Source organism: Pseudomonas sp. (assembly GCF_030683065.1).
In the GTDB taxonomy this organism is placed as follows: domain Bacteria; phylum Pseudomonadota; class Gammaproteobacteria; order Pseudomonadales; family Pseudomonadaceae; genus Aquipseudomonas.
Map to the genome: position 1 here is coordinate 1 of NZ_JAUXMX010000054.1, position 43,327 is coordinate 43,327.

Here is a 43,327-nt window from a genome sequence, read left to right on the forward strand (position 1 = left end):
CTCCATTGGCCGCCAACAGACGTGCAATGCCTTCGCCAATGCCGCGACTGGCTCCCGTCACCAAGGCTATCTTTCCAGACAGATCAAACAGGTTTTGCATGGCCACTCTCTTTTTATTGTCAGTTGGGTTGATCCACTTGCATCGTCATGATGATGCCGTGACGACGACTCAGGGTCATCAGCGGTAGGTGAGCAAGGCGGGGTCGTCATGCACGTCCAGATGTGCAGTGGCATTGAAGGAATGTAATGTCACCATGTCGCCACTGTAGAGCAGCCGGGTGACACTGCTATTGTGGGTAATGCCATTGAGGGCAAAGCAGTTGGCATCACTCAGCCCCAGTACGGCCTGCAACATCACGCTGACCACACCACCGGAAGTAAAGATGATGGCATCTCCTGATGCCTGACGTAATTCCACCGAGGCCGCCCGCACACGGTCACGGAAGTGCGGCCACGACTCGTTGTACTCGCCATCGAAACGGCCGTCATGCCAGCGCTCGACTGCGGAGGTGAATATTTCGTGAAAGGCTTGGCGTGGACGCGGTGTCGTCGCCAGAAAATGGGCAATCACGGCCTTGTCTGCAAAATCTGGGCGATAGACTTCGAGCACATTCTCGTGATCGAACTCGGCCAGACCGTCTAGTGTCGATGCCACGGGCAATTCACCATAAGCACTGGCGAACGCCTCCAGGCTTTGCTGATGCCGATACATGGGGCCACTCACCACTCGCACCGGCTTTTTTGCACGGTGCCGCCACCACTCGCCCAGCAAGCGGCATTGCCGCACACCGGTATCCGATAGCGCATCATAATTGTCGGCACCAAAAGAAGCCTGACCGTGACGCACAAGAAAAAGACTGGCCATTAACGCGAAGACTCCGCAATGAGACGCTGACAGCGCTGATCAAGGTAATTCACCATCTGGCCAAACATCGCGAATTGCGGGTTTTGGGTTTGGCCGTGATAAAAGCGGTAATAAATCTGCTGGGCAATCGCCGCCAGGCGAAACAGGCCGTAGACCTCATAAAACGTGAAGTCATCGACGCGCCAGCCGGTTTTTTCACCGTAATAGGCAATCACTTCTGCTCGCGTCATCATGCCGGCGGCATTGGTAGGTTGGCGGCGCATCATCTGCAACACGGCGTCATCATCAGACTGCACCCAGTAGGCCAGCGTATTGCCAAGGTCCATCAGCGGATCGCCGAGCGTCGCCATTTCCCAGTCCAGCACGCCGGTCACCTGCATCAGGTCTTCTGCGTCCAGCACCACATTGTCGAGGCGGAAATCATTGTGGATGAGGCAGATAGCCACTTCTTTCGGTGGCTGGTTCACCTCCAGCCACGCCATGACGGCTTCTGCGTCCACGACATCCGGCGTGCGTGCATTGCGATAGCGCTCTGACCAGCCACTGACCTGGCGCGCCACATAGCCCTCGCCTTTACCAAGACTGTCGAGGCCGGCGGCCTTCACGTCCACCTGATGCAACTCGATCAGCCGGTCGATGACATGACGGCAAAGCGTGCGCGTCTGCTCGGGCGTCAGAATGAGTTCATCGGGGAAATTTTTTCGCGGAATGATGCCGACCAGCCGTTGCATGACATAAAAATCGGCATCCATCACGGCAGCATCCTGACACAGGGCCAGTACCTCCGGCACATAGGGATAGACTGGTTTGAGCGCCTGCATGATGCGGGCTTCGCGTGCCATGTCATGCGCACCTTTGGCTTTTTTCCCAAAGGGAGGGCGCCGCAGGATGAGATCACGGTTGTCGTAGCGGATACGGTAGGTGAGATTGGAGGCACCGCCCGGGAATTGCGTAATGACAGGACTTCCCTGCAAGTCCGGCAACACCGATTTCAACCAGGCATCAATCACCGGGCCATTGAGTTCTTCACCTGCGCGGATGGCACCGGCATCATCAATCAGACTCATTTTTTTGTCCTTTTCAGCGCGGGATGTACTTGCCGACTTCGGCCTTGGCAATCAAAGCGCGATGCACTTCGTCCGGGCCGTCCGCCAGACGCAGGACACGCGCATACGCGTACATCGCCGTCAGCGGCAAATCATCGGAGACGCCGGCCCCTCCATGCATCTGGATGGCCTGATCAATCACGAGCTGCGCCATGCTGGGGGCCACGACCTTGATCTGGGAAATTTCACTCTTCGCGCCTTTGGTGCCGACCGTATCCATCATCCACGCGGCTTTCAAGGTCAGCAGTCGCGCTTGTTCAATACTCATGCGGGCATTAGCAATGATGTCGCGATTCCCCCCCAATGCGGCCAGTGGCTTACCGAATGCCACACGCGTCAGTGCACGCTGACACATCAACTCCAGTGCACGCTCGGCCGCACCAATGGCGCGCATGCAATGATGAATACGACCTGGCCCTAAGCGGCCCTGCGCAATCTCGAAGCCACGACCGGGCCCGGCAATGATGTTCGTCACCGGCACACGTACATTGGTGAAGGTCACCTCACCATGCCCATAGGGCTCATCAAGGCGTCCGAATACCGGCAGCATGCGCTCAATGTTCAAACCCTCTGCATCAATCGGCACGATCACCATGGAGTGCTGCGAATGCTTGGGTGCCGAGGCATCGGTGAGCCCCATGAAAATCACGAATTTGCAGGCCGGATGGCCGATGCCCGAGCTCCACCATTTGCGCCCGTTGATAACGACTTCATCGCCCTCAATCACTGCCGTCGCTTGCATGTTGGTTGCATCCGAAGACGCCACTTCTGGCTCCGTCATGCAGAATGCCGAGCGGATTTCAGCGTTCAGCAGCGGCTTGAGCCACTTTTCCTGCTGCGCCTCATCGCCATACTTCACCAGCACCTCCATATTGCCGGTATCCGGTGCATTACAATTGAACACTTCCGGCGCAATGAGTGAGCGCCCCATCTCTTCCGCCAGTGGCGCGTACTCCACGGTGGAAAGCCCGGCGCCACCATGCTCCACATCGGGCAAGAAAAGATTCCATAAGCCGGCGGCACGCGCCTTTGCTTTCATTTGCGTCATCAGTGCCGGCTCCTGCCAGGGCGCGGAGGCCAGCGCCTTGAAATAGTCGGTCTCATACGGCGTTACTTCGGTCGCCATGAAGGCGCGCAGGCGCTCGATATGGTCCTGGGCACGCGGGGAATGACTGAAGTCCATGGGACGCTCCGGCAAGGTGAGAGTGCAGGCATCGTACGCGCCGGGCTACCATGCGCCAAATCGATAGTTTTTATAGCGAGCCATTCATCATATGGATATCAGGAAGCTCGACCTCAACCTGCTGGTCGTTCTCGAGGCCATCCACGCCGAGGGCAATCTGACACGCGCGGCCCATCGCCTGCACCTGAGCCAGCCGGCTCTCAGCCATGCCCTCGCCCGGCTACGTGTCGCACTGGATGATCCACTGTTCATCCGTTTGGGTAATCGCATGGTGCCCACACCACGGACACAGCGCCTCATGGGCCCGCTACATGAGGCACTAGGCCTGATTACGGAGGGCATTCAGGAAGGGGCTCGCTTCGACGCGGCCAGCTCACGTCAGGAGTTCACGCTCGGACTGCGTGACGTGTTTGAAGCCACCGCCCTACCCGGGTTACTGACGGTCATGGCCCGTGAAGCGCCGGATGTGCGGCTGGCCAGCGTGCGTGTGGACCGGCGAGAGCTGGAGAGTGATCTGGTGGATGGCCGGCTGGATGTCGCACTCGACGTTCTGCTGCCACTGTCAGATGACATCCGACGGGCACCCGCGTCGCAGGACCGGCTGATCGTGGTGGCGCGTGCAGGACATCCCGGCATCCAGCGTAGCCGGCTCAGCATCGAGAGCTATCTGGCCGCCCAGCATGTGCTGGTGTCATCACGCCGGCGTGGCCCCGGTTTTGAAGATCAGGAACTGGCGCGGCTCGGACACCGACGGCAGATTGTGCTCCGGTGCCAGCATTATTTTGCTGCGTGCCGCGTGGTCGCCGAAACCGATTACTTGCTGACCATGCCGGCGCAATATGCGGCGCTGGCCAATGCAGGGCTTGGCAACCGGCTACTGGAAATGCCCGTACCGATTCCCGCCATGGATGTGTACCTGTACTGGCACGAAAGCCGCGAAACCGACCCGGCGAATCGGTGGCTGCGCGAACGTTTGCTCAAGCTGTTCGCCAATCGCCGTGCCTGAGACTCCCGGCATGCGCCGTGAGCCCCTCAGAAATACGCGGCAGGATCGCTGATATCGAGCTGCTCGGGCCGCAGATAGATACGCGCGTATTTTTCCCACACGCGCGAAGAAAGGAACAATGCATAAAGATCAGGATCGATATGACTCTGCTGGCGCATGCGCTGAAGAATGCTTAATGCCTGCGATATCTTCATCGGCGCCTTGTAAGGACGATCGCTGGAGGTCAGGGCCTCGAAAATGTCGGCAATCGCCATCATGCGCGCCGGCCAGGACATCTGCTCACGCTTCAGGCCACGCGGGAAGCCGGTGCCATCCATTTTCTCGTGATGGCCACCGGCATATTCCGGCACCCGTTTGAGATTTTTCGGGAACGGCAACGATTCCAGCATCTGGATCGTCACTTTCATGTGGTCGTTGATTTTCTGGCGCTCGTCATACGATAGCGTGCCACGTTCGATGCACAGGTATTTCACTTCCTCATCCGTGAGGATTGGCTGCTCCATGCCGAGATGATCACGCCAGCGCCGCGAAGCGATTTGCTTCACCCGCGCCTGATCCTCGGGCTTCATGAACTCGCCCCCCACATTCGCCTTCTCGATGAAAAGACAATCATCACGCAGGGCCGCCAGCTCCTCTTCCATGACTTCCTGCAACACGGCAGTTTGGGCGGGCTGACTGGCAATCTGGCGCAAAAAGCTGATCTCAAGCTGCGCCATGGCCGCGGTAAAACGCGTCTTCACGGCATCGATACCATCGAGCATCAGGTGCAGCTTGGTTGCCTTGTCCAGCACCCAGTCGGGTGTGGCCAGCTTGCCGCAGTCATGCATCCACGAGGCGACGCGTAGCTCATACCATTCGCTTTCATCAAGATTGAAGCTCTGCAACGGGCCCTCGTCCGTTTCGCAGGCAGCTTGCGCGATCAGCTCCGTGAGCACGGGTACGCGCTGGCAATGGGCGGAGGTGTGCGCCGACTTGGCGTCAATCGCTTGGGCAATCACCTTGATGAAGGCATCGAGCAGGTCTTTGTGATCCTGCAAGAGAATCTGGTTATCGAGCGCAATCGCCGCACTCGAGGCCAGTGCTGCAATAATCGGCTCGATACTTTTCGGGAAGGCGACCGATTCACCCGATTCAGGATCCTTGGCATTGACCAGTTGCAGGACGCCAATGATTTCATCGGCATGATTGCAGAGCGGAACCGTCAGAAAGGATTTGGAGCGGTAGCCGGAGCGCGCATCAAAAGCCTTGGTGCCGGAAAAATCGAGATGCTGCGCAAAATAGGCATCCTCAATGTTTTCCATGCGCTTGGTCAGCGCTGTATGCGTGGCGATATTGTTGTGATTGGGCGTGCCGTCATCGCGATAAAGTGGCAGTGGTGGAAACTGGATCGGGTTGCCAGATGTGCCGCCAAGACGCAGCTTGAGGGAGTTATTGCGGAGTATCTCGAACTCGAGAACAGGCTTGCCTTCCTCGTGCTCCTTGATCAGGTAAAGCGTGCCGCCATCGGCATGGGTGATGTCTTGAGCGGCATCCAGAATGCGCTCGAACAAACGGGAAGTATTGCGCTCACCGGACAGCGCGGTGCTGATTTCGATCAGCCGCCAGAACAGGCGCTGATCCAGCTCGGCGGTCACATCCGTGGTCGTCATGGCAGGCTCCGGACAGGGTTAGCGGGACTCTAGCACAAGGCATCTGACGGGCTGATGTCTCCGTCACATTCATCAATAACCGTTTGTCGACACGGCATATCCACTGGCAATTGCCACATTGGCGCCTTGTGAAAAGACATGGTGCATGTGCAGGCGAAGCGCCCCATGCATGGGCGCTTGCCGCCTCATGAAAATACAAAAGCCCGCTACTGCGGGCCTTTGTATGTGTTGGCGTCCCCACGGGGATTCGAACCCCGGTTACCGCCGTGAAAGGGCGATGTCCTAGGCCTCTAGACGATGGGGACTTGCCCTGGTGCGAGGCGGCCCCCATCAATGATGAAGGCGCTCGTGAAGCTGTTCGGAGCATGCCGACTACCGCCTGAGTGGCCATGCCCGCGAGGCGCGGATTCTATGCAGCGCCCCCGGAAGCGTCAACGACAGCCGCCGCCGCGAGTGCTGCCGCTGACTGCTCACGCCACGCTTTGTCCCATTCTTTCAGCTCGTTTTTCGACACCCCACCCAGCACGGCAAGCGCATGGCGAAGACGGGCACGGGTCATGTCCGGCCCCAGAATCGCCATTGCCTCCATCACTGGTGTACTGGACACCGAACCGGCAATAGCCACAAAAAACGACGGCATGAAGTCTCGCAGCTTGATGCCCATGACGGTGCTCACCCGCGACAACAGTGCACTGATGGCGGAGTGCTCCCACTGGCGCAACGCCTCCAACTCCCAGAGCGTGATTTGCAACATGCGCCGTACCTCATCGGGCGAGAGCTTCTTGTGGGCAAAATCCTCAGGTGTGAGCTTGAGTTGGCCTGCAAAGAAAAAGCCGGCCCAGCTCACGGCATCTGACAAGGTCTGGATACGCGTCTGGATTTGCGGCACCACTTTTTCCAGATAGGCAGGATTGAAGGCCCAGCGCTGGAAGGCCTGCATCAGCTCAGGCACCGGCATTTCACGCAGCCAGACGCTGTTCAGCCACGAAAGCTTCTCGATATCGAAAATCGGTCCGCCCAGCGACACCCGGGTGATATCAAAATTCGCCACCATTTCAGCCAGTGAGAATTTTTCGCGCTCATCCGGCATCGACCAGCCCATACGACCGAGATAGTTGAGCAACGCCTCCGGCAAAAATCCCATGCGCTCGTAGTAAGTGATGCTGGTGGGATTCTTGCGCTTGCTGAGCTTGGATTTATCGGGATTACGCAGCAGCGGCATATGGCAAAACACCGGTTGCTGCCAACCGAAAAGCGTGTAGAGCAGCACGTGCTTTGGCGTAGAGCTGATCCATTCTTCCCCACGAATCACATGCGTGATTTCCATGAGGTGATCATCCACCACATTGGCCAGATGATAGGTGGGCAGGCCATCGGCCTTCATCAGCACCTGCATGTCCACTTCAGACCAGGGAATTTCGATATTTCCTCGCAGCATGTCGGGAATCACGCAAACGCCCTCGCGCGGCACCTTCATGCGAATCACGGCCGACTCGCCCGCCGCCAGCCGTTTTTCCACTTCGGCCTTGCCGAGACTCAGGCAATGCCCGTCATAGCCCGGATTCTGCTTGGCGGCCATCTGTTCTGTGCGCAGGACATCCAGACGCTCTGAGGAACAAAAACAGTGAAAGGCATGCCCTTTTTGCACCAGTTCCTGCGCATGTGCCTTGTAAATCTCACTACGCTCGCTTTGCCGGTACGGCGCATGCGGGCCGCCCACATCAGGGCCTTCATCCCACTGCAAACCCATCCAGTTGAGCGCAGAGAGAATCTGCGCCTCTGACTCCGGCGTCGAGCGAACCTGATCCGTATCTTCGATGCGCAAAATGAACTGGCCCTGATGCTGGCGCGCAAAGCAGAGATTGAACAACGCAATATAGGCAGTCCCGACGTGGGGATCACCGGTAGGCGACGGTGCAATACGTGTACGAACTGTGGTCATGGGAGATTCCCGGCGGCATGAGTCAGAGCAGATACGGAATTATATACAGGGGCAGTAAAGAATCAGGTGCCCAGAAAGCACAACGCCCCGCAAGGCGGGGCGTTGTGTTCTGTCTGGCGGAGAGGGAGGGATTCGAACCCTCGGTAGACTTGCGCCTACGCCTGATTTCGAGTCAGGTACATTCAACCGCTCTGCCACCTCTCCAAACGAGCGCGCAAAGATACCGGCTCAGCGCCAACCAGACAAGTGCTGTCAGATGGGAATATCGTCAACCGTGTTAGCCGCGCCCTGGATGGCATCGTTAGCCGTGTTGCCCGCAACAGGAACAATCGACACAACCGCCCCTACCACACGCATCGGCACCGTGACCACTTTGGTCAAAAAGCAGCCACTGAGCGTCGACACCATCGCCGTAACTGCCAGCAAACGCAAAATATTCTTGTTCATTTTGATGAGCTCCATGTGATCAAACCGCAGGGCTTGCGCCTTGCGCGCCGAGTCAGTCTGACAGGGCCCTGTGGGCCCCGCAAGCCTCAGTCGAACGCCACACCGATACGCTGACCGACTTCTTCGTACGCCTCAACTACGCCACCCAGACCTTGGCGGAAACGGTCTTTATCGAGCTTTTTGCGGGTGTCTTTGTCCCAGAGACGGCAACCGTCCGGAGAGAACTCGTCACCGAGCACGATTTCGCCATGAAACACGCCGAACTCCAGCTTGAAATCAACCAGCAGCATGTTGCCGGCATCAAACACACCCTTTAGCACATCATTGACGAGGAAGGACAGCTCCTTCATACGCTCCAGTTGCACATCCGTGGCCCAGCCGAACGAACGCACATGGAACTCGTTCACCATGGGATCGCCCAGCGCATCATTCTTCAGGAACAGCTCGAAGGTCGGGGGCGTGAGTTCTTTGCCCTCTTCCACGCCCAAGCGACGCACCAGACTGCCGGCGGCAAAGTTGCGGACCACACATTCAACCGGAATCATGGTCAGGCGCTTGACGACGGACTCGGTATCGGAGAGCAGCCGCTCGTGGTGAACGGGAATCCCGGCCGCCGCGAGCTTGTCCATGATGAAGGCATTGAACTTGTTGTTGACCATGCCTTTGCGGTCGAGCTGCTCGACTTTCTTGCCATCAAACGCCGAGGTGTCGTTACGGAACAGGATGATCAGCCGGTCGGCATCATCAGTGGCATACACGGATTTGGCCTTGCCGGTGTAGAGCAGATCGCGCTTTTCCATGAACCTCTCCGGAAGTCAGGGCCAACGACTGACAATCGACTCGAACAAGGTTCGCGTCACTGCCTGCGGGGCCAGGGTATCGTCATTTTGCTGCAGGGCCAGCGTGTAGTCTGTCTGGCCACGGGTGACACGCAACTGATAAATCACTGGCTTGCCATCCGTATTGGCAAGACTCAGGAAATACATCGCCAAGCGCTGGTCGCGGTCGTCAATTTTTACATTCGCGGCACGCAGCGCCTGATCCAGCGTATCCCATACGGCATTGAATTCACCCTGGATGCTCAGCACCGGATAGCCATTGCCGTCTTGCGTCATGACCGGTTTATTGGCGCCCTTCACATCCGGGGTCGGAGCGGCAACACCTGACACCGCGTCCTGTGGCAACGGACGCGGCTTGGGAACCTCAAACTTTGCCGGCCACTCCACAGGCCCCGTCTCTGGCGGAACCGGAAAAAGCGGACGAACCGGACGCGCCTCCTGCCCTGCCGGCAACACCAGCGGAGCAACATCTTGTGCCTGCCGGTAATCCAGTGCGCGATCCCTGAACGGTCCGACGCAGGCAGTCACCAGAACACAGGACAGCAAAATGCCAGCAACGCGCAACGTAATCATTTCAGCTGAGTACTCCGGCATGGCGTAACGCCGACTCGACCGGTGCACGGCAGGACTCTGCCAGCACCGTCAGCGGCAAACGGATACCGGTATCAATGCGTCCCATGGCGTGCAGGGCCCACTTCACCGGAATCGGATTGGACTCGATAAACAGATCACGATGCAGCAGTTGCAGCGGCGCGTTGAGCGCCTCGGCGGCAGCACCATCACCTGCCAGTGCAGCGGCGCAGACACGCGCCATGGCACCTGGGGCAACGTTTGCTGTTACGGAAATATTGCCCTTGGCGCCGGCCAGTATCAGCTCCCATGCAGTAGGATCATCGCCGGAGTACACGGCCATACGGTCGCCGACCAGACCAATCAGCTCGCGGCCACGCTCAAGATTGCCGGTGGCATCCTTGATAGCGACGATATTGGGCGTGCCAGCCAGTCGAGCAACGGTGGCATTACTCATGTCCACTCCGGTACGGCCGGGGACATTGTAGAGAATCTGGGGAATGGCCACGGCCTCGGCGATGGCCTTGTGATGCTGGTAAAGGCCTTCCTGGGTGGGCTTGTTGTAGTACGGCGTCACCAACAACACCGCATCTGCTCCAGCAGCAGCGGCAGCACGTGTCAGTTCAATGGCTTCGCTGGTCGAGTTGGCACCCGTGCCCGCGATAACGGGAATGCGTCCGGCGGCCGTTTCAATCACGGCCTTGACCACCGCCATATGCTCATCGACATCCAGCGTTGCAGATTCGCCGGTAGTACCGACCGCCACAATCGCATTGGTTCCCTCCGCCACATGCCACTCCACCAATCGGCGCAGGGACTCCCAGTCCACAGAACCATCGGGATGCATAGGGGTGACAAGGGCAACAAGGCTGCCGGTAATCATGCTGCTCTCCGCAGAGTTGCAAAGCCGGCAATCTTAATGCCGGGCACCGGGCTTGAACAGGTCGCACGATTGGCGCGACCGGCCAGCCGGAAAAGAAAAAAGCCGGCTACAAGCCGGCTTTTCTTGAACTGGAGCGGGAAACGAGACTCGAACTCGCGACCCCGACCTTGGCAAGGTCGTGCTCTACCAACTGAGCTATTCCCGCATATACAGCATTTGCCTACAACAATAATGGCGTCCCCTAGGGGACTCGAACCCCTGTTACCGCCGTGAAAGGGCGGTGTCCTAGGCCACTAGACGAAGGGGACGCAACCCGGAACCAACAATTAACTCTCCGGCTTCCGTTCAATGCTTTAAAGCATTGCTCTGGAAGTGGCGCGCATTCTATGGATCCTGCGCGGGGCCGTCAACCTCTCTGTAAAATTTTTTTAAAATCAACGACTTCAGACCAGATTATACGGTGGCTCTATCAGCACCGAGACTAAGGCACTACACTCCGACGAAACCAGAATCTACGAGGCGGTACCGATGTCCCCACTGGTCATTACCCTGCTGATTGTCGGCGGTATCGCCTTATTAATAGCGATCGCCTTTGTCAATCACATGGTCGAACAAAGCAAGCTGGAGAAGACCCGCCTAAGGACCGAGCTCAACGACCGTATCCGCCGCTGCAGCACTGTATCGGAATTATTGCCCGGACAGCTGATGACACCCCAGCTAAAGCTGATACTGACTCGCCTGCAGCAACACTTCACTCAGCGCCTGGTGCAATTGCAGCCAGGCAATGCTGACAGCAGAGCGCAGCTGGAGGCACTGCGCCTGCTGATTGCCCAGGGCGATGCGATCCCGGTACAGAACCCGCCACAGCAGATCAATAACGAAGCCAAAGCCAAAGAAGTACGCTTTCAGCTGGAAAATCTGCACGGACAAATCACCCGCTGTGCCCAGGACGGCATTCTGCCGACCAAGGAAGCCAAGCACTGGGCAAATGAAATACGCCTAATGCTGGTGCAACTGCATATAGAGCTGTTCGGCAACCTCGGCCACCAGGCCCTGCAGCAGAATCAGCCCGGGCAGGCACGCCTGGCTTTCGAGCGCGGCGCACAATACCTGCGCAAACAAGCCGATACAGCACGCTACCAGGCACCCCTGCAAAAATTCGAAAGCCAACTCGCCCGCGCCAATGCAATGGTCGTGGACATGGGCAAACCGAAGGCGGATGACGTCAGCGAGCTGACCGATGGCTTGAAAAGCCTGGGCGGCGATGAAGATTGGAAGAAGAAGAATATTTACGATTGAGATGCAGTAGAAAGGCCATATCCCCGCGCGCTGCTGCTTGCACCACAACAACCGCCCCACGGGTATTGCTGAGCCAAACCCGGAGCATTGCTGATCGCGCCACTACCCTGCAATTGCATTGCGGCAGCAGGCACTAGGCACTAGGCTGGTTTATCAGCCCATCGACAAGCGCACTGCATGCGCTACCAGCCATGGCTAAGTGCCTGCCCAAAACCTGCGTATAAAGGCGCCACCACTCACCAATGCCGCCTCGGTAGCATTGGCGTGATTGCAGCGGCCCACGCACCGTCACCCTCAAAGCCAACGGCCAGCGTCCAATACGGCAACAAATCCCGCTCGGCAGGCATAAAAAAACCGGAACCTTTTAGGGTTCCGGTTTTTTTGCTGAACACCTGCTCAGCGATTCACCACCAAGATGAACGACACTGCCCTGCAATGAGGACCTTGACGTCATCCGACAAGCACAACGCACCTAATCCAGAATCGAGAATGTGTACGTAACTGCTTGTTTAAATTGGCGGAAGCGGTGAGATTCGAACTCACGGACCCTTTCGAGTCGACGGTTTTCAAGACCGTTGCAATCGACCACTCTGCCACACTTCCTGGTTCTTCCTATTGCGGCTTTCGAGGCCGCTGCGTTCAACCACGCTTTAGCGCTTGTAGCGTTGAACGGGCGGCAATATTACCCGAACGCAACACACTGTCAAACTCTCTGGGTTGGCTATGCTCAGCGCTCTGTTATTATCGAGCTTGATTTTGGATTAGCCTCTACAGGAGTGTCGCCATGCACGAACAAGATTACGCACTCAGTCACGCCCAGGTTGAGCAGCATGAAGTCAGCCGCGTACTGCGCAATACGTATGGCCTGCTGGCCATTACCCTGGCTTTCAGCGGCTTGGTTGCCTACATGGCTCAACGCGCCAATGTGCCCTATCCGAATATCTTCGTGGTGCTGGTTGGCTTCTATGGCCTGTTCTTCCTCACCGCCAAACTACGCGACTCGTCCTGGGGGCTGCTGTCCACCCTCGCACTGACCGGCTTTATGGGCTACACCTTGGGGCCGATTCTCAATCGCTACCTGGGCATGGCCAACGGCGCCGAAGTAGTCAGCTCGGCCTTCACCATGACCGCCCTGGTTTTCTGCGGCCTGTCAGCTTATGTGCTGATTTCGCGCAAGGACATGAGCTTCCTCAGCGGCTTCATTACTGCAGGTTTCTTCGTCCTGATCGGCGCGATGGTAGCGGGCTTCTTCTTCCAGATCAGCGGCCTGCAACTGGCAATCAGCGCAGGTTTCGTGCTGTTTTCCTCGGCCTGCATTCTGTTCCAGACCAGCGCCATCATCCATGGCGGCGAACGCAACTACATCATGGCGACCATCAGCCTGTATGTGTCGATCTACAACCTGTTCATCAGCCTGCTGCAGATCTTGGGCATCATGGGCAGCAACGACTGATTACCGAGCTGTACCGAAAGCCCGCTTCGGCGGGCTTTTTCATGCCCGCGGCGAGCATCTTGCGCGCTCAGGCTTTATCATTGCGCCAGATTTAGCTGCCGGGTTTTATATGAAGTTCGCCATCGCTCTTTTCGCCCCACCGCACGCGCCCTCCTCCCGACGCGCCCTGCGTTTCGTCCAGGCAGCCCTGGCAGGCGGCCACCAGATCGAACGGCTGTTCTTCTATCAGGACGCGGTGCATAACGCCTCGAGCAATGTGGTCAGCGCACAGGACGAGCTGGATGTCCCAAGAGAGTGGCGCGAACTAATCGATCAGCAGCAAATCGATGGCGTTGTCTGTATTGCCGCAGCGCTACGCCGCGGCATTCTTAATGAGCAGGAAGCGCAACGTTACCGGCGTGGTGCCGGCAATCTGGATGCACCCTGGGTACTTTCTGGGCTCGGTCAACTGCATGAAGCAGCGCAAACCGCCGATCGCCTGATCTGCTTCGGAGGATCTTGAGGTGAGTAAGTCCTTGCTGATCATCAGCCGCCAGTCGCCCTGGTCCGGACCAAGCGCCCGCGAAGCGCTGGATATCGCCCTGGCTGGCGGCGCATTCGACCTGCCCCTTGGAATGCTGTTTCTCGACGACGGCGTGTTCCAGTTGGCGCCGGCGCAACAGCCAGCTGCCCTGCAACAGAAAGACCTCAGCGCCAACCTGCAGGCGTTGCCGATGTTCGGCGTCGATGCGCTGTATGCCTCGGCGCGCAGCCTGCAAGAGCGCGGCCTGGAGCAACAGATGCTGACGCTGGCGACCGAGCTGCTGGACGATGCCGCCCTGATCGCGCTTATCGACCGCTACGACCAGGTGATCACCCTCTAATGGCTACCCTGCATGTGTTATCCCATTCGCCGTTCAGTGACAGCCGGCTGAGCAGCTGCCTGCGCCTACTCGGCCCTACCGACGGCCTGCTGCTCTGCGGCGATGCGGTATACGCTCTGCAGCCCGGCACGGCGCAGCGCCAGGCGCTGGACTTGATGCCCATGGGTATCGGCCTGTTCGCCCTCGACGAAGACCTCTGCGCTCGCGCTCTAACCGCGCCGGTAAGGGTCCAGGTAGTCGACTACCCGGGGTTCGTCGAGCTCAGTTGCCGCTTCGATAAGGTCAACAGCTGGCTATGACGCATTTGATTGTTGCCGGCCAGTGCATCGAACTGGACCAGGATGGCTACTTGGTCGCCCTGACGGACTGGTCGGAACCGGTGGCTGAAGCCCTGGCGCAGCAGGAGCAGTTACCCCTCAGTGCCGAACACTGGCAGATCCTGCATTTGCTGCGGGCCTTCTACGCCGAGTTCCAGCTGTCGCCAGCCAATCGGCCACTGATCAAATACATAGCGCTCCAGCTGGGCCCGGAAAAGGGCAACAGCCTGCACCTCAATCTGCTGTTCAAAGGCGCTCCCGCCAAACTCGCCGCAAAGCTGGCGGGTCTGCCCAAACCGACGAATTGTCTATGAATCTTGTCACCCCAGCCGAACATCCTTTTGCCCAATTCGTGCGCATCCTCGGCAAAGGCAAACGCGGCGCGCGCAATCTGACCCGTGAAGAAGCTCGTGAAGCGATGGGCATGTTGCTCGACGGTAAGGCCGAAGAAACCCAGCTTGGCGCCTTCCTGATGCTGCTGCGGCACAAAGAGGAAAGCGCCGAAGAAATGGCTGGCTTTGCCGAGGCAGTACGCGAGCGTTTGCGGGCGCCGGAAATTGCGGTCGACCTGGACTGGCCCAGTTATGCCGGCAAAAAGCGTCATTTACCCTGGTTCCTCCTCGCCGCCAAGGCCCTGGCCAACAGTGGCGTGCGCATTCTCTTGCATGGTGGTGGCGCGCACACTGCCGGACGGCTGTATAGCGAGCAGGTCATCGAACGCCTGCAGATCCCACTGTGCCGCAACTGGACCGAGGTGGAACGCGCCCTGCAGGAGCAGCACTTGGCATTTATCCCGCTGGGCGACTGGATGCCGCAACTGCAACGGATGATCGACCTGCGCAACATTCTCGGTTTGCGTTCGCCGATCCACTCACTGACCCGCATCCTCAACCCCCTCTCGGCCCGCTGCGGCCTACAGAGCATCTTTCACCCCGGTTATCAGGCGGTGCACCGCGAAGCCAGCCAATTGCTCGGTGATACAGCGCTGGTGATAAAGGGTGAAGGTGGTGAGGTAGAAATCAATCCGGACGCCACTAGCCATCTCTATGGCACAGCCAACGGCGAGAACTGGGACGAAGACTGGGCACCGCTGTCAGCGCAGCGCCACGTCAAACCCGCGACGCTTGAGCCTGAGCACCTGCAGGCGTTCTGGCGTGGCGAAGCCGAGGACGCTTACGGCCGACTCGCGGTACTAAGCACTATGGCCATGGCCCTGCGCGGCCTGGGTATAGCACACGAAGAGGCGTACAAGCAGGCTGAGCAGCGCTGGGCCGCCCGACACACATTGATCTAGCCGATCTTTAGATACAGGTTTTTCCATCTTTCAATCGAACTGTTGCCGTTAGACTGAATGCCTGAGCCGTAAAGCTAAAGGAGTCAGGTAATGGGTTTATTAATTGACGGAAGCTGGCATGACCAGTGGTATGACACGGCCGGTGACGGCCGCTTCAAACGCGAGGATGCCCTGCGGCGTAACTGGATCACCGTCGACGGCAGGCCGGGGCCAAGCGGCGAAGGCGGTTTCAAGGCGCAAGCCGGTCGCTACCACTTGTATGTTTCTCTCGCCTGCCCCTGGGCCCATCGCACCCTGATCCTGCGTCAGCTCAAGGGCTTGCAGGACCTGGTCGATGTATCGGTGGTCAGTTGGCTGATGCGCGACGATGGCTGGACCTTCGACCCGACTCATGGCTCCACGAGTGATGCGCTGGACGACTTGGAGTTTCTGCATCAGCGCTACACCGCCGATGACGCCAATTACACTGGGCGGGTGACCGTCCCCTTGTTGTGGGACAAACAGCAACAGCGCATCGTCAGCAATGAGTCAGCAGAAATCATCCGCATGTTCAATTCGGCGTTCGATGGGCTGACGGGGAATACTTTCGACTTTTATCCCGAAACACTGCGCGGCGCGATCGACGCACTCAATCAACGCACCTATTCGGCGGTCAATAATGGCGTTTACCGCGCCGGTTTCGCCACTACCCAGGCGGCCTACGAGGAAGCCTTTGGCGAACTTTTCGACGAACTGGATTGGCTGGACGCACGCCTCGGCGAGCATCGCTACCTGGCTGGCGAATACCTCAGCGAAGCCGATTGGCGCCTGTTTACCACCCTGATCCGCTTCGATGCGGTGTACCACGGGCACTTCAAGTGCAACCTGCGCCGCCTCGGGGACTACCCGAATCTGTCCAACTGGCTACGTGAGCTTTACCAATGGCCTGGAGTGGCAGCAACCGTGGATTTCGAGCACATCAAAGGCCATTATTACGCCAGCCATCGCACCATCAATCCGACCGGCATAGTGCCCAAGGGTCCAGCGTTGGACTTGTCCTGCGGCCATGACCGCATGCGTCTGCCGGGCAAGGGCGTTTGGGGAATGTAGGAGCGGCCGGGCTGCGTTCCGCTTTAGCCGCGAATTCTTCGCGGCACAGCCAAAGCTTCACGGCTGAAGCCGCTTTTACAGGATGGCTCGGCTCACATCTCAGCCTGAGCGCCTTCGAACCAGGCGAGCTTTTCACGTAACTGCACCACTTCGCCGACAATGACCAGGGTCGGCGCATGAACCTGATGCCGGGCAACCAATTCCGCCAGGTTAGCCAGGGTTCCGGTGAAGACCCGCTGGTTGCGCGTGGTGCCCTGCTGAATCAACGCAGCTGGGGTGTTGGCAGCACGGCCATGGGCAATCAATTGCTGGCAAATAATTGGCAAACCGACCAGCCCCATATAAAACACCAGGGTCTGGCTGGGCGTCGTCAGTTCCGCCCAAGGTAGATCGCAGCTACCGTCCTTGAGGTGGCCGGTAACAAAGCGCACCGACTGCGCATGGTCGCGGTGAGTCAGCGGAATCCCCGCATAAGCCGCACAACCACTGGCCGCGGTGATACCGGGTACGACTTGGAAGGGGATGCCGTGGGCCGCCAATTCCTCGATCTCCTCGCCGCCACGGCCGAAGATAAACGGATCACCACCTTTCAGGCGTAACACCCGTTTGCCTTCTTTAGCCAGGCTGACCAGGCGCTGATTGATCTGATCCTGCGGTACGGCGTGTTCGGCGCGCTGCTTGCCAACATAAATGCGCTCGGCATCACGACGGCACAGCTCGATGATCGCTGGAGCGACCAAGCGATCGTAAAGCACCACATCAGCTTGCTGCATCAGACGCAGGGCGCGAAATGTCAGCAGGTCCGGGTCGCCCGGCCCGGCACCGACCAGGTAAACCTCGCCAAGGGCGCGTGGAGCGGCACCGGCGACTTTTTCCTCAAGCAGGCGTTCGCCTTCCTGCAGCTTGCCCGCGAATACACTTTCAGCAATTTGCCCCTGGAATACATCCTCCCAGAACACCCTGCGCTGCTGTACATCAGGGAACAAGCCTTTGACTTGCGCACGAAATTTCTTCGCCAGGCTGGCTAGTTGCCCATACCTTGCCGGAATCCAGGTTTCGATCTTGGCCCGAATCAACCGCGCCAACACCGGTGCATCGCCGCCACTGGTAACAGCGACGATCAGCGGCGAGCGATCGACGATCGCCGGAAAGATCACGCTGCACAGCTTCGGTGCATCGACGACGTTGACCGGAATACCCAGCGCTTGTGCCTGCGCGGATATTTGCGCGTTCAGCGGTTCATCGTCGGTCGCGGCAATGATCAATACCACGCCAGCCAAGTCTGCGGGCTGATAGGTGCGCAGCAGTACCTCGCCACTCTGCCCGACCAACTCACGCAGCTCATCGCGCACCTCGGGCGCCACGACCCGCAGCCGGGCGCCGGCATCGGCTAGCAGACGCGATTTACGCAGGGCCACCTCACCGCCACCGACCACCAGTACCAGGCGATCCTGCAATTTGTGGAACAGGGGAAGAAAGTCCATGAGCATGATCCAGGCAAGTGGCAGTGGCGCGGCACGAGATAAAGGCCCCGCGGGCTTCAGTCCACGGGGATTGATGGCAGCGGCGGGTGGAAAGCCACCCTACCAGGTAAGCCCTTCGCGATTTAACCGATGACTTCGATGCCGCCCATATAGGGTTTTAGAACCTCGGGCACACGAATACTGCCATCGGCCTGTTGGTAATTCTCCAGCACCGCCACCAGGGTACGGCCCACCGCCAGGCCCGAGCCGTTGAGGGTGTGCAACAGTTCCGGCTTGCCGGTTTCCGGGTTGCGATAACGTGCTTGCATGCGTCGCGCCTGGAAGTCACCGCAATTGGAGCAGGAGGAAATCTCGCGGTACTTGTCCTGGCTCGGCACCCAGACTTCCAGATCGTAGGTCTTGGTCGCGCTGAAACCCATGTCGCCGGTGCACAGAGCGAGCACGCGGTACGGCAGTTCGAGCAGTTGCAGGACCTTTTCGGCGTGGCCGGTGAGCTCCTCCAGCGCCTGGCTGGAAGTGCTCGGATCGACGATCTGCACCATCTCGACCTTGTCGAACTGATGCTGGCGGATCATGCCACGGGTGTCGCGCCCGGACGCGCCAGCTTCGCTGCGGAAACACGGGGTGTGAGCAACCAGCTTCAACGGCAATTGCTTAGCATCAAGAATCTCGCCAGCAACGATATTGGTCAACGACACTTCGGCAGTCGGGATCAGGTACAAATCGGCCTCATTTTCGCGGCTGATCTTGAACAGGTCTTCCTCGAACTTTGGCAGCTGGCCAGTGCCCTGCAGCGCCGGGGCCTGAACCAGGTAAGGGGTGTAGGCCTCTTCATAACCATGTTCGCCGGTGTGCAGGTTGATCATGAACTGGGCCAGGGCGCGATGCAGGCGAGCGATCGGCCCGCGCAGCAGGGCGAAGCGGGCACCGGACAACTTGGCGGCAGTTTCAAAATCCAGCCAGCCGAACTTCTCGCCCAGCGCAACATGATCCTGAATGTCGAAGTCGAAAGCCTTGGGCGTGCCCCAGCGGCGCACTTCGACGTTGCTCTCCTCATCCGCACCGACCGGTACCGACTCATCCGGCAGGTTGGGAATGTTCAGCAGCAGGCTGTCCAATTCGAGCTGAATGGCATCCAGCTCCAGCTTGCCTTGGTCCAGTTCGCTGCCCATACGATCGACATCCGCCAGCAGCGGCGCGATGTCTTCGCCGCGCTGCTTGGCCTGACCGATTGCCTTGGAGCGACTGTTGCGCTCGGCTTGCAACTGTTCGGTGCGGGTCTGTACGGTCTTACGCTGGGTTTCTAGTCCTTCAAAACGCGCCACATCCAGTTCAAAGCCGCGCGCGGCAAGGCGCTGAGCCACATCGTGGAGTTGGCTGCGCACCAGTTTTGAGTCAAGCATGTCAGGTTCTCGTCGATCAGAGTTTGGTGAATGATAGGCCAGCCCAGGTAGCGAGCAGGCCACCCAACACACTCAGCGCCACATAGCCGAAGGCCATTGGCGCCTGGCCGCTTTCCAGCAGGCGCAAGGTGTCGAGGGAAAAGGATGAAAAGGTGGTCAAACCGCCGAGAAAGCCGACGATCAAGCCAGCACGTAACTCCAGCGGTATATCCGGGCGCAGCAGAAACAGCCCGTACAAGTAACCGATCAACAGGCAGCCAACGATATTGACCGCCAAGGTCGCGGTGTAGAAATACTGAGGCCAGTTTGCATTGATGAAGTTACCCGTGGCGAAGCGCAGCAGTGAGCCGCATGCCCCGCCAGCGGCAACTGCGATAACCGCCGCGATCATGGCTTTCTCCGCTGGCGTGGGCTGGCCGCATCCTGGCTGGCCAGGTGCGCGAGCTTATCGCGAATTTTCTGCTCAAGGCCGCGCGGAACGGGTTGATAGTACTGTCGCGCCGGCAGGTGCTCGGGGAAGTAGTCCTCACCGGCGGCGTAGGCATCCGGCTCGTCATGGGCATAGCGGTATTCGTCGCCGTAGCCCAGCTCTTTCATCAGTTTGGTCGGCGCGTTGCGCAGGTGCAGCGGTACTTCCAGGGAGCCATGCTCGGCGGCATCGCGCATCGCTGCCTTGAACGCGCTATACACCGCATTGCTTTTCGGCGCGCAAGCCAGGTAAACGATGGCCTGGGCCACCGCTAGCTCGCCTTCAGGGCTGCCGAGACGCTCTTGCACATCCCAGGCATTGAGGCACAGCGTCAAGGCGCGCGGGTCGGCGTTGCCAATGTCCTCGCTGGCCATGCGCACCACCCGGCGGGCGATATACAGCGGGTCGCAGCCGCCATCGAGCATGCGCGCAAACCAATACAGCGCGCCATCCGGGCTGGAGCCACGCACCGACTTGTGCAACGCGGAAATCTGGTCGTAAAAGGCCTCGCCCCCTTTGTCGAAGCGCCGACGGCTGTCGCCGAGCAGGTCCAGCAACAACTCAGTGCTGATGGCACTGCCGTCCTCGGCCAGATCCGCGGCATTTTCCAGAAAATTCAGCAAGCGCCGGCCATCGCCATCTGCAGCAGCCAGGAGGATCTTGAAGCTTTCTTCCGGCAGGCTCAGTTGCCGTTCACCGAGCCCCTTGGGGTCAACCAGGGCCCGGGTCGCCAGCTTGTGCAACGCCTCTTCGCCGAGGCTTTTGAGGACATACACGCGCGCCCGCGACAGCAAGGCGTTGTTCAGTTCGAACGAGGGGTTTTCGGTGGTGGCGCCGATAAAGATCAGGGTGCCATCTTCCACATAGGGCAGAAAAGCATCCTGCTGCGACTTGTTAAACCGATGCACCTCGTCGACGAACAAGATGGTTCGACGCCCGTACTGGGCGGCATGCTGTTGTGCAACCTCGACCGCCTGGCGGATCTCCTTGACCCCGGAGAGTACCGCGGAAATAGTCTCGAAGTGGGCATCGGTGACCTGAGCCAGCAAGCGCGCCAAGGTGGTCTTGCCCACGCCCGGCGGCCCCCAGAAAATCATCGAATGCAGGGCGCCTTGCTCCAACGCTTCGCGTAGCGGCTTGCCACGTGCCAGCAGATGCTCCTGGCCGACGTACTCGTCCAGACTGGCGGCACGCAAGCGCGCCGCCAGCGGCTGTGCGATAGGAGCATTACGAAACAGATCCATGGCAGCGAGCTACGACCTCTTACTCTTGAATAACGTCCGCGCCTTCGGGAATCTCGAAGCTGAACGAGGCGTCGTCCACGGCTTCATTCATCTTGACGCTGAGGAACAGAATATTGGTGCGCTGGCCGATACTGTCGATCAGCTGCATGTCATTCAATACGCCGCCGCGAAACGACAGGCGCAGGCTATCAAACAGTGTGTCCTTGGACTTGGGCTTGAGGATGAAGTCGACCACGTTGCCGCCTTCCTGGTGGCTGATCGCGAAATTCTCACGAATGTCGGATACATCGCCGGACAGCAGCAAGGCCGGAGTATGAGTCAGGCGCTTGTCGAGGGTCTGAATGGTGACCTGCTCAAGGTCAGGGTCATACAGCCAAACCTTCTCGCCATTGGATACCAATAACTGCTCCATAGGGGCATCGGTGTGCCAGCGAAACAACCCCGGACGCTTCAGCACAAGCTGACCGGCGGTTTCCTGCAACTGCGTGCCGCTGCCATCCAGGGTCAGCTGCGAAAAACGCGCGCTAATCGTTTGCGCCTGACTGAGTAATACGGTCAGACGCTGGGCTGATGCTTCCTCGTCCGAGTACGCGGGAACGCTGGAAATACTTAAAGCTGCCAGCAACAGCATACGAATCAGGCGCATGGAACTCCTTATCACATTAATTTCGGGGCGTTAGTCACGAGTTGGACTTGGCGCGATCACTTCACGCGAGCCATTGGTACTCATCGATGTCACTACGCCAGCCACTTCCATCGCTTCAATCATTCGCGCAGCACGGTTGTAACCGATCTTCAGCTTACGCTGCACCGCAGAAATCGAGGCCCGGCGACTTTCGGTAACGAACCGTACGGCTTCGTCATACAGGGCGTCCTCTTCACTGCCCTCGCCTCCACCCTCGCTGCTGCCTTCAAAGCCGCTGCCTGACTCTTCGACACCGGCCAGAATGTCTTCGATATAGTCTGGGGTACCGCGTAGCTTCCAGGCCTCGACCACGCGGTGAACCTCTTCGTCGGAAACGAAGGCGCCATGCACGCGAATCGGCAAGCCCGTGCCGGGCGGCAGGTAAAGCATGTCGCCGTGGCCGAGTAACTGTTCGGCGCCGCCCTGGTCGAGGATGGTACGCGAGTCGATCTTGCTCGACACCTGGAAGGCCATACGGGTCGGGATATTGGCCTTGATCAAACCGGTAATCACATCCACTGACGGCCGCTGGGTGGCGAGAATCAGATGGATACCGGCGGCACGGGCCTTCTGTGCGATACGGGCGATCAACTCTTCAACCTTTTTGCCGACGATCATCATCATGTCGGCAAACTCGTCCACCACCACCACGATGGTCGGCAGGGTTTTCAGCAGCGGCGCCTCGTCATGCATATTTTCGCGTTTGTACAACGGATCGGCCAAAGGCTCGCCTGCTTCCTCGGCCTCCCTGACTTTGCGGTTGAAGCCGGCCAGGTTGCGCACGCCCATCTTCGACATCAGCTTATAGCGCCGCTCCATTTCGGCGACGCTCCAGCGCAGGGCGTTGGCCGCCTCCTTCATGTCGGTGACCACGGGACAAAGCAGGTGCGGAATGCCTTCGTAGATCGACAGCTCGAGCATTTTCGGGTCGATCATGATCAAGCGCGCCTCTTCCGGCGTGGACTTGAACAGGATCGACAAAATCATCGCATTGACCCCCACCGACTTACCCGAACCGGTGGTGCCGGCGACCAGCAAATGAGGCATTTTCGCCAGGTCGGTAATCACCGGACGGCCGCCGATGTCGTGACCAAGAGCCAGAGTTACCGGGGACTTGGCGTCATCGTACTCGGGCGATGACAGCACCTCGGAAAAGCGCACGATCTGGCGGTCTTCGTTAGGTACCTCGATACCCACCGTGGTCTTACCGGGAATCACTTCAACCACACGCACGCTGATGATCGCCATCGAGCGGGCCAAGTCCTTGGCAAGCCCGGAAATGCGGCTGACCTTGACGCCCGCGGCAAGCTGGATCTCGAATCGCGTGATCACCGGCCCCGGGTGTACCGACTCGACCATGACCTCAACGCCAAATTCCTTGAGTTTGATCTCAAGCAGGCGCGACATGGCCTCCAGTGACTCCGGGGAGAACTTCTTCTGCTTCTTCTCGGCGACGTCGAGAATTGAAATCGGCGGCAAGGTACCTTCGACGGCACTGTCGACAAATAACGGCGCCTGCTTTTCTTTCTGCACGCGCTTACTCGGCTCGGCGGCCTTAGGCTCGGCAGGCGGGGTAATCACAGGCGCAGCTCTGCTTTCACGGGCGCTCATGTGTTTGGTTAACGCTTCTTCGCGCTGAAGCAAGCGCTCTTTGACTTTGGCCTGCTCACGGCGGTCATGCACCATCGGTGCAGCCACTTCGTTAACCCGCTCATCGACTTCACGCAGCTGGGCAACCAGTTGCTTGCGCTCGTTACGGGCGTTCCACCAGCGATTGACCAGGCTCTGAATCAATTCGAGAAGATCCAGAGTAATTTTGCCGGTGAGGTCCATGACCCTGAACCAGGATAAGTCGCTGAACACGGTCAAGCCAAACAAGAAAAGTGCGATAAACAGCAAGGTGCTGCCTTGCACGTTCAGTATATCTTCAGCGAGCTGACCCAGGCTCTCGCCCAATGCCCCTCCAGCCGAGGCTGGCATGCTGGAACTGGCGTCGAAATGAATATCGGCCAGCGTGGCGCCAGACAGCACCAGAAACACCAGGCCGATCAATCGCCATGAGAACAACCAGCCACTCCACTGCCATGGCAGGTGGCGGTTACGGAACACTTGCCAGGTCTTGACCCCCAACAGCAAGGGGAACACATAAGCGAAATAGCCCAAGGCCATGAACAAGATATCGGCGAACCAGGCGCCAGCTCGCCCGGCGGCATTCTGCACCTGCTCGATATTACTGGTATGCGTCCAGCCAGGGTCGGCAGGGTCATAGGTCAGCAACGCCATCCACAGATAAAGGCATAGCGCACCAAGCGCGATCAAGGCGCCCTCTTTCAACCTGCAAGGCAATTGCTGACGCCAGACTGGAGTCTGGGCGGTGGGGCTCGAATTCTTCAAAACGCATCTATTCCTGCGCCAGCGGCGCGCCGAATACTTGGTTAACGGCAAAAAACTTTGACTATTGTACGGGTTTACCCAGCTGATGCCACGCCAGGCAGCGCAGTGACAACCAGCACGAACGAAGCCCTCTGCCGGCGGCTCCCGTTCGCCCCCTGCTTCGGTGTAGCATAGCCAGCAAGATCATTACGTGCGGCTCAATTTGAGCACGCATTCTCTTTTGTGACAAAGACTTATGAGGTGTTTCTATGAGCGAAGTCAAGCATTCACGCCTGATCATTCTGGGTTCCGGGCCTGCCGGTTATGCAGCTGCGGTATACGCCGCCCGCGCCAACCTCAAGCCAGTGGTGATCACCGGCATCCAGCCCGGCGGCCAACTGACCACCACGACAGAAGTGGACAACTGGCCAGGTGACGTCGAAGGCTTGACCGGCCCTGCGCTCATGGAACGCATGCAAAAACATGCCGAACGCTTCGACACCGAGATCCTGTATGACCACATCCATACGGCCGAGTTGCAACAACGTCCGTTTATCCTCAAAGGCGACAGCGCCACCTACAGCTGCGATGCACTGATCATCGCAACCGGCGCTTCAGCCCAGTACCTCGGCCTGCCGTCAGAAGAAGCCTTTGCCGGCAAAGGGGTTTCGGCCTGCGCCACATGCGACGGATTCTTCTACCGCAACCAAGTGGTCGCAGTGATTGGTGGCGGTAACACCGCCGTCGAAGAAGCGCTGTACCTGTCCAATATCGCCAAAGAAGTCCATCTGGTTCACCGTCGCGACAAGCTGCGCTCGGAAAAAATCCTGCAAGATAAATTGTTCGACAAGGCCGCCAATGGCAACGTGTACCTGCACTGGAATCACACCCTGGAGGAGGTGCTTGGCGATGCTAGCGGTGTAACCGGCGTACACCTGAAAGACACCACTAACGGCCAATCCAAAGAGCTGCCTCTGACTGGGGTATTCATCGCCATTGGCCACAAGCCCAACACCGACCTGTTCCAAGGCCAGCTAGAAATGCGTGACGGCTACCTACTGATCAAGGGCGGCAGCGAAGGCAATGTTACTGCCACCAGCATCGAGGGCGTGTTCGCTGCCGGCGACGTGGCCGACCACGTATACCGTCAGGCAATCACCTCTGCAGGAGCCGGCTGCATGGCTGCGCTGGATGTCGAAAAATTCCTCGACGATAATTGATCTGCCTCGGGCGCACGCCCGGTAATCAGCTTAGCCAGGGCCTTGATCAGAAACGCTGCTCCAGACAGTCGTCTGGAGCAGTAACCCCCGCTTAAAGCCTGAGACCCGGAAATATGCCAACCACCCTGCCCTCCCCCACCTGCGGCTCCCTTAAATGCTGACCTGGTTGCAACGCGATTCCTTGTGCTTCCCACCACTGAACAAAGCCCTGCGCGAGCCCAACGGCCTGCTTGCGGCCGGCGGCGACTTGAGCGCCGAGCGTCTGGTGGCAGCCTATCGCCACGGCTGCTTCCCTTGGTATCAGGACAATCAGCCGATTCTCTGGTGGTCGCCGGATCCGCGCACGGTGCTCTTCCCGGATGAACTGCATGTCTCGCGCAGCCTGGCTAAAATTTTGCGGCAGGCACCTTTCCAAGTGACATTCGATCATGCCTTTGCCAAGGTGATTGAAGCCTGCGCCGCACCGCGCGACTATGCCGAAGGGACCTGGATCACTACCCCAATGCAGCGCGCCTACCTTGAATTGCATCGGCGCGGCATTGCCCATTCGGTCGAAGTCTGGCGCGACGGCGAGCTGGTCGGTGGGCTGTATGGGCTGGCGATGGGTCAGTTGTTTTTTGGCGAATCCATGTTCAGTCGTGCCGATAACGCCTCGAAAGTCGGCTTTGTTACCCTGGTCGAGCAACTGAGAGCCTGGGACTTCGCGCTCATCGACTGCCAGATGCCCACGCAACACCTGCAAAGCTTTGGCGCCAGGCCGATTTCCCGGGCAGATTTCGCTGACTACTTGACGCGCTATATCGACCTGCCCAGCAAGGCGTCCTGGAGCGCCTAGGCGAGTACCTCAGCGTGGCTTACACTTGCCTAAGGCATTACCCCGAGAGTCGATCATGACCGAGTTGGCCCGCCTGAAGTTTTACGCTACCCAGCCCCATCCGTGCAGCTACCTGTCCGAGGAGCAGGCCACCACCCTGTTCCTCGACCCCAGCCAGCCAATGGATGTGGATGTTTATGCTGAACTTTCGGAAATGGGTTTTCGCCGCAGCGGCGACCACCTCTACCGCCCTCACTGCCAGCGCTGTTCGGCCTGCGTGCCTGCGCGCATTCCTGTCGACCAGTTCAAGGCAAACCGTCAACAGCGGCGGATTCTAAAACGCAATCTCGATATACAGGTCCGCGCTGTACGCCCGGTTTTCACCGAGGAGTATTACAATCTCTATGTCCGTTATATTGAGCAACGCCATGCCGATGGCGACATGTACCCGCCTAACCGCGAGCAGTTCTCCACCTTCCTGGTGCGCGACTTACCATTTTCCCGCTTCTACGAGTTTCGCCAACACGGCCGCCTACTAGCGATTGCAGTGACTGACGTGCTGCCCAATGGGCTTTCAGCTGTGTATACCTTTTACGAGCCAAGCGAAGAGCGCCGCAGCCTTGGACGCCTCGCTATTCTTTGGCAAATCAGTGAGTCCGCGCGCCTGGGGCTGCACGCCCTGTACCTTGGCTACTGGATCAAAAACTGCCGAAAAATGAGCTACAAGACGCAATATCGACCAATTGAACTGTTCATTAATCAGCGCTGGGCCACTCTTACCTGAAGTCACTTGGCGCGCGCCCTGCTTTTCGGGCACAATGCACGCCGCTTTTGCCTGGAGCCAGTTGCACCGGGCCATGGCCATACTTTGGATACCGAGGGCTTTACTGAATGTCGAAAGAAGACAGCTTCGAAATGGAAGGCACTGTCGTCGACACCCTGCCTAACACCATGTTTCGTGTGGAGTTGGAAAACGGGCACGTCGTTACCGCGCACATCTCCGGAAAGATGCGCAAAAACTACATCCGCATTCTGACTGGCGACAAGGTTCGTGTAGAACTGACGCCTTACGACCTGAGCAAAGGTCGCATCACCTACCGCGCTCGCTAACAGATTATTGAAGAACACTGCTTGGCAGCTATACGACTATGAGCATCAGGCGTTAAAGCGCGGCATCAGCGCGCTTCAAGTTGGCTCCAGGAGCCTGCCGGACTTAAGACTGCTTTTCAGCTGAAGTCCGACAGCCTCCAGGGCTAAGCAAGCAAAGGGAATTGCACTTCTCGCTTAGCTGACTTGCCCACCAGCGCCTGTATTCCAGTCAAAGCTTTCTTGCATCTCTTCAAGACCTGAATAAATCAGGCGCTCATAAAAACGCCCGGCATTGCCGGGCGTTTTTATGAGCGCTATTTCAGTCGGAGCAAATCGGCGACCTCAAGCCATTTCCGCAGTGGTTTCGAACTCAAAGGTCAGTTCGTCGCCACTTAGATCGATATGAGCTACGCCGCCATGCTCGGCCAACTCGCCAAACAGGATCTGCTCCGCAAGAGGGCGCTTGATCTTCTCCTGAATCAGGCGCGCCATAGGCCTTGCCCCCATCTGCACATCGTAGCCTTTCTCTGCCAGCCAACCGCGCGCAGCATCGCTGACCTCAAGCATCACGTGCTTATCCTCAAGTTGCGCCTGCAGCTCGGTGAGGAACTTGTCGACGATGCTCTTGATCACTTCATGGCTTAGGCGGCCGAACTGGATAATGGTATCCAGACGGTTGCGGAACTCCGGTGTGAAGCTCTTCTTGATCACTTCCATGGCATCGGACGCATGGTCCTGATAAGTGAAGCCGATGGACGCCCGCGCAGCAGTCTCTGCCCCGGCGTTGGTAGTCATGACCAGAATCACATTACGAAAATCCGCCTTACGTCCATTGTTGTCAGTCAACGTGCCGTGATCCATCACCTGCAGCAATAGATTGAAAACCTCCGGATGAGCCTTCTCGATTTCATCGAGAAGCAATACGCAGTACGGCGTCTTGGTGACCGCCTCGGTCAGCAAGCCACCCTGATCAAAACCGACGTAGCCCGGGGGCGCACCAATCAGCCGAGAGACCGTGTGCCGCTCCATGTATTCCGACATATCAAAGCGCACCAGCTCAACGCCTAGCGCCTTGGACAATTGGCGAGCCGCCTCAGTTTTGCCGACACCGGTAGGCCCAGCAAAGAGGAACGAGCCAACGGGCTTGTCGGGCGCCTTGAGTCCGGCACGCGACAGCTTGATAGCGGTACACAGGGAGTCGATTGCAGCGTCCTGACCAAACACGGTGAGTTTGAGATCACGCTCCAGGTTACGCAGCAACTCCTTGTCCGAGCTACTGACGTGTTTAGGCGGAATTCGTGCAATTTTCGCAACGATATCCTCAACCTGCGCCACCTCAATGCGCTTGAGCCGTTTTTCAATAGGCTGCAAGCGTTGGTATGCGCCCGCCTCGTCAATTACGTCGATGGCCTTGTCCGGCATATGCCGATCGTTGATATAGCGTGCGGCAAGCTCGGCTGCAGCGCGCAACGCCTCATCGCTATATTCGATGCTATGGTGCTGCTCGAAACGGCCCTTGAGGCCCTTGAGGATGCCATAAGTGTCGTCTACCGAAGGCTCACTGACATCGACTTTCTGGAAGCGTCGTGCCAAGGCACGATCTTTCTCGAAAATACCGCGAAATTCTTGAAAAGTAGTCGAGCCAATGCAGCGGATCTCACCAGAAGAGAGCATGGGCTTAAGCAGATTCGAGGCGTCCATGACGCCACCGGATGCAGCCCCTGCACCGATTATGGTGTGTATCTCGTCGATAAAAAGAATCGCATGTGGACGCTTGCGCAGCTCGTTAAGCAGCGCCTTGAGACGCTTTTCGAAGTCGCCACGGTATTTGGTCCCGGCGAGCAAGGAACCGAGGTCCAGTGAGTAGACCACGCTGCTAGCGAGCAGATCGGGCACCTGATTATCGACGATACGCTTGGCCAATCCCTCAGCGATAGCAGTCTTGCCAACGCCAGCCTCACCGACCAGCAATGGATTATTCTTGCGCCGCCGCGCCAGGATCTGGGCGACCCGCTCAACTTCCATCTCCCGGCCGACCAGTGGATCAATACGACCTTGGCGGGCCAGCTCATTCAAGTTGCTGGTATAGGCATCCAGAGGATTGCTTGAGGCCGAAGACTCACCGCCCTCGTCATCCTGTGCTTCCTGCTCGCCCTCAGCATGCCCCCCATGCCCCGGTACCTTGGAAATTCCGTGGGCAATGAAGTTGACAACATCAATGCGCGCAACACTTTGCTGCTTAAGCAAAAATACTGCCTGGCTTTCCTGCTCGCTAAAAATCGCAACCAGCACGTTGGCGCCAGTCACCTCGCGCTTGCCGGAGCTTTGCACATGGAATACGGCGCGCTGCAATACTCGCTGAAAGCCTAGGGTAGGCTGAGTCTCACGCTCTTCGTCATGCGGTGGAATCAACGGGGTGGTGGAATCGATGAACTCCTGAAGGTCGCGACGCAATTTGTCGAGGTTGGCACCGCATGCGCGCAATACGCTGGCGGCGGCCTCATTATCCAATAGAGCCAAAAGGAGGTGCTCAACCGTCATGAATTCATGACGCTTGGTGCGGGCCTCCTTGAAGGCTAGATTGAGGGTGACTTCGAGCTCTCGATTTAACATGGCTTCACCTCGTGCCCAAGCGGCCGGCGTTAACCGTCCTTCTCTATTTCACAGAGTAGCGGATGCTGGCTTTCTCTAGCGTACTGATTAACCTGCATTGCCTTGGTTTCGGCGATGTCACGGGTAAACACTCCGCAAACTGCCCGGCCCTCTGTATGGACGGACAACATGATCTTGGTCGCAAGCTCTCGATTCAAGTTGAAAAACGCCTCGAGCACTTCGACTACGAAATCCATCGGCGTGTAGTCATCGTTGAATATAACCACCTTATACAGCGGTGGAGCCTGCAGCGCGGGCTTGGATTCCTCAACGGCAAGGCCGGTGGAATCATCCTCATGCGTTGCGGGGCGATCCTGATTGAATGTTAGTCGAATCTGGCTACGTGCATGCATGCTGGAATAAAGGTTCGTGGCTGGACGAATACGGATGGCAGATAGAGTTTGACCGGCTTCTCAGGCAGTTGCAGCGTCGCCTTGACTATCGGCAAAACGGTGTTACAAACAATGAATACCCACCTGTGTAGGTATGAGGGATTCCGCGCCTTCGTCCAAGCCAGTTGATGATTCGTGCGCGGGATCAGATGTCGATGATACTCCAGTCGCGGAGTTCTTTGCAGAGGGATATCAGCATGCTTAGTGGCAAGGTCAAGTGGTTCAATAACGCCAAGGGTTATGGATTTATTCTGGCTGACGGCCGGGATGAGGATCTGTTCGCCCACTACTCAGCTATCCAGATGGACGGCTATAAAACCCTGAAAGCGGGCCAACCTGTTCGCTTCGATATTATCCAGGGCCCCAAAGGACTCCACGCGGTGAACATCAGTGCCGCGTCGATCACCACCGATATACCGGCTGCGGCAAGCCTGCCCCACCGCAATACGATTGATGCCTGAATAGCGCCGTAACAAATGGGTGTAATCCTTACCCAAGGCGTCACATCCATCGATATAGGGGGTGGCATTCGCAGGCCGCCCCCTATATTGCACCGTCCGGCGCACTAACCTGCATCGACCGGCTTGAGGCGTCTATTTTTTGAGAATCGCGCCGACCTAGGTCATCGACGAGCCGCCCGCCCGCCTGCCCCCCCCCAGCGAACACAATTCTCGGAAAACAGAAGAGCTGCGCCGTCATTGCCCAAGCCGGGCTTCTCCAAGGCAGCGGCACCTCTAACCGCCCACCTTGCGCCAGACTGCCAGTGCTGGCGATGGCGATGGCGATGGCACCAAGCAGCCCAATAAAAAGCGCAATATCGATGCCCTACCGCAAGCTGCTGCGACATGATCAATCGCTTATCCAGCTGCATACGTTTTTGTACACATGCAAAAAACCCCTGACAAATTGCTCTGTCAGGGGTTTTGCGAAAGTGGCGGTGAAGGTGGGATTCGAACCCACGATACGATTTCTCGTATACACACTTTCCAGGCGTGCTCCTTCAACCGCTCGGACACTTCACCGGATCTCGACTAACACTAGGTGTCTGTCGAGGCCGGCTAATTTAGCCGAACAGTTCGCCAAAGGCAAAAGTTTTTTTCAGAATATTCATGCGCTTATGCAGAATGCTCGGTATCTGCCCGGCACACAGTGGGCGTTATCTCAAAACGCTGACGACCAAACAGCAGGAAGCCGAGGGAAATAAACAGACTTAAGAGAAATATAACGATCACCCCCTGCGGACTTTGGCTGTGCACACTGCCAGCCAGCAACATCAGCCCCAGCGGAACGACTGCCAGCAACCCGGCACGCACGCCCATGGCCCATTTGTGGTTTCTCATGTTCACCGCCTTACGTAGTACCCACCGTCACGCTAAAGCAGCGCCCGCACGTGCCGCCAATTACCTGTGTCGATCAGGTCGATAGCCTGTAGCCGCACGCCACAGCTGACTCACCAGTCAGCCACGGCGCTTTACCTGGACGATGCGGGTGGGTAACGTCTGCTCCACTTCAGCACAAGGAACCGGACCATGAGCGACCTGATCAGCTATCAACTCGACGATGGCATTGCCACCCTGACCCTGTGTAATGGCAAAGTGAATGCCATCTCCCCGGACGTGATCACTGCGTTCAACGCAGCCCTGGATCGTGCCGCGCAGGACAAGGCTATTGTCATCATCACCGGCCAACCGGGCATTCTCTCCGGCGGCTACGACCTCAAGGTGATGACCTCGGGCCCACAGAATGCCATCGACTTGGTGGCCTCCGGCTCGACCCTGGCGCGCCGCATGCTCGCCCACCCCTTCCCGATCATCGTCGCCTGCCCTGGTCATGCGGTGGCCAAGGGTGCTTTTATCCTGCTGTCGTCGGATTATCGCATCGGCGTTGAGGGTGCATTCAGCATCGGCCTGAATGAAGTGCAGATCGGCATGACCATGCACCATGCGGGCATCGAACTGGCCCGCGACCGCCTGCGCAAATCGGCCTTCCATCGCTCAGTGATCAACGGTGAGATGTTCGATCCGCAAGGTGCGGTGGACGCTGGCTTCCTCGATAAAGTCGTGCCTGCTGAACAGCTGCATGAAGCCGCGCTGGCCGTTGCCAAGCAGATGAAGAAAATCAACATGACCGCGCACAAGAACACCAAACTGAAAGTGCGCAAAGCGTTGCTCGAAGCCCTCGACCAGGCCATCGAACTGGACAAGCAGCACCTGGGCTAACAGTCGCCCTGGAGTACGATCCTGCGCTGCAATGCTGCTCACTAGACAAGTTCGGCAGAGAGCATCTCGGCGCATCCGCAGCGTTGCCCCAAGACCGGCATCTGGTGCGCAGCGCATTGCGCGTGTGCTTGCTGTTTAGTTGGTAAGCGCTCAGGGCGGCTTTATCCCTGGCGCTGTCAATCCATGCGCGATCAAGCGTGTCGCTGCAGATAGTCGGCAATTGCCGTAGATAGTGCGCGCCCGTACACTGCGCGCCTTTTCTTGTGGCGGACCAACTCAATGCTTTTTCTTCTGCGCATGCTGGCGATGGGCATACATTTTATAGCCGCAGGCATTCTCGGCTTGCTGCTCGGTATCTGCCGCCCGTTCAATCCGGATAACAGCCGTATCTGCGCCCGCCTCTACAGCATCCCGGCGCTATGGCTGCTGCGCTTGCAACTGAAGACCGATGTCCAGCCGCTGCTTGAGCATCAACGCTCGTGCGTGATCATCGCCAATCATCAATCCAACTACGACCTTTACGTGCTCGGCCGCGTGGTGCCCAAGCGCACAGTCAGCCTCGGCAAAAAAAGCCTTAAATGGGTGCCGTTCTTCGGCCAACTTTACTGGCTGTCGGGCAATGTGCTGCTCGACCGCGGCAATGCCATTCGCGCCAAGCAGGCCATGCTGACCACCACCGATACGCTTAAGCACAAAGACACATCGATCTGGGTCTTCGCCGAAGGCACCCGCAACCTCGGTAAGGGCTTGCTGCCGTTCAAGAAAGGAGCTTTCCAGATGGCGATTGCCGCCGGGGTGCCGATCATCCCGGTATGCGTCAGCACCTACGTCAACCATATCAAGCTCAACCGCTGGAACAGTGGCGAGATCATGATCCGCTCGCTGCCGGCCATCCCCACGGCAGGCCTGAGCCAGGATGATCTGCCGCAGCTGATCGAAACCTGCCGCACGCAGATGCTGCAATGCATCGCGGCGATGGATCAGCAACTCGCACCTGCATAGAACGCAAAAGCCCGTTCTGCATGGACGGGCGTTTTGCTCACTGGCAACTGCTATTCGGCGCCCCCCACATGGCTCGATCAGTCATTGAGACCGGCACGGCCATGGGCGACGAAGCGCATCATCCACTCGGCCACCGTATGGCCCTGGTGTTCGTGCTGCAAACTGTCGACGCCCTTGCGATAGGCTTCTTCGCCAATATGCTGCTGACGAATCTCCAACAGTTCCTTGGAGTAACCGTGAATAAACTCCGGGTGCCCCTGGAAGCACAACACCTGATCATCGATGCAGTAGGCTGCAATCGGGCAGAAATCACTGGACGCCAGCAGCGTGGCATTTTCCGGCAATTTGGTGACCTGATCCTGATGGCTGATCAGCAGCGTGAGTTCCTCCAGTACCGGGGTCATCCAGGCCGGTTGATGGGCCAGGCGATAGCGATGAGTACCAACCCCCCAGCCCTGCTCGGCACGCTCGGCCTTGCCGCCAAGCAGCAGTGCCAGTAGCTGGTGACCGAAGCAAATACCCAGCAACTTGTCGCCGTGTGCATAGCGTTCAAGCAGGTAAGTCTTGAGGGTGTCGATCCACGGATCGCTGCCGAACGAATCAGCCTTGCTGCCAGTGACCAGATAGGCATCGTAGTGCTCGCTGTCCGGCGGATAGTGGCCTTGCATCACGTTGTACACGGTGAACTCGGCGGCGATCGGCTGACGAGCGAAGAGCTGCTCGAACATCCGGCCATAGCCATGGTACTGCTCGACCAACTCGGGGCGAAGGATGTCAGTCTCCAGAATGCAAATCTGCAACGGCATGGGGCAAATACCTGAAACTTGAGTGATGGTTTATACGGAGCCCAAGCCTGCCTGCCGCCAGGCAGCAAGGCAAGAGGACGAGCCGTCCAGCCCCGCATAAAATCGACCGATTAGCCCGTATATAGCCCGCCCATACCGGTCAACCCGCGCACAGGTGAGCAGTTCGGCGGGCCGAGCGCAATTTCTCAGAGCCCAGATCACTGCTGGCACGGCCGGCGTGGCGTGCCGCGCAACCACCCGCCGAGGTGCCTGGTATGCGTTATGCAGTCTACTGACGAGCACGCAGCCTAGGCCGCAGACCTCCTGAGCCGGTCTGCGACGGTAAAGACTGGCGCGCCGGGAGCAGTCAGAAGCGTTCCTTTTTGGCAGCCTTATCCAGCAGCAGCGCAGGTGGCAGGAAGCGTTCGCCATACTGCTCAGCCAGGTACGTGGCGCGGGCGACAAAGTCTTGCACACCGTACTGGTTGATGAACTGCAGCGCACCACCGGTCCAGGCCGCAAAGCCGATGCCGAAGATTGAGCCGATGTTGGCGTCAGCCACGGATTTGAGCACGCCCTCCTCCATGCAACGCACGGTTTCGATGGCCTGAATAAACAGGATGCGGTCGCGTACGTCCTCCTGGGATATCTGCGCCTCGGCTTTTTCAAAGCGTGCCTTGAGCTCCGGCCACAGGTGCTTCTTGCCGGCCGCCGGAGCGCCGGCCGCCGGGGCGCCGGCCGCCGGGTAATCGTAGAAGCCCGCACCCGCCGCCTTGCCCGGCCGCTTGTACTCGCCCAGCATCATGTCTATCACCGCAAACGCCGGGTGCTCAGGGATGGACTTACCTTCGGCGGCCAGGTCCTTGATGGTCTGCTGACGGATATGGTTCATTAGGCTCATCGAAACTTCGTCGCTGATCGCCAGCGGGCCGACCGGCATACCGGCTTTGCGCGCTTCGTTCTCGATCATCGCCGCACTCACACCCTCACCGAGCATGGCCAGGCCTTCATTGGTGAAGGTGCCGAACACCCGCGAGGTGAAGAAGCCGCGGCTGTCATTGACCACAATCGGGGTCTTGTTGATCTGCATGACGTAGTCGAAACCGCGCGCCAGGGTCTCGTCGCTGGTCTGCTCGCCCTTGATAATTTCCACTAGCGGCATTTTGTCCACCGGGCTGAAGAAGTGCAGGCCAATAAACCTGTCTTGGTTCTGCACCGCCGCGGCCAATCCGGTGATTGGCAGAGTCGAGGTATTGGAGGCAATCACTGCATCCGCCAGCGCCGCACGCTCGGCAGCAGCGGTGACGTTGGCCTTGAGGTCACGATCCTCGAACACCGCCTCGATGATCAGGTCGCAGCCTGCGAAATCGGCATCTTTGGTAGTTGCCTTGATCCGCGCCAGGATGCCATCACGCTTCTCGGCGCTCATCTGGCCACGGCCGACTTTCTTCTCCAACAGCTTGGCGGAGTAGCTCTTGCCCTTCTCAGCGGCCTCGATGGAGATGTCTTTAAGCACCACCTCGATACCGGCCACCGCCGACACATAGGCAATGCCCGCGCCCATCATGCCTGCACCCAGCACGCCGACCTTCGTGGTCACGTAGGGCGCGAAGCCTTGCGGGCGCGAGCCACCCGCGTTGATTTCATTGAGCTGGAACCAGAAGGTGCCAATCATGTTCTTCGCCACCTGGCCGGTGGTCAGCTCGGTGAAGTAGCGCGCCTCGATGATCTGCGCCGTGTCAAAGTCGACCTGGGCACCCTCGACAGCCGCGCACATGATTTTCTCCGGCGCCGGGAAGCAGCCCTTGGTCTTGTCGCGCAATACGCTCGGGGCGATGGCCAGCATTTGCGCCACATTCGGGCTGGACGGCGTACCGCCCGGAATCTTGTAGCCTTTCACATCCCACGGCTGCACAGCGTTCGGGTTGGCGACAATCCAGGCGCGGGCCTTGGCCAGCAGGTTGTCCTTGTCGCAAGCCAGCTCGTGGATCAGGCCGGCTTTAAGTGCTGCATCGGGACGAACCTTCTTGCCTTCGGCCAGGTATGGCAGGGCCTTTTCCAGGCCGAGCAGGCGCACCATACGCACCACCCCGCCACCGCCCGGCAGCAGGCCGAGGGTTACTTCCGGCAGACCGAGCTGAATGCTGGAATGGTCCAGGGCGATACGGTGGTGACAGGCCAGGGCAATTTCCCAGCCGCCGCCCAGGGCCGCACCGTTGATCGCCGCAACCACCGGTTTACCCAGGCACTCCAGGCGGCGCAGTTGGCCCTTGATATTGAGGATCATCTGGTAGAAGGCCGGTGCATCGGCCTTGGTGACCTTGATCAGCTCATTCAGGTCGCCGCCGGCGAAGAAGGTCTTCTTCGCCGAGGTGATGATGACCCCGGCGATGGAATCCTTCTCAGCTTCCAGGCGCTCGACGATCTTACCCATGGCTTCGCGGTACACCGCGTTCATGGTGTTAGCGCTCTGGCCTGGCATGTCCATGGTCAGAACGACGATATTGTCCTGGCCTTTTTCGTAACGGATGGCGTCAGTCATATTCTTGGTCTCATCCCAAAGTGGGGGACGTAGGATGGGTCGGGGCGCGTAGCCTGGGCCCCGCGATACCCATCAACGGGGCGATGGGTATCGCGGTGCTCCACCCATCCTACGGTTCAGATTCGCTCAATAATGGTGGCGATACCCATGCCGCCGCCCACACACAGGGTGGCCAGGCCATAGCGCAACTGGCGCCTCTCCAGCTCATCAAGCAGGGTGCCGAGAATGGCGCAACCGGTCGCACCCAGCGGGTGGCCCATGGCAATGGAGCCGCCGTTGACGTTGACCTTGTCCTCGCTAACGCCCATGTCTTTCATAAACTTCATCACCACCGAAGCGAACGCCTCGTTGACCTCGAACAGGTCGATGTCATTGACGTTCAGCCCGGCCTTGGCCAGAGCCTTGCGCGTGGCCGGTGCCGGGCCGGTGAGCATGATGGTCGGGTCGGTGCTGGTCACGGCAGTGGCGACGATGCGCGCACGCGGTTTCAAACCGAGTTCTTTGCCTTTGGCCTCGGAGCCGATCAGCATCAGGGCCGAACCGTCGACGATGCCCGAACTGTTGCCTGGGGTATGTACGTGGTTGATCTGCTCAACATGGCTGTAGACGCGCAGCGCGGTGCTGTCGAAGCCCATCTGGCCCATCATCTCGAAGCTCGGTTTGAGCTTGCCCAAACCTTCGAGCGTGGATTCGCCACGGATAAATTCGTCGTGATCGAGCAGCACGATGCCGTTCTGATCGGCCACCGGAATCAGCGATTTGCTGAACGAGCCGTCTTTGCTCGCGCGGGCAGCTTTCTGCTGCGAGCGCAGGGCGAAACTGTCGACGTCGGTACGGCTGAAGCCCTCCAAGGTGGCGATCAGATCGGCGCCAATACCCTGCGGGGTGAAATGGGTGTGCATATTAGTCGCCGGGTCCATCACCCAGGCACCGCCGTCGGAGCCCATGGGAATGCGCGACATCGACTCGACGCCGCCGACCACCACCAGGTCTTCAAAACCGGAACGTACCTTCATCGCGCCGAGGTTTACCGCCTCCAGGCCCGAAGCGCAGAAACGGTTGAGCTGCACGCCCGACACGCTGACATCCCAATCAGCGACCATGGCCGCCGTTTTGGCAATGTCCGCGCCCTGATCACCCACCGGCGTCACGCAGCCGAGCACGATGTCATCGACCTGGCTGGTGTCGAGGTTATTGCGCGACTGCAGCGCCTTGAGCAGGCCGGCGATCAAGTCGACCGGTTTGACGCTGTACAGCGCACCGTCCTTCTTGCCCTTACCGCGGGGCGTGCGCACGGCATCGAAAATATATGCTTCGGTCATGGCGTCCTCAGACCTCCATTGGAGGGTATGGATGGCGGCGCACTGCCACCTGGCTGCGCCTGTTGTTGTCGGCTGCACTACCTTACCCCCAGATGAGGCAGGCTCAATGACCGAAGTGCTCAGGCATATTGACCGTGCCGCTCAGACGAATGGTCATCGACTGCGGTTATCCAGGCACGGGCGACTGCATGGCTCTGGCTCAAGGGATACTCACGCTATTTACAGCATAGGGCATAACTCAATGCTCCAACCCAGCAACGGTTAGCAACCAAGTCATCTAAGCCATAGGTGACATGTCCCCTAGAGTTAGGATTGCCACACGGGACAAGTAAGTAGGTGCCACTGCCGGGTTTTGCCGGAGTGGTTTTTCAGTCCGCGCTCAGGCGTGACGCTGCAGCCCGAGAGACCTTCAGAGCGGGCATTCAACGCCACACCAACAAAAACAAAAGGCAGATGGCCATGTTCAAACACTCGAAAATTCGTCAGGCGAGCCTGATTGTGTTCGCCACGACCTTGATCCTGATTCTTCCCAACCTGACGCGTTTGGTCGGTTGAGCTGCGTACTGCACTAAAAATGCGGCCACGCGGAAACCTGGTAGTCAGCGAGGTCACTCACACGGCTCCGCCGGCCTACGGCGACGCGTGCTTTAACGCATTTTCAATTATGCTAAGCCCTCGTTCGATATCTCCCGAGGAGTTCTGCATGCGTATCTTGACTGCCGTTGTGACGCTATTGCTCAGCCTGCCGCTTGCGGCAGATGAAGTCTCGCCACAGCAGGTTGTTAATGCCCTGCAAGCACCTGGTGCAGTGCTGATTGATGTGCGCACTGCCGAAGAATTTGCCGCAGGCGCCTTGGCTGGCGCCAGTCGTATCGGTCATGAGCAAATCGCTGAACAGATTGCCGCCTTGGTACCCGATAAAAACACCCCCATCGTGCTCTATTGCCGCAGTGGCAGGCGCTCGGCACTCGCCCAGGACAGCTTGGCGCAACTGGGGTATCGCAACCTGATCAACGCGGGTGGCTACGACCAGCTGAAACTGGCGCTGGTGCAGCAGCATTGAATCTGCGGGTAGCCTTGCTTGCCTTGTTAACCCTGAGTAGCGCCGCGCAAAGCGCCGAATTGCACCTGCAACTCGGCAGCGTCAAGCGGACTTGGAGCAGCGCTGAGTTGCTCGCCCATCCCCAGGCCAGGCACATCGAAATTGCCGAGGACGTCAGCTACAAGCGCCCCATGAGCTACCGCGCTGTACCGCTGGCGGTGCTACTTGACGGCGTGCTGCCTGGCGATCATCTGCAGGCACTGGCGCTCGATGGTTTTGCTGCCGAACTGCCGGCGGCCGCGGTGCTCAACCAAAGCGGCGCGCAAGCCTGGCTGGCGGTCGAAGACTCCGCTACGCCCTGGCCGCCCCTGGCGGCGGGCAAGCCCAGTGCCGGGCCGTTTTATCTGGTGTGGCAAAATCCGGCGGCCAGTCATATCGGCCCGGAGCAGTGGCCGTTTCAGATCACCCGCATCAGTAAGCTGGCGACAGTCGCCGAGCGCTTTCCGCAATTGCTGCCTGCCGCCGATGCGCCTGCACAGGTGCAGGCCGGCCTCATGCAATACCAGAAACACTGCATGGCTTGCCATCGCCTGAATACTGCCGGCGACTCGCAGTTCGGCCCAGATCTAAACGTGCCGCATAACCCGACCGAATATTTCGCGGCTGATTTTCTGCGGACTTACATCCGCAACCCGCAACAGCTGCGGCGCTGGCCGCAAGGCCGGATGCCGGGGTTCGCAGAAAGCGTATTGAGCGATGCAGAGCTGGTGCAGCTTCTCGACTACCTGCGACACATGGCCGGACGCAAGGTGCAGGACTGATGGTTACTCAGCAGGCCATCACCGCGGTGCGCACGGCTTGCCCTGCCCGAGTTAGTGAAGCGTTGCCCATGCAACAGGCTGATCCAGCCTGCGCCAAGCAAGCCATCGATTACGCCCAATAATCGTTCGGCGCCTCCGTCAGTTGGCCGAGCAATGCACTCAGGCCGCCGCTCCACTGCTGACGTATCCCGTCGAAATAGGCATCGCCTTCGTGAACGCGAAAACCACTCGGCACCTCAAAGCTATCGGTTTTATAGACCAGCAGGTCAAGCGGCATACCGACCGAGAGGTTGCTGCGAATGGTCGAGTCGAAGGAGATCAGGGCGCAGCGCAGCGCTAGATGCAAAGGCGACTGATAGCTCAGCGCGCGATCGAGGATCGGCTTGCCATATTTGCTTTCGCCGATCTGGAAATACGGCGTGTCTTCGCTGGACGCGATGAAATTACCCTGCGGATAGAGGTTGTAAAGTGCCGGGGGTTGGCCATGGATCTGCCCACCGAGCAGAAACGAACAACCCAGCTCTATGCCCTGATTCAGGGTCGCACTTTGCTCGTGGGCCAGCACTTCGCGCAGGGTGTCACCGACCAGAGTCGCCGCTGCGAAAAGACTCGGGGCCTTATGCAGATGCTCACCTTCACCGCCCAGGCGATGGCGTAACAGGCTGATCACCGACTGCGAGGTGGCCAGGTTGCCGGCGCTTTGCAGGACTATCAGACGCTCGCCAGGCACGCCAAACACATGCAGCTTGCGAAATACGGAAATGTGATCGACACCCGCGTTAGTACGCGAATCGGAAACGAACACCAGCCCTTCGGCCAGGCTCATGGCAACACAGTAAGTCATGCTTCACCTTGTAGAACCAATGCGCCCGGAGCAGTTTTAAAAGCTGCTCCGGGCGCGGTTGAATACTCATGTTGGGCAATTCTACTGGTGTTGCACCATCAGCAGCGGAGAAACTTCTACAAGGGCGTGCATTTGCTCGGTGCCACCGCCACGGCGCATGCCGCGCACCGGGCAGGCGTCCAGGTAATCGCGGCCCACCGCCAGCTTTAAATGGCGCTCCGGCTTGGCCAGGCAATTGGTCACATCAAAACTGTACCAGGCGCCATCCAGCCAGGCCTCGGCCCAGGCGTGACTGGCTAAATGATCGTCGCTGTTGGTAAGCAGGTAACCCGACACATAGCGCGCCGGGATGCCCAGGCTGCGCGCGCAGGCGAGAAAGGCATGGGCATGATCCTGGCAAACACCCTGACGGCCAGCGAAGGCTTCGGCCGCGCTGGTTTCCACCGCAGTACTGCCGGTCAGGTAACTGATGTGGCCATTCAGGCCATGCATCAGGTCGATCAAGGCGTTGCGGTCGCGACGTTGTTTGCAGTGCTGCAGGGCGAACTCGCGCAAGGCCGCATCCGCCTCGGTCAGGCGGGTGAAGCGCAGAAACGGCAACGCCGACTGGCTCTCGTGCTCGGATTCACGCTGCTCGTCAATCTCGACCAGGCCACGGGCGCCAATAACGATGGATTCGTGGGGTTCGTCCATCGTCAATACATGCAGGATATTGCCGTAGGGGTCGAGTTGGGCGCGCACCGGCCGCGGCAGGTTGAGCTGCCAGTTGAGGACGTGCTGACGCTCACTGTCGTGCGGAGTCAGGCGCAGATACTGAATACTCGCGCGCACCTGATTTTCGTAGTGGTAGGTGGTGTCGTGGCTGATGGACAGTCTCATGCGACCTCCAGATAGGAACTTTGAATGGCTTGGCCGAGGTCGCGCACCAGCAGAATGAAGTCGGTGAGCCAGGCATGCAGGCCCTCATCGAGCACTTCGTCGATGCTGGTATAGCGCAAACGGGCTTCCAGTTCGGCTGCCAGGCGCTGGGCCGGACGACCATTATCACCAGGCAGGCTGGCGAGCATCAGGTGCAGTTCATCCACGCAGGCGCGCAGGGAACGCGGAATGTCGGGGCGCAACAGCAACAGCTCGGAGACCTTGCGCGTGCCCGGCGAGCCACGATAGATCTCGGCAAAGGCCTCGAACGAGGACAATGCACGCAGCAGCGCGCTCCACTGGTAGTAGCTGCGTGCCGGGCGGCCGTCAACCTCGTCGATGTCCTCGCCAAGCATCTCGTAACGCGCATCGAGCAGGCGCAGGGTGTTGTCCGCCCGCTCGATAAAGGTGCCCAGGCGAATGAAACGATACGGATCGCCACGCATGATGGTGCCGAAGGTAGCGCCGCGAAACAGGTGCGAACGCTCCTTGACCCATTCGCAGAAGCGGCTGATGCCGTAGCGGCCCAGCCCCTGCTCGGCAATGCCGCGAATATCCAGCCAGCTGGCGTTGATGTTTTCCCACATCTCGGCAGTGATGCGCCCACGCACTGCGTGGGCATTGCTGCGTGCCGCGCCCAGGCAGCTGTAAATGCTTGCCGGGTTCTCGGCATCCAGGGCGAAAAAGTGCAGCATGCGCTCGCCATGCAACTGGCCATGGCGCGCCATGTATTCCTCAAGCGTGCCGGTGATGAGCAGCGGCATGGCCAGCTCTTCCAGGCCATCGCCACGGCCGTCTTGCGGCATCAGCGACAGCGAATAGCTGACATCGAGCATGCGCGCGAGGTTTTCCGCGCGCTCCAGATAACGCGACATCCAATACAGATCGGAGGCAGTTCTTGAAAGCATGATTAGTCCTCCACCACCCAGGTGTCTTTGGTTCCGCCGCCTTGCGACGAGTTGACCACCAGCGAGCCTTCGCGCAGCGCCACCCGAGTCAGGCCGCCCGGCACCAGGCGCACTTCGCGACCCGACAGGACGAACGGACGCAGGTCGATGTGTCGCGGCGCAATGCCATTCTCGACAAAGGTCGGGCAGGTCGACAGGCACAGGGTCGGCTGGGCGATATAGGCTTGCGGCCTGGCCAGCAGGCGGGCGCGAAAGTCTTCGATCTCGGCCTTGCTCGCGGCCGGGCCAACCAGC

43 protein-coding genes, 6 tRNA genes and 1 pseudogene are annotated in these 43,327 nt (G+C 58.8%); 18 read left to right on the forward strand and 32 right to left on the reverse strand.

What is annotated here, in order from left to right; all coding sequences use genetic code 11:
* The 4 genes and pseudogenes from Q8K09_RS17475 to Q8K09_RS17490 form a co-directional block, all read right to left on the reverse strand.
* Positions 1-100, reverse strand: a pseudogene (locus Q8K09_RS17475) (short-chain dehydrogenase); the annotation flags it as partial.
* 78 nt (positions 101-178) lie between these two features.
* Positions 179-865, reverse strand: a complete 687-nt coding sequence (locus tag Q8K09_RS17480; protein ID WP_305256262.1) for a histidine phosphatase family protein — start codon at positions 863-865, stop codon at positions 179-181.
* On the reverse strand, positions 865-1,932 hold the full coding sequence (locus Q8K09_RS17485) for a phosphotransferase family protein (protein ID WP_305256263.1): 1,068 nt from the start codon (positions 1,930-1,932) through the stop codon (positions 865-867). The genes Q8K09_RS17480 and Q8K09_RS17485 overlap by 1 nt, the downstream gene beginning before the upstream one ends.
* A 13-nt stretch (positions 1,933-1,945) precedes the next feature.
* Positions 1,946-3,154, reverse strand: a complete 1,209-nt coding sequence (locus Q8K09_RS17490; RefSeq protein ID WP_305256264.1) for an acyl-CoA dehydrogenase family protein — start codon at positions 3,152-3,154, stop codon at positions 1,946-1,948.
* 91 nt (positions 3,155-3,245) lie between these two features.
* On the opposite strand from Q8K09_RS17490, the gene Q8K09_RS17495 reads away from it, so the two are divergent.
* Positions 3,246-4,160 (forward strand): LysR family transcriptional regulator, encoded by a 915-nt coding sequence (locus Q8K09_RS17495; protein ID WP_305256265.1) that lies wholly within the window; start codon positions 3,246-3,248, stop codon positions 4,158-4,160.
* A gap of 26 nt (positions 4,161-4,186) precedes the next feature.
* On the opposite strand, the gene Q8K09_RS17500 is transcribed toward Q8K09_RS17495, so the two are convergent.
* The 10 genes from Q8K09_RS17500 to Q8K09_RS17545 all read right to left on the reverse strand — a co-directional run bounded on the left by Q8K09_RS17500 (position 4,187) and on the right by Q8K09_RS17545 (position 10,798).
* On the reverse strand, positions 4,187-5,710 hold the full coding sequence (locus tag Q8K09_RS17500; RefSeq protein WP_305256266.1) for an HD domain-containing phosphohydrolase: 1,524 nt from the start codon (positions 5,708-5,710) through the stop codon (positions 4,187-4,189).
* A 328-nt stretch (positions 5,711-6,038) separates the two neighbouring features.
* Positions 6,039-6,114, reverse strand: a tRNA-Glu gene (locus tag Q8K09_RS17505).
* Between the two features lie 104 nt (positions 6,115-6,218).
* Positions 6,219-7,751, reverse strand: a complete 1,533-nt coding sequence (gene gltX, locus Q8K09_RS17510; protein ID WP_305256267.1) for a glutamate--tRNA ligase — start codon at positions 7,749-7,751, stop codon at positions 6,219-6,221.
* A 114-nt stretch (positions 7,752-7,865) separates the two neighbouring features.
* Positions 7,866-7,955 (reverse strand) — tRNA-Ser (locus tag Q8K09_RS17515).
* A 48-nt stretch (positions 7,956-8,003) separates the two neighbouring features.
* Complete coding sequence (locus Q8K09_RS17520; RefSeq protein WP_305256268.1) at positions 8,004-8,198, reverse strand: DUF6726 family protein; 195 nt, start codon at positions 8,196-8,198, stop codon at positions 8,004-8,006.
* An 86-nt stretch (positions 8,199-8,284) separates the two neighbouring features.
* Entirely contained in the window at positions 8,285-8,998 is a 714-nt protein-coding gene (purC, locus tag Q8K09_RS17525) for a phosphoribosylaminoimidazolesuccinocarboxamide synthase (RefSeq protein ID WP_305256269.1), read from the reverse strand.
* Between the two features lie 15 nt (positions 8,999-9,013).
* On the reverse strand, positions 9,014-9,610 hold the full coding sequence (bamC, locus tag Q8K09_RS17530) for an outer membrane protein assembly factor BamC (RefSeq protein ID WP_305256270.1): 597 nt from the start codon (positions 9,608-9,610) through the stop codon (positions 9,014-9,016).
* A gap of 1 nt (position 9,611) precedes the next feature.
* On the reverse strand, positions 9,612-10,490 hold the full coding sequence (dapA, locus tag Q8K09_RS17535; protein ID WP_305256271.1) for a 4-hydroxy-tetrahydrodipicolinate synthase: 879 nt from the start codon (positions 10,488-10,490) through the stop codon (positions 9,612-9,614).
* A 129-nt stretch (positions 10,491-10,619) separates the two neighbouring features.
* Positions 10,620-10,695, reverse strand: a tRNA-Gly gene (locus Q8K09_RS17540).
* A gap of 27 nt (positions 10,696-10,722) precedes the next feature.
* Positions 10,723-10,798, reverse strand: a tRNA-Glu gene (locus Q8K09_RS17545).
* A 220-nt stretch (positions 10,799-11,018) separates the two neighbouring features.
* Between Q8K09_RS17545 and Q8K09_RS17550 the strand changes: the two genes are divergently transcribed.
* On the forward strand, positions 11,019-11,789 hold the full coding sequence (locus Q8K09_RS17550) for a hypothetical protein (protein ID WP_305256272.1): 771 nt from the start codon (positions 11,019-11,021) through the stop codon (positions 11,787-11,789).
* Positions 11,790-12,304: 515 nt separating this feature from the next.
* Here Q8K09_RS17550 and Q8K09_RS17555 read toward each other — a convergent pair.
* Positions 12,305-12,392 (reverse strand) — tRNA-Ser (locus Q8K09_RS17555).
* 181 nt (positions 12,393-12,573) lie between these two features.
* Between Q8K09_RS17555 and Q8K09_RS17560 the strand changes: the two genes are divergently transcribed.
* The 7 genes from Q8K09_RS17560 to Q8K09_RS17590 all read left to right on the forward strand — a co-directional run bounded on the left by Q8K09_RS17560 (position 12,574) and on the right by Q8K09_RS17590 (position 16,805).
* A complete protein-coding gene (locus tag Q8K09_RS17560; RefSeq protein WP_305256273.1) occupies positions 12,574-13,242 on the forward strand; it encodes a Bax inhibitor-1/YccA family protein in 669 nt (222 codons plus the stop codon).
* Positions 13,243-13,351: 109 nt separating this feature from the next.
* A complete protein-coding gene (gene tusD / locus Q8K09_RS17565; protein ID WP_305256274.1) occupies positions 13,352-13,744 on the forward strand; it encodes a sulfurtransferase complex subunit TusD in 393 nt (130 codons plus the stop codon).
* Between the two features lies 1 nt (position 13,745).
* Positions 13,746-14,105 (forward strand): sulfurtransferase complex subunit TusC, encoded by a 360-nt coding sequence (gene tusC / locus Q8K09_RS17570; RefSeq protein WP_305256275.1) that lies wholly within the window; start codon positions 13,746-13,748, stop codon positions 14,103-14,105.
* Complete coding sequence (gene tusB / locus Q8K09_RS17575; RefSeq protein WP_305256276.1) at positions 14,105-14,404, forward strand: sulfurtransferase complex subunit TusB; 300 nt, start codon at positions 14,105-14,107, stop codon at positions 14,402-14,404. Before tusC ends, tusB begins: the two co-directional genes overlap by 1 nt.
* Positions 14,401-14,736 carry a TusE/DsrC/DsvC family sulfur relay protein gene (locus Q8K09_RS17580; protein ID WP_305256277.1) on the forward strand — a complete coding sequence of 112 codons (336 nt, stop codon included), beginning with the start codon at positions 14,401-14,403 and terminating at the stop codon, positions 14,734-14,736. Before tusB ends, Q8K09_RS17580 begins: the two co-directional genes overlap by 4 nt.
* Positions 14,733-15,716: a glycosyl transferase family protein gene (locus tag Q8K09_RS17585; protein ID WP_305256278.1), complete on the forward strand. Its 984-nt coding sequence runs from the start codon at positions 14,733-14,735 to the stop codon at positions 15,714-15,716. The genes Q8K09_RS17580 and Q8K09_RS17585 overlap by 4 nt, the downstream gene beginning before the upstream one ends.
* Before the next feature lie 90 nt (positions 15,717-15,806).
* A complete protein-coding gene (locus Q8K09_RS17590) occupies positions 15,807-16,805 on the forward strand; it encodes a glutathione S-transferase family protein (RefSeq protein ID WP_305256279.1) in 999 nt (332 codons plus the stop codon).
* Positions 16,806-16,897: 92 nt separating this feature from the next.
* On the opposite strand, the gene cysG is transcribed toward Q8K09_RS17590, so the two are convergent.
* The 6 genes from cysG to ftsK all read right to left on the reverse strand — a co-directional run bounded on the left by cysG (position 16,898) and on the right by ftsK (position 24,484).
* A complete protein-coding gene (gene cysG, locus Q8K09_RS17595; protein WP_305256280.1) occupies positions 16,898-18,289 on the reverse strand; it encodes a siroheme synthase CysG in 1,392 nt (463 codons plus the stop codon).
* Between the two features lie 122 nt (positions 18,290-18,411).
* A complete protein-coding gene (serS, locus tag Q8K09_RS17600; RefSeq protein WP_305256281.1) occupies positions 18,412-19,692 on the reverse strand; it encodes a serine--tRNA ligase in 1,281 nt (426 codons plus the stop codon).
* A 16-nt stretch (positions 19,693-19,708) separates the two neighbouring features.
* Positions 19,709-20,083, reverse strand: a complete 375-nt coding sequence (gene crcB / locus Q8K09_RS17605) for a fluoride efflux transporter CrcB (protein ID WP_305256282.1) — start codon at positions 20,081-20,083, stop codon at positions 19,709-19,711.
* Positions 20,080-21,405, reverse strand: coding sequence for a replication-associated recombination protein A (locus Q8K09_RS17610; protein WP_305256283.1), 1,326 nt, complete (start codon positions 21,403-21,405; stop codon positions 20,080-20,082). Before Q8K09_RS17610 ends, crcB begins: the two co-directional genes overlap by 4 nt.
* A 19-nt stretch (positions 21,406-21,424) precedes the next feature.
* The gene (lolA, locus tag Q8K09_RS17615; RefSeq protein ID WP_305256284.1) at positions 21,425-22,051 is read right to left on the reverse strand and encodes an outer membrane lipoprotein chaperone LolA; all 627 of its coding nucleotides are present in this window, start codon (positions 22,049-22,051) and stop codon (positions 21,425-21,427) included.
* Positions 22,052-22,081: 30 nt separating this feature from the next.
* On the reverse strand, positions 22,082-24,484 hold the full coding sequence (gene ftsK, locus Q8K09_RS17620; RefSeq protein WP_305256285.1) for a DNA translocase FtsK: 2,403 nt from the start codon (positions 24,482-24,484) through the stop codon (positions 22,082-22,084).
* Positions 24,485-24,732: 248 nt separating this feature from the next.
* On the opposite strand from ftsK, the gene trxB reads away from it, so the two are divergent.
* The 4 genes from trxB to infA all read left to right on the forward strand — a co-directional run bounded on the left by trxB (position 24,733) and on the right by infA (position 27,607).
* On the forward strand, positions 24,733-25,683 hold the full coding sequence (gene trxB / locus Q8K09_RS17625) for a thioredoxin-disulfide reductase (protein ID WP_305256286.1): 951 nt from the start codon (positions 24,733-24,735) through the stop codon (positions 25,681-25,683).
* A 154-nt stretch (positions 25,684-25,837) separates the two neighbouring features.
* Positions 25,838-26,518: a leucyl/phenylalanyl-tRNA--protein transferase gene (gene aat, locus Q8K09_RS17630; protein ID WP_305256287.1), complete on the forward strand. Its 681-nt coding sequence runs from the start codon at positions 25,838-25,840 to the stop codon at positions 26,516-26,518.
* A gap of 55 nt (positions 26,519-26,573) precedes the next feature.
* Entirely contained in the window at positions 26,574-27,281 is a 708-nt protein-coding gene (locus Q8K09_RS17635) for an arginyltransferase (RefSeq protein ID WP_305256288.1), read from the forward strand.
* Between the two features lie 107 nt (positions 27,282-27,388).
* Positions 27,389-27,607, forward strand: coding sequence for a translation initiation factor IF-1 (infA, locus tag Q8K09_RS17640; RefSeq protein WP_002553999.1), 219 nt, complete (start codon positions 27,389-27,391; stop codon positions 27,605-27,607).
* A 321-nt stretch (positions 27,608-27,928) separates the two neighbouring features.
* Here the strand turns inward: infA and clpA are convergent, their stop codons facing one another.
* A complete protein-coding gene (gene clpA / locus Q8K09_RS17645; protein WP_305256289.1) occupies positions 27,929-30,199 on the reverse strand; it encodes an ATP-dependent Clp protease ATP-binding subunit ClpA in 2,271 nt (756 codons plus the stop codon).
* A gap of 29 nt (positions 30,200-30,228) precedes the next feature.
* Positions 30,229-30,591, reverse strand: a complete 363-nt coding sequence (gene clpS / locus Q8K09_RS17650) for an ATP-dependent Clp protease adapter ClpS (protein ID WP_305256290.1) — start codon at positions 30,589-30,591, stop codon at positions 30,229-30,231.
* Between the two features lie 236 nt (positions 30,592-30,827).
* On the opposite strand from clpS, the gene cspD reads away from it, so the two are divergent.
* Complete coding sequence (gene cspD, locus Q8K09_RS17655; protein WP_305256291.1) at positions 30,828-31,091, forward strand: cold shock domain-containing protein CspD; 264 nt, start codon at positions 30,828-30,830, stop codon at positions 31,089-31,091.
* A 471-nt stretch (positions 31,092-31,562) separates the two neighbouring features.
* Here cspD and Q8K09_RS17660 read toward each other — a convergent pair.
* Both Q8K09_RS17660 and Q8K09_RS17665 read right to left on the reverse strand, forming a co-directional pair.
* Positions 31,563-31,652, reverse strand: a tRNA-Ser gene (locus tag Q8K09_RS17660).
* Positions 31,653-31,745: 93 nt separating this feature from the next.
* Complete coding sequence (locus tag Q8K09_RS17665) at positions 31,746-31,970, reverse strand: hypothetical protein (RefSeq protein ID WP_305256292.1); 225 nt, start codon at positions 31,968-31,970, stop codon at positions 31,746-31,748.
* Positions 31,971-32,159: 189 nt separating this feature from the next.
* Here Q8K09_RS17665 and Q8K09_RS17670 point away from each other — a divergent pair, with 189 nt between their 5' ends.
* A complete protein-coding gene (locus Q8K09_RS17670; protein ID WP_305256293.1) occupies positions 32,160-32,849 on the forward strand; it encodes a crotonase/enoyl-CoA hydratase family protein in 690 nt (229 codons plus the stop codon).
* A gap of 279 nt (positions 32,850-33,128) precedes the next feature.
* Positions 33,129-33,851: a 1-acylglycerol-3-phosphate O-acyltransferase gene (locus Q8K09_RS17675; protein ID WP_305256294.1), complete on the forward strand. Its 723-nt coding sequence runs from the start codon at positions 33,129-33,131 to the stop codon at positions 33,849-33,851.
* A gap of 77 nt (positions 33,852-33,928) precedes the next feature.
* Here Q8K09_RS17675 and Q8K09_RS17680 read toward each other — a convergent pair whose 3' ends face one another.
* The 3 genes from Q8K09_RS17680 to Q8K09_RS17690 all read right to left on the reverse strand — a co-directional run bounded on the left by Q8K09_RS17680 (position 33,929) and on the right by Q8K09_RS17690 (position 38,500).
* Complete coding sequence (locus tag Q8K09_RS17680) at positions 33,929-34,657, reverse strand: amidotransferase (RefSeq protein WP_305256295.1); 729 nt, start codon at positions 34,655-34,657, stop codon at positions 33,929-33,931.
* Positions 34,658-35,003: 346 nt separating this feature from the next.
* The gene (locus Q8K09_RS17685) at positions 35,004-37,178 is read right to left on the reverse strand and encodes a 3-hydroxyacyl-CoA dehydrogenase NAD-binding domain-containing protein (RefSeq protein ID WP_305256296.1); all 2,175 of its coding nucleotides are present in this window, start codon (positions 37,176-37,178) and stop codon (positions 35,004-35,006) included.
* 116 nt (positions 37,179-37,294) lie between these two features.
* The gene (locus Q8K09_RS17690) at positions 37,295-38,500 is read right to left on the reverse strand and encodes an acetyl-CoA C-acetyltransferase (RefSeq protein ID WP_305256297.1); all 1,206 of its coding nucleotides are present in this window, start codon (positions 38,498-38,500) and stop codon (positions 37,295-37,297) included.
* A gap of 703 nt (positions 38,501-39,203) precedes the next feature.
* Between Q8K09_RS17690 and Q8K09_RS17695 the strand changes: the two genes are divergently transcribed.
* Positions 39,204-39,563, forward strand: coding sequence for a rhodanese-like domain-containing protein (locus tag Q8K09_RS17695; protein WP_305256298.1), 360 nt, complete (start codon positions 39,204-39,206; stop codon positions 39,561-39,563).
* Between the two features lie 2 nt (positions 39,564-39,565).
* On the forward strand, positions 39,566-40,363 hold the full coding sequence (locus tag Q8K09_RS17700; RefSeq protein ID WP_305256303.1) for a cytochrome c: 798 nt from the start codon (positions 39,566-39,568) through the stop codon (positions 40,361-40,363).
* Between the two features lie 109 nt (positions 40,364-40,472).
* Here Q8K09_RS17700 and Q8K09_RS17705 read toward each other — a convergent pair whose 3' ends face one another.
* The 4 genes from Q8K09_RS17705 to Q8K09_RS17720 form a co-directional block, all read right to left on the reverse strand.
* Positions 40,473-41,207 carry a proteasome-type protease gene (locus Q8K09_RS17705; protein ID WP_305256299.1) on the reverse strand — a complete coding sequence of 245 codons (735 nt, stop codon included), beginning with the start codon at positions 41,205-41,207 and terminating at the stop codon, positions 40,473-40,475.
* Between the two features lie 81 nt (positions 41,208-41,288).
* The gene (locus tag Q8K09_RS17710) at positions 41,289-42,086 is read right to left on the reverse strand and encodes a transglutaminase family protein (RefSeq protein WP_305256300.1); all 798 of its coding nucleotides are present in this window, start codon (positions 42,084-42,086) and stop codon (positions 41,289-41,291) included.
* Positions 42,083-43,033, reverse strand: a complete 951-nt coding sequence (locus Q8K09_RS17715) for an alpha-E domain-containing protein (RefSeq protein WP_305256301.1) — start codon at positions 43,031-43,033, stop codon at positions 42,083-42,085. Before Q8K09_RS17715 ends, Q8K09_RS17710 begins: the two co-directional genes overlap by 4 nt.
* Before the next feature lie 2 nt (positions 43,034-43,035).
* Positions 43,036-43,327, reverse strand: a 292-nt coding sequence (locus Q8K09_RS17720) for a circularly permuted type 2 ATP-grasp protein (RefSeq protein ID WP_305256302.1), incomplete at its 5' end; no start/stop codon positions are given.

What these genes read in the sequence shown, in the direction of transcription:
- Q8K09_RS17480 (WP_305256262.1), bottom strand. Translation starts at nt 865, where the DNA reads ATGGCCAGTCTTTTTCTTGTGCGTCACGGTCAGGCTTCTTTTGGTGCC.
- Q8K09_RS17485 (WP_305256263.1), bottom strand. Translation starts at nt 1,932, where the DNA reads ATGAGTCTGATTGATGATGCCGGTGCCATCCGCGCAGGTGAAGAACTC.
- Q8K09_RS17490 (WP_305256264.1), bottom strand. Translation starts at nt 3,154, where the DNA reads ATGGACTTCAGTCATTCCCCGCGTGCCCAGGACCATATCGAGCGCCTG.
- Q8K09_RS17495 (WP_305256265.1), top strand. Translation starts at nt 3,246, where the DNA reads ATGGATATCAGGAAGCTCGACCTCAACCTGCTGGTCGTTCTCGAGGCC.
- gltX (WP_305256267.1), bottom strand. Translation starts at nt 7,751, where the DNA reads ATGACCACAGTTCGTACACGTATTGCACCGTCGCCTACCGGTGATCCC.
- Q8K09_RS17520 (WP_305256268.1), bottom strand. Translation starts at nt 8,198, where the DNA reads ATGAACAAGAATATTTTGCGTTTGCTGGCAGTTACGGCGATGGTGTCG.
- purC (WP_305256269.1), bottom strand. Translation starts at nt 8,998, where the DNA reads ATGGAAAAGCGCGATCTGCTCTACACCGGCAAGGCCAAATCCGTGTAT.
- bamC (WP_305256270.1), bottom strand. Translation starts at nt 9,610, where the DNA reads ATGATTACGTTGCGCGTTGCTGGCATTTTGCTGTCCTGTGTTCTGGTG.
- dapA (WP_305256271.1), bottom strand. Translation starts at nt 10,490, where the DNA reads ATGATTACCGGCAGCCTTGTTGCCCTTGTCACCCCTATGCATCCCGAT.
- Q8K09_RS17550 (WP_305256272.1), top strand. Translation starts at nt 11,019, where the DNA reads ATGTCCCCACTGGTCATTACCCTGCTGATTGTCGGCGGTATCGCCTTA.
- Q8K09_RS17560 (WP_305256273.1), top strand. Translation starts at nt 12,574, where the DNA reads ATGCACGAACAAGATTACGCACTCAGTCACGCCCAGGTTGAGCAGCAT.
- tusD (WP_305256274.1), top strand. Translation starts at nt 13,352, where the DNA reads ATGAAGTTCGCCATCGCTCTTTTCGCCCCACCGCACGCGCCCTCCTCC.
- tusB (WP_305256276.1), top strand. Translation starts at nt 14,105, where the DNA reads ATGGCTACCCTGCATGTGTTATCCCATTCGCCGTTCAGTGACAGCCGG.
- Q8K09_RS17580 (WP_305256277.1), top strand. Translation starts at nt 14,401, where the DNA reads ATGACGCATTTGATTGTTGCCGGCCAGTGCATCGAACTGGACCAGGAT.
- Q8K09_RS17585 (WP_305256278.1), top strand. Translation starts at nt 14,733, where the DNA reads ATGAATCTTGTCACCCCAGCCGAACATCCTTTTGCCCAATTCGTGCGC.
- Q8K09_RS17590 (WP_305256279.1), top strand. Translation starts at nt 15,807, where the DNA reads ATGGGTTTATTAATTGACGGAAGCTGGCATGACCAGTGGTATGACACG.
- cysG (WP_305256280.1), bottom strand. Translation starts at nt 18,289, where the DNA reads ATGGACTTTCTTCCCCTGTTCCACAAATTGCAGGATCGCCTGGTACTG.
- serS (WP_305256281.1), bottom strand. Translation starts at nt 19,692, where the DNA reads ATGCTTGACTCAAAACTGGTGCGCAGCCAACTCCACGATGTGGCTCAG.
- crcB (WP_305256282.1), bottom strand. Translation starts at nt 20,083, where the DNA reads ATGATCGCGGCGGTTATCGCAGTTGCCGCTGGCGGGGCATGCGGCTCA.
- Q8K09_RS17610 (WP_305256283.1), bottom strand. Translation starts at nt 21,405, where the DNA reads ATGGATCTGTTTCGTAATGCTCCTATCGCACAGCCGCTGGCGGCGCGC.
- lolA (WP_305256284.1), bottom strand. Translation starts at nt 22,051, where the DNA reads ATGCGCCTGATTCGTATGCTGTTGCTGGCAGCTTTAAGTATTTCCAGC.
- trxB (WP_305256286.1), top strand. Translation starts at nt 24,733, where the DNA reads ATGAGCGAAGTCAAGCATTCACGCCTGATCATTCTGGGTTCCGGGCCT.
- aat (WP_305256287.1), top strand. Translation starts at nt 25,838, where the DNA reads ATGCTGACCTGGTTGCAACGCGATTCCTTGTGCTTCCCACCACTGAAC.
- Q8K09_RS17635 (WP_305256288.1), top strand. Translation starts at nt 26,574, where the DNA reads ATGACCGAGTTGGCCCGCCTGAAGTTTTACGCTACCCAGCCCCATCCG.
- infA (WP_002553999.1), top strand. Translation starts at nt 27,389, where the DNA reads ATGTCGAAAGAAGACAGCTTCGAAATGGAAGGCACTGTCGTCGACACC.
- clpA (WP_305256289.1), bottom strand. Translation starts at nt 30,199, where the DNA reads ATGTTAAATCGAGAGCTCGAAGTCACCCTCAATCTAGCCTTCAAGGAG.
- clpS (WP_305256290.1), bottom strand. Translation starts at nt 30,591, where the DNA reads ATGCATGCACGTAGCCAGATTCGACTAACATTCAATCAGGATCGCCCC.
- cspD (WP_305256291.1), top strand. Translation starts at nt 30,828, where the DNA reads ATGCTTAGTGGCAAGGTCAAGTGGTTCAATAACGCCAAGGGTTATGGA.
- Q8K09_RS17665 (WP_305256292.1), bottom strand. Translation starts at nt 31,970, where the DNA reads ATGAGAAACCACAAATGGGCCATGGGCGTGCGTGCCGGGTTGCTGGCA.
- Q8K09_RS17670 (WP_305256293.1), top strand. Translation starts at nt 32,160, where the DNA reads ATGAGCGACCTGATCAGCTATCAACTCGACGATGGCATTGCCACCCTG.
- Q8K09_RS17675 (WP_305256294.1), top strand. Translation starts at nt 33,129, where the DNA reads ATGCTTTTTCTTCTGCGCATGCTGGCGATGGGCATACATTTTATAGCC.
- Q8K09_RS17680 (WP_305256295.1), bottom strand. Translation starts at nt 34,657, where the DNA reads ATGCCGTTGCAGATTTGCATTCTGGAGACTGACATCCTTCGCCCCGAG.
- Q8K09_RS17685 (WP_305256296.1), bottom strand. Translation starts at nt 37,178, where the DNA reads ATGACTGACGCCATCCGTTACGAAAAAGGCCAGGACAATATCGTCGTT.
- Q8K09_RS17690 (WP_305256297.1), bottom strand. Translation starts at nt 38,500, where the DNA reads ATGACCGAAGCATATATTTTCGATGCCGTGCGCACGCCCCGCGGTAAG.
- Q8K09_RS17695 (WP_305256298.1), top strand. Translation starts at nt 39,204, where the DNA reads ATGCGTATCTTGACTGCCGTTGTGACGCTATTGCTCAGCCTGCCGCTT.
- Q8K09_RS17705 (WP_305256299.1), bottom strand. Translation starts at nt 41,207, where the DNA reads ATGACTTACTGTGTTGCCATGAGCCTGGCCGAAGGGCTGGTGTTCGTT.
- Q8K09_RS17710 (WP_305256300.1), bottom strand. Translation starts at nt 42,086, where the DNA reads ATGAGACTGTCCATCAGCCACGACACCACCTACCACTACGAAAATCAG.
- Q8K09_RS17715 (WP_305256301.1), bottom strand. Translation starts at nt 43,033, where the DNA reads ATGCTTTCAAGAACTGCCTCCGATCTGTATTGGATGTCGCGTTATCTG.